We start from the raw sequence: 56,916 nt of genomic DNA, 5'->3' as shown, positions 1-56,916 counted from the left end.
GGCCCGCTGTCCACACGGACAGCGGGCCCCGTCCGTGTCTGCTCAACGACGTCGGGGAAGCTTCCAGCCGTTCTTGCGGAACCGTAGGAACAGGAACAGTCCGAACAGGACCCACACCGCCAGGAACGCCCACCTGAACCACGGAGGGCCCTCCCAGCGACCGGCGAGTTCGGCCGCGACCAACACCTCAGAAGTCATGGGCTCCGTATGCCCCCCGGCGGCAAGGACACCCGTGTGCGGGGTGAGTCGGTCACGGTGGGGTACCCGGTGGGCGACAGAGAGTGTGCCGTCGCTTTCGAGGAGGACGCCGTGCGTGCGTCGAAGCTCTGGCTCGACCGTAGTCTCGCCGCGCAAGCGGTGCTGATCTTCGTCCTCGGAGTGGGGGCGAACGCCCTGTTCCGCCGGGACGGGCACCTCGGCTGGTGGGTGATCCAGACAGCGGTCTTCACCGCCGTCGCCATCGGCATCGTGGCCGCCCAGCGTCGCAGGACCGGCCGTGCGGCCGGCATCGACCCCCGCGGGATCGCCGAGCTGAACCGCCGGATCCGGCACCGTGAGGTGCCGAGCGATCCCGAGGAGCGGGCGACCATGCAGAAACTGGTCGCCGAGCAGTTGGGGAAGATGGAGCGGGGCGGCCGGTGGCTGCCGTACTGGCTGGGCTGCATGGGCCTGATCGCGGCCGGCATGCTCGTGCTCGGAATCGTCGCCGGCTCACTGACCGCCCCGCTGATCTTCGTCGCCGGGGTGGCGGTGTTCTGCTCCTGGGGCTACTGGATGCGCCGCCGCGCCCTGGAACTCCACCGCCACATGCGGTCCGCCCTGCGGAACCACTGCTGACGCCGGCCGTGACCGCCCGGTCCTCCGGCGGACCTGAGTACCTCGGCGTGTCTGCGACACTGGAAGAACCATGCCTAAGCCCGGAGAACTCACTTTCGTCGCGCCCCGTGGAGCCAAGCGGCCGCCGCGGCACCTCGCCGACCTCACCCCCGACGAGCGCAAGGAAGCAGTCGCCGCGACCGGCGAGAAGCCCTTCCGTGCCAAGCAGCTGTCGCAGCACTACTTCACGCGGTACGCGCACGACCCGGCGGAGTGGACCAACATCCCGGCCGCCTCACGGGACAAGCTCGCCGAGGCGATGTTCCCCGACCTGATGTCGGTGATGCGTCACATCAGCTGCGACGACGACACCACCCGTAAGACGCTCTGGAAGCTGCACGACGGCACGCTCGTCGAGTCCGTCCTCATGCGCTACCCGGACCGGGTGACCATGTGCATCTCGTCACAGGCCGGCTGCGGGATGAACTGCCCGTTCTGCGCCACCGGGCAGGCGGGGCTCGACCGCAATCTGTCGACCGCCGAGATCGTGCACCAGATCGTGGACGGCATGCGGGCCCTGCGCGACGGCGAGGTCCCGGGTGGGCCTGCCCGGCTGTCCAACATCGTCTTCATGGGCATGGGCGAGCCGCTCGCCAACTACAAGCGAGTGGTCGGGGCGATCCGTCGGCTGACGGACCCGGAGCCGGACGGCCTCGGGCTGTCGCAGCGCGGGATCACCGTGTCCACGGTGGGCCTGGTGCCGGCGATGCTGCGCTTCGCCGACGAGGGCTTCAAGTGCCGCCTCGCGGTCTCGCTGCACGCCCCGGACGACGAGCTGCGCGACACCCTCGTCCCCGTGAACACCCGTTGGAAGGTCCGTGAGGTCCTGGACGCCGCGTGGGAGTACGCGGAGAAGTCGGGTCGCCGCATCTCCATCGAGTACGCGCTCATCCGTGACATCAACGACCAGGCGTGGCGGGGCGACCGGCTGGGCCGGCTGCTCAAGGGCAAGCGGGTCCACGTCAACCTCATCCCGCTGAACCCGACCCCGGGCTCGAAGTGGACCGCCTCGCGGCCCGAGGACGAGAAGGCGTTCGTCGAGGCGATCGCCGCCCATGGTGTGCCGGTGACCGTCCGGGACACCCGCGGCCAGGAGATCGACGGCGCCTGCGGGCAGCTGGCGGCGTCCGAGCGCTGAGGAGGCACCACGGACGACGGGCACTATCCGGCCGGTAGGGCGTGATCCGGCCGGTGTAGCCTGGCCGGGAAATCAACTTCATATTCCGACAGGGGAGCGCCACAGCGCTGAGAGTGCGGCACCGAGGACAGGTCGGCCGCAGACCCTCTGAACCTCGCCCGGGTCATTCCGGGTAGGAAGTTCGGACCTTACTCAAGCTGTTGCGCCCTGCCCGCTCGCCGAGCGGGCAGGGCCGCGTCTCTTCCTGGTCACCTCCAGGAGGAATTCACCATGAACACCACGACGAAGTACGCGGCGACCGCTCTCGCCGCCGCACTCGGCGTCACCGCGCTCGCGGGCTGCGGCGGCTCCGAGGACAAGGCGTCCGACGACACGGGGGCCGGCTCCAAGACCGTCACCCTCGTCAGCCATGACTCGTTCAACGCCTCGGACGCCGTCCTGAAGGCGTTCACCGCCGAGACCGGCTACAAGGTCAAGGTACTCAAGAGCGGTGACGCCGGGGCAGCGCTCAACCAGGAGATCCTGACCAAGGGCTCCCCGCGCGGCGACGTGTTCTTCGGCGCCGACAACACCCTGCTCTCCCGGGCCCTGGACAACGGCCTGTTCACACCGTACGAGGCGAAGGGCCTGGACCGCGTCTCGGCCGACACGCAGCTCGACGCGGACAAGCACCGGGTCACGCCCGTCGACACCGGCGACATCTGCGTCAACTACGACAAGAAGTACTTCGCCGACAAGAAGCTCGACCCGCCGAACTCCTTCGACGACCTGCTGAAGCCCGCGTACAAGAACCTCCTCGTCACCGAGAACGCCGCGACCTCGTCGCCCGGCCTCGGCTTCCTCCTCGGCACCGTCGCCGCCCACGGTGAGAGCGGCTACCAGGACTACTGGAAGAAGCTCAAGAGCAACGGCGTCAAGGTCGTCGACGGCTGGGAGCAGGCATACAACGAGGAGTTCTCCGGCTCCGCGGGCGGCAAGAAGGCCAAGGCCGACCGGCCGCTCGTCGTCTCGTACGCCTCCAGCCCGCCCGTCGAGGTGTTGTACGCCGATCCGAAGCCCGCCGAGGCCCCGACCGGTGTCGCCACCGGCACCTGCTTCCGCCAGATCGAGTTCGCCGGCCTGCTGGACGGCGCGAAGAACGAGGCCGGCGGCAAGGCCCTGCTGGACTTCCTGATCAGCAAGCGGTTCCAGGAGGACATGCCGCTGAACATGTTCGTGAACCCGGTGGTGAAGGACGCGAAGCTGCCGGAGCTCTTCACGAAGTTCGGTGCGGTCGTCGACAAGCCGGCGACCGTCGCTCCGGAGAAGATCGCCAAGAACCGTGAGCAGTGGGTCCAGTCGTGGTCCTCGCTCGTCGTGAAGTAGTCGCGCGGCCCCCGTGGAGGGGGAACGCGGTGCGGCTCGGCCTCATGGCCGTGCCCGTCGCGTTCTTCGCGCTGTTCTTCGCCTACCCGGTCGTCGCGATCGTCGGCCGGGGCCTGAAGACGGACGGAGCCTGGCAGTTCGGCCGGATCGGCACGGTGCTGAGCCGGCCGGACATCATCGACGTCCTCTGGTTCACCACCTGGCAGGCCCTCGCCTCGACCGCTCTCACCCTGCTGATCGCGCTGCCCGGCGCCTATGTCTTCGCCCGCTTCGACTTCCCCGGCAAACAACTGCTGCGTGCCCTCGTGACCGTGCCGTTCGTCCTGCCCACCGTCGTCGTGGGCACGGCGTTCCTGGCGCTGCTGGGACGCGGCGGGTTCCTCGACGAGCTCTGGGGAATCCGCCTCGACACGACCGTGTGGGCGATCCTGCTCGCCCATGTGTTCTTCAACTACGCGGTCGTCGTACGGACCGTCGGCGGCCTGTGGTCCCAGATGGACCCCCGCCAGGAGGAGGCCGCCCGGGTGCTCGGGGCCGGCCGCCTCGCCGTCTGGCGGCGCGTGACCCTGCCCGCGCTCGCCCCGGCCGTGGCCGCGGCGGCCCTGATGGTCTTCCTCTTCACCTTCACCTCCTTCGGGGTCGTCCAGATCCTCGGCGGCCCGGCCTACTCCACGCTGGAGGTGGAGATCTACCGGCAGACCGCGCAGCTGCTCGACCTGCCGACGGCCGCCGTACTGACGCTGGTGCAGTTCGCCGCGGTCGGCGGGATCCTCGCCGTCCACACGTGGACCGTACGGCGCCGTGAGACCGCGCTGAAGCTCGTCGATCCGGCGCAGACCTCCCGCCGCCCGCACGGAGCAGGGCAGTGGGCGCTGCTCGGCGGGGTGCTGCTGACCGTCCTGCTGCTGATCGTGGTGCCGCTCGGCGTACTGGTGGAACGCTCCCTGGACACCTCGGGCGGCTACGGCTTCGGCTTCTACCGCGCGCTGCAGTCGGCCGACGCGAGCGGCTCCACCTTCCTGGTCCCGCCGCTCGACGCCATCGGCAACTCCCTGCGTTACGCGCTGGTCGCGACGCTGATCGCCCTCGTGGTCGGGGGTCTCGCCGCGGCTGCACTGACCAGAAGGGCAGGCCCGCTGGTACGCGGTTTCGACGCCCTGCTGATGCTTCCGCTCGGAGTGTCGGCGGTCACCGTCGGCTTCGGCTTCCTGATCACGCTCGACAAGCCGCCGCTCGATCTGCGTACGTCCTGGATCCTCGTGCCGCTCGCCCAGGCACTGGTGGGCGTCCCCTTCGTCGTACGGACCATGCTGCCCGTCCTGCGCGCGGTGGACGACCGGCTGCGGGAGGCCGCGGCGGTGCTCGGCGCGTCGCCGCTGCGGGCCTGGCGGGAGGTCGACCTGCCGCTGGTGCGGCGGGCGGTGCTGGTGGCGGCGGGCTTCGCCTTCGCCGTGTCGCTCGGTGAGTTCGGCGCGACCGTGTTCATCGCACGCCCCGACAACCCCACCCTGCCGGTCGCCGTCGCCCGGCTGCTGGGGCGGTCGGGCGAGCTCAACTACGGGCAGGCGATGGCCCTCAGCACGATCCTGATGCTGGTCTGCGCGGTGTCGCTGCTCCTGCTCGAACGTATCCGTACCGACCGATCCGGGGAGTTCTAGAGATGCTGACAGTGGAGTCGGCCACGGTGCGGTTCGGGAAGCGGACGGCCCTGGACGCGGTGGACCTGCAGGTCGCCGACCACGAGATCGTCTGCGTGCTGGGCCCGAGCGGCAGCGGCAAGTCGACGCTGCTGCGGGCCGTGGCCGGGCTCCAGCCCCTGGACGGCGGGCGGGTGTTCCTGGACGGCGCGGACCAGGCACGGCTTCCGGTGCACCGGCGCGGGCTCGGACTGATGTTCCAGGACCACCAGCTCTTCCCGCACCGGGACGTCGGCGCCAACGTCGCCTTCGGACTGCGGATGCACGGCGTCCCCCGCCCGGAGCGCGACCGCAGAGCCGCTGAACTCCTGGACATGGTCGGCCTGCCCGGGGCCGGGCGGCGGGCCGTCGCCGCCCTGTCCGGCGGCGAACAGCAGCGGGTGGCCCTCGCCCGGGCCCTGGCACCACGCCCGAAGCTGCTGATGCTGGACGAACCGCTGGGCCAGCTGGACCGGAGCCTGCGCGAACGGCTCGTCGTCGAACTGCGCACCCTCTTCGGCCGGCTGGGCACCACGGTGCTCGCCGTCACCCACGACCAGGGCGAGGCATTCGCGCTCGCCGACCGGGTCGTGGTCATGCGGGACGGCCGGATCGCCCAGGCGGGCACCCCGCTGGAGGTCTGGCAGCACCCCGCGTCGGCGTTCGTCGCCCGCTTCCTCGGCTTCGACAACCTGGTGGACGCCACGGTCACGGGCACGGCCGCCGACACCGTCTGGGGCAAGGTCCCGGTGCCCGAGGACTCGCCGCAGGGCGCGTGCGAGCTGCTCGTGCGGCCGGGCGGCGTCCGGATCGGCGGCCCCGGGGAAGGCCTGCGCTGCACGGTGGGCGTACGCACCTTCCGCGGCCACCACGTCACCGTCACCCTGCACCCCGACGACGGGCCGGCCCTGGAGGCGGAGTGCTCCCTGCGGGACACCCCGGAGGAGGGGGCCACCGTGGGCGTGACCTTCGACCCGGCTGAGACGGTGGTTCTGCCCCCGGCCCGAACCCTCCGGGTGGCGGCCGGTCCCCGAGCCTGATCCTCTGGACAGGGACATCCGGAAAGGAACCAGGGACCATGGCTGACTCAGCGCGCGAGGGCATCGACATCACCCGCGTCGTCGCGGCGCGCCGCGACCGTGTGTTCGAGGCATGGACGGATCCCGAGGACTTCGCCGCCTGGTACGGAGGCGACGCCGACGTGCCCCTCGACCGGATGTCGATGGATGTCACGCCTGGCGGCGAATGGAGCCTGGTCATCGTGGTGCCCGGTGCGGAGATGCCCTTCCACGGTGTCTACCAGGAGGTGTCCGCCCCCGAGCGGCTCGTGTTCACGCTCGAGGACGGAAGCGCGCCCGCCGGCACCGAGGGCGAGACCGTCACGGTCACCCTCACGGAGCGGAGCCGGAACTCCACCGAGATGGTCTTCCGGCAGAGAGGCGGCCATCTCACCCCCGAGCAGTACGCGGCGGCCGAGGACGGCTGGGAGGCGTTCTTCGACGCCCTCGACACCCGGCTCGCCGCCGGCTGAGCCCGTCGGGGCCGGGTCAGCCCGCCAGCCGGGCGAGCGCCCCGGCCGCCTCCTCCACCGTGTCCACGAGCGCGATGCGGGACTCCATCGCCCGGCCCGCCGCGAGCGCGCTCAGCAGCGGCCAGGCGGGCAGCTTCTCGGTCCAGTGCGCGCGGTCGACCAGGACCATCGGCGTGGGCGCGGAACGCGACTCGTAGTAGTTCGGCGTCGCGTTGTCGAAAATCTCCTGCACCGTTCCCGCGGCCCCCGGCAGGAAGATCACACCCGCGGTCGAGCGGGCCAGCAGCCCGTCCTCGCGCACCGCGTTCGCGAAGTACTTGGCGACGTGGTCGGCGAAGGCGTTCGGCGGTTCGTGGCCGTAGAACCAGGTGGGGATCGCGACCGAGGACCCTCCGTCGGGCCAGCGCTCCCTCACGGCGAAGGCGGCCATGGCCCAGTCGGTGACCGACGGGCTGAACGACGGCGCCGAGGCGAGGAGTTCGCAGGCCTTCAGCAGCATGGCGTCGGAGTGCGGAGCCGCGTACGCGCCGAGGTTGGCCGCCTCCATGGCGCCCGGCCCGCCGCCCGTCGCGACGGTCAGCCCGCTGCGCGCCAGATCCCTGCCGAGCATGGCGGCGCCACGGTACTCCTCGGAGCCGCGGGCCATCGCGTGGCCACCCATCACGCCCACCACACGGGCGCCGGTGAGGTGTTCGTCCAGCGCGTCGGAGACCGCGTCGTCGTGCAGCGCCCGCAGCATCGAGGCGAAGACGTCGCCGTTGGTCCTGGTCAGCTGGAACCAGCCGTACGCCCGCGCGTCGGGGGTCGCGGCGTAACCGCCCTCCGCCAGGCCCTCGTACAGGGCGTCGGGGGTGTAGAGCAGCCCGCGGTACGGGTCGAAGGGGAGGCCGGGCACCGGCGGGAAGACGAAGGCCCCGTCGGCGCGTATCTTCGCCTCGGCGCGCGGCTCCACGCGACAGCCGAGGAAGACGGCGCCCCGGGTGCCGGTCGCGAGCAGCGCGTCGCTCCGGTCCGTCAGATCGACGGCCTGGATCCGGTGGCCGGCCAGGTTTCCTGCCGCGACTGCCTGGTCGAATGCGGTGAGCGTCTCGATCTCGACGCCGGGTGCGTAGGTGTACTCGTCCGGTTTCTCCACGCCGCCATGCTACGTACCGCCCCGGCGGCCGAGGTCACTCCGTCAGAGGCAGTGCCGCCAGCTCCGCGATCGCCCAGGTCAGCGGGGCGAAGACGGCCAGCAGCACCAGCGCCCGCAGGGCGGCGGCCATGCGGAGCGAGGAGGCCGGGGCGCCGAGCCGCAGCAGGGTCCTGGCCGTACGGGCACGGGCCTGCCGTGCCTCGAGCGCGGTGGTCAGCAAGGTCGCCACGGTGCAGCCGATGACGAGTACGGCGCCGAGCGCGGTGAGCGGACCGAAGGGACGGTCCCCGCCGGTGTAGAGCACGGAGGCCGCGATCACCCCGGACAGCACCGCGCAGACGATTCCCAGCGGGCGGCCGATCCTGCACGCCTCGTCCATCAGGACCCGGCCCGCCAGCAGCCGTACGGCCCCCGGGCGCACCGCCTGGAGCAGCCGTCCGCACAGATGGGTGAGACCCGGCCCCGCCATGGCCAGGCCGATCGCGGTGAGGATCCAGCCCGCGAGCACGGCCGCCGGGGTGGAGTCGAGCCGGCCCGGCAGGGGGAACGGGCTGCCCGCCGAGCCCCGGCTCGCGTACGCCTCGACCGCGAGCCCGGCCGCCGTGAGCGCGACCCCCCACGGCAGCCCCTTCGGCACCGGGGCGGGCGCGAGGTCCTCCTCGGCCTCCTGGGCGTCGGACGGGGCGACCGGCCTGGAGCGCAGCGCGAGCCCGCCGGCCGCGGACGAGGCCAGCGGCACCAGGGCCAGCAGGGTGAGGGCCGCGGCGAGGGGCAGCGGGGTGCCCGCGCCCAGGAACTCGGCCGCGCCGCCGTCGAAAGGCAGGCCGGTCAGGTCGCCACGCAGGTGGAGGAAGAAGAGCAGCGCCACCACCGAACCCAGCGTGGTGGAGACCGCGGTCGAGATCGCCGCCAGCAGGGCGAGCCGCGCCGGTCCGAGGCCGGCGGCGAAGAGCCCGGGGCGAGGGCGGGTGCTCGGGTCCGTACGCGCGACCGCCACCGCGAACTGCACGGTCGCCGCGAGGGGAACGGCGCACCACAGCAGCCGCAGCACGGAGCTCGACGTGTGCGCCGGGTGCCCGGAGGCGTACCCCAGGGTGCACAGGAGCAGGAAGCCCACCCCCGCCGATGCGGCGGCGAGGAGCAGCCGCCGCATCAGGACCAGGGGGTGCGAGCCGCGGGTCAGACGGAGAGCGAGCACGCCGAGCGGCCTTCCGTATCGGCCGCGGCGGGCAGGGAGACGGTGGTGACGCGGCGGCCGTCCAGGAGGCCGACCACACGGTCCGCGAGCCGGGCGATCTCCGCGTCGTGGGTGGCGAGCACGACGGTGATCCCGTGCGACCGTGCCGCCGTGGTGAGGGTGCGCAGGAGCTGGGTGCGCTCGGCGTGGTGCAGCGTCGCGGTCGGCTCGTCCGCGAAGATCACGGACGGCGACCCGGCCAGGGCGCGGGCCACGGAGATCCGCTGGCGCTGCGACTGGAGCAGGGTGTGCGGCCGCTTCTTGGCGAGCGGGCCGATGTCCAGGCGCTCCAGCCACTCCATGGCGGCCTTCTTCGCCGCCCGGTGCGAGACGCCCCGCAGCAGCAGCGGCAGGGCGGCGTTCTCCCAGGTGCTGAGCTCGGGCACGAGCTGGGGCTCGGCCGCGATCCAGCCGAATCTCTCCCGGCGGAGCCGTTCGCGCAGCCTGGGGCCCATGGTGTGCACGGGCACGCTGTTGAACCAGACCTCGCCCTGCTCGGGTACCAGCTGTCCGGAGAGGCAGTGCAGCAGCGTCGACTTCCCGCACCCGCGAGGCCCGGACACGGCGAGGACCTCGCCGTCGCGGACACCGAGGGAGACACCACCGAGCCCCGGTGATCCGTTGTGGGAGTGGTGCAGGGAACGTGCCCAGATCACGTCGTTGTCGGGCGGGGCCACCATGGCGTACACCTCGGTTCGGATCAGATTTCCTGTCCCCGGTAACGGGGGGACGAATACAACGAGAAAGAAGCCGATCGGTCACTCGGCACGCTAGGCAGCCGGAGCGAGGTGTCGGGACAGTACGCGGCCCGGACGCCCCCCTTCTCACTCGAACGGGTGCATCCGGGCCGCGTGTGGTCCGTATGAAATGACTGCCGGAAGCTCCGGGAGCGGCAGCCGGTGTCGGTCAGAGCTTCGCCCAGGCCTCCGTCAGGACGCCGCGCAGAATGCCCTCGATCTCGTCGAAGGTCGACTGGTCGGAGATCAGCGGAGGGGCGAGCTGGACGACCGGGTCGCCGCGGTCGTCGGCCCGGCAGTAGAGGCCGTTCTCGTACAGCGCCTTGGAGAGGAAGCCGTACAGGACGCGCTCGGTCTCCTCGTCGGTGAACGTCTCCTTGGTGGCCTTGTCCTTCACCAGCTCGATGCCGTAGAAGAAGCCGTTGCCGCGGACGTCGCCGACGATCGGCAGGTCGTGCAGCTTCTGCAGCGTCGTCAGGAACGCGTTCTCGTTGTCCAGGACGTGCTGGTTGAGACCCTCGCGCTCGAAGATGTCGAGGTTGGCGAGCCCGACCGCGGCGGAGACCGGGTGGCCGCCGAAGGTGTAGCCGTGCAGGAAGGTGTTGTCGCCCTCGTAGAACGGCTCGGCCAGCCGGTCGGAGATGATGCAGGCACCGATGGGGGAGTAGCCCGAGGTCATGCCCTTGGCGCAGGTGATCATGTCCGGCACGTAGCCGAACTTGTCGCAGGCGAACATCGTGCCGAGGCGGCCGAAGGCGCAGATGACCTCGTCGGAGACGAGCAGCACGTCGTACTTGTCGCAGATCTCGCGGACCCGCTGGAAGTAGCCGGGCGGGGGCGGGAAACAGCCGCCGGCGTTCTGCACGGGCTCCAGGAAGACCGCGGCGACGGTGTCCGGGCCCTCGAAGAGGATCTCCTGCTCGATCTGGTCGGCGGCCCAGCGGCCGAAGGCCTCCGGGTCGTCACCGAAGAGCGGCGCGCGGTAGATGTTGGTGTTCGGCACCTTGTGCGCGCCCGGCACCAGCGGCTCGAACGGGGCCTTGAGCGCGGGCAGCCCGGTGATCGACAGGGCGCCCTGCGGGGTGCCGTGGTAGGCGACCGCACGCGAGATGACCTTGTACTTGGTCGGCTTGCCCTTGAGCTTGAAGTACTGCTTGGCCAGCTTCCAGGCCGTCTCCACGGCCTCACCGCCGCCGGTGGTGAAGAAGACCTTGTTGAGATCGCCCGGGGCGTAGTCGGCGAGCCGCTCGGCGAGCTCGACGGCCTTGGGGTGGGCGTAGGACCACACCGGGAAGAAGGCCAGCTCCTGCGCCTGCTTGTACGCCGTCTCGGCGAGCTCGTGACGGCCGTGTCCGGCGTTGACGACGAACAGGCCGGAGAGGCCGTCGAGGTAGCGCTTCCCCTTGTCGTCGTAGATGTAGGTGCCCTCGCCACGCACGATGGTGGGAACGGGCGCGTTCTCGTAGTCCGACATGCGGGTGAAGTGCATCCACAGGTGGTCGTACGCGGTCCGGCTGAGGTCCTTGCTCACGGCTATCGGGTTCCCCACATATAGGTCTGCTTCTTGAGCTTGAGGTAGACGAAGCTCTCGGTGGAGCGCACTCCGGGAATGGCCCGGATGCGTTTGTTGATCGTCTCCAGCAGGTGGTCGTCGTCCTCGCAGACGATCTCCACCATGAGGTCGAAGGAGCCCGCGGTCATCACCACGTACTCGCACTCGGCCATGGCCGACAGGGCCTCGGCCACGGGGTCGAGGTCGCCCTCGACGTTGATCCCGACCATCGCCTGACGCCGCAGACCCACGGTGAGCGGGTCCGTGACGGCGACGATCTGCATCACGCCCTGGTCCAGCAGCTTCTGCACGCGCTGGCGTACGGCGGCTTCGGAGAGGCCCACGGCCTTGCCGATCGCGGCGTACGGCCGGCGTCCGTCCTCCTGGAGCTGCTCGATGATTGCGAGGGAGACGGCATCGACCGCTGGTGCCGATCCGTTCCCGGTCCTGGAGTCTGCGCTGCGACTGGCCACATCTCCACTGTGCACCGAGCCTCGTCTGTCTGGCAAGCCCGAACCGATGAAATTCGTTGTCTGAGGGTCGCAATCTCACTGAATCCGAAGTTCGTGGCGGGTGGGTATGTCGAAAGCGTCACCCAACCGTCTAGGGTGGGAGTCTCACCCATCGGACAGCCGACAGGAGGGGTGGTTGTGACCACCGAGGTGCGCCGTCTGCGCAACTACATCGACGGAGAGTTCCGGGACGCCGCGGACGGGCGGACCATCGACGTGGTCAACCCGGTGACGGAAGAGGTCTACGCGACCTCGCCGCTCTCCGGGCAGGCCGACGTCGACGCCGCCATGGCCGCGGCCGCCGCCGCGTTCCCCGCCTGGCGCGACGTGACGCCCGCCGAGCGCCAGAAGGCACTGCTGAAGATCGCGGACGCCTTCGAGGAGCGGGCCGAGGACCTGATCGCGGCCGAGTCCGAGAACACCGGCAAGCCGCTGGGGCTCACGCGTACGGAGGAGATCCCGCCGGCGGTCGACCAGATCCGCTTCTTCGCGGGCGCCGCCCGGCTGCTCGAAGGCCGTTCGGCCGGTGAGTACATGGAGGGCCTCACCTCCATCGTCCGCCGCGAGCCGGTGGGCGTCTGCGCCCAGGTCGCGCCGTGGAACTACCCGCTGATGATGGCCGTGTGGAAGTTCGCCCCGGCGCTCGCCGCGGGGAACACGGTCGTCATCAAGCCGTCCGACACCACTCCGGCGTCGACCGTGCTGATCGCCGAGATCATCGGGCAGATCCTGCCCAAGGGCGTCTTCAACGTCATCTGCGGTGACCGCGAGACCGGCCGCGCGATGGTCGAGCACCCGACCCCGGCGATGGCCTCCATCACCGGATCGGTCCGGGCCGGCATGCAGGTCGCCGAGTCCGCGGCCAAGGACGTCAAGCGGGTCCACCTGGAGCTCGGCGGCAAGGCGCCCGTCGTGGTCTTCGAGGACGCCGACATCGCCAGGACCGTCGCGGGCGTCTGTGAGGCGGGCTTCTTCAACGCGGGCCAGGACTGTACGGCCGCCACCCGCGTCCTGGTCCACGAGTCGATCCACGACGAGTTCACCGTCGCGCTCGCCAAGGCCGCCGCCGACACCAAGACCGGCATGCCGGACGACGAGGACGTGGCGTACGGTCCGCTCAACAACGCCAACCAGCTGAAGCAGGTGAGCGGCTTCATTGAGCGGCTCCCCGCCCACGCCAAGGTCGAGGCGGGCGGCCACCGGGTCGGCGACAAGGGCTACTTCTACGCGCCGACCGTCGTCTCCGGTCTGAAGCAGGACGACGAGATCATCCAGAACGAGGTCTTCGGACCCGTCATCACAGTCCAGTCCTTCACCGACGAGAAGCAGGCCGTCGCGTACGCCAACGGCGTCGACTACGCGCTCGCCTCCTCGGTGTGGACGACGAACCACTCCCGCGCCATGCGCATGTCCAAGAACCTCGACTTCGGCTGCGTGTGGATCAACACCCACATCCCGCTCGTCGCCGAGATGCCGCACGGCGGGTTCAAGAAGTCCGGCTACGGCAAGGACCTCTCCGCGTACGGCTTCGAGGACTACACCCGGATCAAGCACGTCATGACGTCGCTGGACGACTGATCCGCGTACGTCGATCACCACGGCCCCGGGCATCCACGCCCGGGGCCGTCGGCGTCCCCCGGACCCGGTTTTTGAACGTGTTCATGATGGGCGTACGCTGCGACCATGAGCGAGCGAGCCCTCTTGCGGCGCATACGCGTGTGGTTGGTCGTCTTCATCGTCTGTCTGGTGCTCAGCGGGCTGACCGCCTTCCCGCTGGTCACCGAACTCCGCTGGACGGAGAGCCTGTTGCAGTCCTCCGCCTCTCCCGTCCCCGAGCACTTCCCGGCCCTCATGGAGTGGATCACCCGGGTCAGGACCGGCCTCGACGAGGCCGACGCGAACTACCCCTTCGTCCTGTACGGCACCGACTGGCTGGCCTTCGCCCACCTCGTCATCGCGGTCGCCTTCTACGGTCCCTACCGTGACCCGGTCCGCAACATCTGGGTGATCGAGTTCGGGATGATCGCCTGTGCCGGAATCATCCCGCTCGCCCTGATCTGCGGGCCGATCCGGGACATCCCCTTCTGGTGGTCCGTCATCGACATGTCCTTCGGGGTCTTCGGGGTCATCCCGCTGCTCGTCGTCCGCCGCATGATCAAGCGCCTGGAGGCGGCGACCGTGGCGGCGTGACACCCGCCGGCCGGAGGGGCCCCGAAGGCCGCCACCGCGATGGCCGTCGCCGTGGCGTTCGTCAGGGCTTGCGGCCCACCGCGCCGAACTGGGCGACCTCCGGGTTCCGGCCCGCGGGGCCCGCCCGCCAGCGGGAGCAGGACACGATGCCCGGCTCCAGGATGTCCAGGCCGTCGAGGAACGAGGCGAACTCGAAACGGCTGCGGGCCGTGATCGGTGGCGTGGCGTTCTCGTTCCAGAAGCGCATCGCGGCCTCGTTGCCCTCGCCGCCCAGCTCCAGCGTGGGATGGGTGAGCACCAGATGGCTGCCGGACGGCAGGGCGTCCATCAGCCTGGTCACGATGCCCTTCGCCTCGTCCGTGTCCAGGACGAAGTTGAGGATGCCCAGCATCATCACCGCGACGGGGCGCCGCAGGTCCAGGGTCCGTCCGGCCGCGCGCAGGATGCGCTCCGGATCCCGGGCGTCCGCGTCGACGTACTCGGTGGCGCCCTCCGGCGAACTGCTGAGCAGGGAGCGCGCGTGCTCCAGGACGATCGGGTCGTTGTCGACATAGACGACGCGCGCGTCGGGCGCGGTGTGCTGGGCGACCTCATGGGTGTTGTCCGCGGTCGGCAGCCCGGTGCCTATGTCCAGGAACTGGCCGATGCCCGCGTCACCGGCCAGATGGCGCACCACCCGGCCCAGGAACGCCCGGTCGGCGCGCGCCACTTCGCCGATGCTCGGGTACATGCCGGTGACCCGGTCGCCCACCGCGCGGTCGACGGGGTAGTTGTCGCCGCCACCCAGCCAGTGGTTCCACACCCGGGCGTTGTGGGCGATGTCGGAACGTACACGGGAGGGTGCGGTGGGGCGGCCGGGCTCGGTCACGTCTGCTCCTGGGATCACGGACGGTACGGACCCGCCCATGATGCCGGACCGATCAAGAGGGCGCGGAGCGAGGGGAGTTCGCCAGCTGGGCCCGGAGTGTGCCGATGCGGTTGGTGGTGATGGAGTCGACCCCGCACGCGAGCAGCCGGCGCATGGTGCGCCGGGTGTCCGCCGTCCAGGCGGAGACCAGCAGCCCGTCGGCGTGGACACGGTCGGCCAGCTCGCGGCTCAGCAGCCCGAACCGGTAGTTCAGCCAGCGCGGCCGTACCGCCTCCAGCAGCACGGCACGCGGGGGTGCGAGCGTCGTCCAGGTCAGGGCGATCTCGGCCGACGGATCGGCCGCTCGCACCTTCAGCATCGCGTGCGTGTCCGCGCAGTAGTACACGCGGTCCTGCGCCCCGCACTCCCGCACCACACCGACGACCTCCTTCACGGAGGCGTCGGTCGCGCCGGGCAGGTCGACCATGATCCGCCGGTCGCCGGCGGCGGACAGCGCCTCACGCAGGGCGGGCACCCCACCGCCGGTCCTCTCCTTCAGCTCCCGCTGGTCCAGCCGGTCGAGGCGGACGTCATGGCCCCACAGCCGTTCCAGCGTGGAGTCGTGGAGCAGCACGGGCACCTTGTCCCGGGTGACGCGGACATCGATCTCGACCGCGTCCGCCCCCCGTTCCACGGCGGACCGGATCGAGGGGAGCGTGTTCTCGCGGGCACGGTAAGGATCGCCGCGGTGTGCCACGGCGGTGACAGTGGTGGTCATGGGGTCATTGTGTCCGGCGGGGGTCACCGGCCGGGGGCCTCCAGCCAGTTCGTCGTGTACGTGTCGATCTCGGCGGCCAGCGTCCGCTTGCCGGCCGGGTCGAGGAACGAGGCCTCCACGGCGTTCTTCGCCAGATCGGCCACTCCGCGCTCGTCCAGGCCGAGGAGCCTGGCCGCCACCCCGTACTCGTTGTTGAGGTCGGTGCCGAACATCGGCGGGTCGTCGCTGTTGACCGTGACGAGGACGCCCGCCTCGACCATCTCCCTTATCGGGTGCCGGTCGATGTCCGCGACCGCCCCGGTGGCGATGTTCGACGTCGGGCAGACCTCCAGGGCGATGCGGTGCTCGGCGAGGTGGGCCAGCAGCTCCGGATCCTGGGTCGAGCTGGTGCCGTGGCCGATGCGCTCCGCCCTGAGCGCGGTCAGCGCGTCCCAGACGGTCCCCGGGCCGGTGGTCTCCCCGGCGTGCGGGACGGAGTGCAGGCCCGCGGCGATCGCACGGTCGAAATACGGCTTGAACTGCGGACGGTCCACGCCGATCTCGGGCCCGCCGAGACCGAAGGAGACCAGGCCCTCGGGCCGCAGGTCGACGGCGAGCCGGGTGGTCTCCTCGGCGGATTCGAGACCGGCCTCGCCCGGAATGTCGAAACACCAGCGCAGCACGGTACCGAGCTCGGCCTCGGCCGCCTTGCGGGCGTCCTCGATGGCCTCCATGAAGCCCTGTTCCGGGATCCCCCGTCGGGTCGAGCTGAACGGGGTGACGGTCAGTTCCGCGTACCGGATGTTCTGCCGTGCCATGTCCCGGGCGATCTCGAAGGTCAGCAGCCGGACGTCCTCGGGGGTGCGGATCAGGTCCACCACCGAGAGATAGATGTCGATGAAGTGCCCGAAGTCGGTGAAGGTGAAGAAGTCCGCCAGCGCCTCCGGGTCCGTGGGGACCTTGGAGTCGGGGTGGTGGGCCGCCAGTTCGGCCACGATGCGCGGCGAGGCCGACCCCACGTGGTGGACGTGGAGCTCGGCCTTGGGCAGCCCCGCGATGAAGGGGTGCAGGTCGTTCATCGGATACTCCCGGATCTCTGATGTGGGCCGGGCGTACCGGCTGCACCGATCATCGTAGGCGGGGCCCTGCGGGCGGATGCCGGGCCGTAGCATGGCGGGACCACGATGGGGGAGGCACATGTCAGACAACACACAGCAGCCCGGGGGCGAGGGCGCGCCGCGCGATCCGTGGGCTCCGCCGGACAGCAGGGTCGAGCTCGGCAAGCAGCCCGCGGACGCCGTTCCGCCCGCCGTGCACAGCCAGCCCACGGTCACGTCCATGCCGGGCACCGACCCGGGCACCGGACCCATACCCGGACCGGCCGGCACCTTCGGCCCACAGCAGCCCCCAGTCCCGGCCCCGCCGGTCGGACCGAACGGGCCCGGGGAGCCCGGGCAGTACGGCTACCCGGCCGCCCCCGCCGCGCCGTCCGCGGCGTACGGCTACCCGGCCGCTCCCCCCGCGCACTCGTACGGCTACCCGGGATACCCCGGCTACGGCGGCCAGCAGCCCTGGGGTCCGTCGCCCGCGAACGGGCTGGGGACCGCGGCGATGGTGCTCGGCATCATCGCGGTGGCCGGCTTCTGCATGTGGGGGTTCGGCATCATCCTGGGCATCCTCGCCCTCATCTTCGGGATCATCGGCCGGGGCCGCGCCAAGCGCGGTGAGGCGACCAACGGGGGCATGGCCCTCGCCGGGATCATCCTGGGGTCGGTCTCGATCGTCATCAGCGCGGTCTTCCTCGGATTCCTGATCTGGGCCGTCGCCAACGACGAGTCGGGCAGCAGCTACGACTACGACGACCCCTACGCCACGTCCCTGGTCGTCGGCACCTCCCGCTGACCGGCGCCGCACGGCTGACCGTGGCCGGGCCCGGGGTCCGGACAGGCGTCCCGGGTCCCGGCCACGCGTCGTATCACCCCGCGCTCAGCCGCGTCCGGGCCTCCATGAGCGCGAAGCCCAGCAGATTCAGACCTCGCCAGGAGGCCGGGTCAGCTGTGCGCGGATCGTCCTTGGCGAGCCCGATGCCCCATATCCGGTCCATCGGGCTGGCCTCGACGAGCACGCGCTCACCGGTCCCCAGCAAATACGCCCGCAGCGCCGGGTCCTGGCCGAACTTGTGGACGCTGCCCTCGACGACCAGGGCGAACCTCTCCTGCGTCCATATGCCGTCGTCGAAGCCCTTGACCAGCCGGCCCACCTTCTTCGCCGCCGCCGGGCTGCTCGCGGACACGGCCAGGGCCTCGGCCTCGGCATCCCCGAAGAGCCTTGCCTTGCCGGCCATCATCCAGTGCTCGGCCGAGGCGTAGGTGACCGAATCGACCGTGAACGGCGCGGGCCACCACTGACTGAGGCAGCTCTCCCCGAGCCTGCCGTCCGAGCGGGGCCGATGCCCCCAGAACGGCAGGTACTTCACTCTCTCCCCGCGGGCCGTGCGCGCCAGGAGGTCGTCCATGTGTTCCCGTCCCATGGCAGCCGAGTCTGGCATCCGCCACTGACAGCCCGTACAGGGATTTCCGTACGCACGAGACACAACGTCGACAGATTCCGTCGCGTAACCAAAAGGAAACAACGGAATCACTTGTTGGTAGAGGTGCGCTCTGTCAGGATCGGCACTCAATTCGACAAGAAGCTACGCCGCCCCTGGTCACGGGGGCAGCGGAGGAGAACGTCATGGGCAACGCTTTCCAGGTGCGGGACCGCTTCGCCGAGGGTGCGCAGTACATCGGCGGACGGCTGCGTCCCGGGACCTCGGGACGCCATCAGGACGTGGTGGACCCCGCGACGGGCAGCACGGTCCTGCGCTACGAACTCGCGGGCACCGACGACGTCGACGCGGCCGTGGCCGCCGCCCGGGAGGCGTTCCCCGGCTGGTCCGGGCTGACCCCGGGCGAACGGTCGGAGGCGCTGCACCGCTTCGCCGCCGTACTCGACGGGCAGGCCGACGAGTTCGCGTACGCCGAATCCCTGCAGTGCGGAAAGCCGGTCAAGCTCTCCACCGAGTTCGACGTCCCGGGCACGGTCGACAACGCCTCCTTCTTCGCCGGGGCCGCCCGCCACCTCGAAGGGAAGTCGGCGGGGGAGTACAGCGGCGACCACACCTCCTACGTGCGCCGCGAGGCACTCGGCGTCATCGGCTCGATCGCGCCCTGGAACTATCCGCTCCAGATGGCCGCCTGGAAGATCCTCCCGGCCGTCGCGGCGGGCAACACCATCGTGCTGAAGCCCGCCGAGATCACGCCGCTGACCTCGCTGATGTTCGCCCGGGCCGCCACGGAGGCCGGCATCCCCGACGGCGTGATCAACATCGTCTCCGGTGCCGGCCGGGACGCGGGTGAGCACCTCGTGAGCCACCCCGACGTCGTGATGACCTCGTTCACCGGCTCCACCGCCGTGGGCAAGCGGGTCGCCGCGCTCGCCGCCTCCACCGTCAAGCGCCTCCACCTGGAACTCGGCGGCAAGGCGCCCTTCCTCGTCTTCGACGACGCCGATCTCGAAGCCGCGGTACACGGAGCGGTCGCCGGAGCCCTGATCAACACCGGCCAGGACTGCACGGCCGCGACCCGCGCCTACGTCCAGCGCCCCCTCTGCGACGCGTTCGTGAGCGGGGTCGCCACCCTGATGGAGAGTGTGCGGCTCGGTGACCCCTTCGACCCGGCCACCGACCTCGGCCCGCTGATCAGCCGTCAGCAGCGCGACCGGGTCGCCGGATTCGTCGACAGGGCCCGCGCCTACGCCACCGTCGTCACCGGGGGCGAGGCTCCCGGAGGCGGACTCGCCGACGGCGCCTACTACCGGCCGACCCTGATCACGGACGCGGCCCAGGACAGCGAGATCGTCACCTCGGAGATCTTCGGCCCCGTCCTGGTCGTGCTGCCCTTCGACACCGACGACGAGGGAATCCGCCTCGCCGACGACACCCCGTACGGCCTTGCCGCCTCCGCCTGGACCACCGGGCTGTACCGGGCCAACCGTGCCACCCGTGAGCTCAGGGCGGGCTGTGTGTGGATCAACGACCACATCCCGATCATCAGCGAGATGCCGCACGGCGGCTACGGCGCCAGCGGCTTCGGCAAGGACATGTCGTCGTACTCCTTCGATGAGTACACACAGGTCAAGCACGTCATGTACGACAACACCGCGGTGGCCGTGAAGGACTGGCACCGCACCGTCTTCGGGGACCGATAGCAGCGACCGCCGGCCGGCGGTCCCACCCACCCGGAAGGGCACACGCGTATGGAGCAGTACGAGCCCGAGCGCCTCTCCGCGCCCCAGCTGGCCGCAATGAGGCGCAGCCTCAGAGACGGCAGGGGCGCCCTCACCCGCCGTTCCCTCCTCCGGGCGTCGGGCACGGCAGCCCTCGCACTCGGCGGCCTCGGGGCGCTGAGCGCGTGCGGCATCCCGCCCGCCGAGCGGGAAGGGGACGCCGCGGCCTCCGACGACCACTCGGCAGCGGAGAAGCAGATCAACTTCTCCAACTGGACCGAGTACATGGACGTCGGCGAGGACGAGAAGAGCCGTCCGACGCTGGCCGCGTTCACGAAACGCACCGGGATCAAGGTCAAGTACACCGAGGACATCAACGACAACGTCGAGTTCTTCGGGAAGATCAAGCCGCAGCTCGCGGCGGGCCAGGACACCGGCCGTGACCTGATCATCGTGACGGACTGGCTGGCCGCACGCATCATCCGGCTCGGCTGGGCGCAGAAGCTCGACCACGCGAACCTCCCGCACGCCTTCGCCAACCTGTCGGCCCAGTTCCGCAGGCCCGACTGGGACCCGGGGCGCGCCTACTCCTATCCATGGACCGGCATCCCGACCGTCATCGCCTACAACGAGAAGGCGACCGGCGGCCGGAAGGTCGACTCCGTCACCCAGCTGCTCGACGACCCGAAGCTCAAGGGCAAGGTCTCCTTCCTCTCCGAGATGCGCGACTCGGTCGGAATGACGCTCCTCGACATGGGCAAGGACCCGGGCGCCTTCACCGACGCCGACTTCGACGCGGCGATCGGCCGCATGCAGAAGGGTGTCGACACGAAGCAGATACGCCGTTTCACCGGCAACGACTACACCGCTGACCTGAGCAAGGGCGACATCGCGGCCTGTGTCGCCTGGGCGGGCGACATCATCCAGCTCCAGGCGGACAACCCGGCGATCAAGTTCTCCATCCCGTCCGCCGGTTACATCACGTCGAGCGACAACATGCTGGTCCCGGCCCAGGCCCGGCACAAGACCAACGCCGAGAAGCTCATGGACTACTACTACGAGCTCCCCGTCGCGGCCCAGCTCGCCGCCTACATCAACTACGTCTGCCCGGTGGACGGTGTCGCCGGCGAACTGGCGAAGATCGACGAGTCGATGGCCTCCAACACGCTGATCCTCCCCGACAAGGCGATGGCCGCGAAGTCGCGGGCCTTCCGCTCCCTCAGCTCCGAGGAAGAGACGGCGTACGAGGAGAAGTTCGCCAAACTCATCGGCGCCTGACCGGCCCGTCCCCCCGTTCTCCCCCGACACCACTGGGACCGCGACCCATGACACAGCAGCAGACAGAGGGCGGCGACGTCCGTCTCACCGGGATCAGCAAGACCTACGGCTCATTCACCGCAGTGCACCCCCTCGACCTCACCGTCCCGCAGGGCTCCTTCTTCGCGCTGCTCGGCGCGTCCGGCTGCGGCAAGACCACCACCCTGCGCATGATCGCGGGCCTTGAGGAGGCGACCACCGGCACGGTCTCCCTCGGCGGCCGCGACATCACCGGCCTGCCCCCCTACAAGCGGCCCGTCAACACCGTCTTCCAGAGCTATGCGCTCTTCCCGCACCTCGACGTCAGCGAGAACGTCGCCTTCGGGCTGCGCCGCCGAGGCATCAGGTCCGTGAAGAAGCAGGTCGGCGAGATGCTGGAACTCGTCCAGCTCGGCGACTTCGCCCACCGCAAGCCGCACCAGCTCTCCGGCGGGCAGCAGCAGCGCGTCGCCGTGGCCCGCGCGCTCATCAACCACCCCCAGGTCCTCCTCCTCGACGAGCCCCTGGGCGCCCTCGACCTCAAGCTGCGGCGCCAGATGCAGCTCGAACTCAAGCGGATCCAGACCGAGGTCGGCATCACGTTCGTCCACGTCACCCACGACCAGGAGGAAGCCATGACCATGGCCGACACCGTCGCGGTGATGAACGGCGGCCGGGTCGAACAGCTCGGCGCCCCCGCCGACCTCTACGAAAACCCCCGGACCACCTTCGTGGCGAACTTCCTCGGCACCTCCAACCTCATCGAGGGGGAGGTCGTCTCCACGGGCACGGACGTCGTCGTCACGGCCGGCGGCGGGAAGCTCAGGCTTCCCGGCGGGCGGTGCGCGTCCCCCGCCCGGAGCGGGGACAAGCTGCTCGTGGGCGTCCGCCCCGAGAAGATCTCCCTCACCCACACCGCCGACGCGGCCGCGATACCCGACGGCCGCAACCAGGTCACCGGCCGCATCACCGACTCCAGCTTCATCGGCGTCTCCACGCAGTACGTCGTCGAGAGCCCGGCCGGCACGGCGCTCCAGGTCTACGAGCAGAACATCGAGCGCGACAGCCGGCTCGTACCCGGCGCCGACGTCGTCCTGCACTGGAACCCCGAGCACACCTTCGGACTCGACGCGGACCAGTCCATCGACGCCGGCACGGAAGGCCTGGAGGAGGTGGCGTGAGCGTCACGAAGGCGCCACCCGCGCCCTCCGCGGAGGCAGCGGTCCGCAAGCCGTCCACCCGCAGGCGGCTCGTCCCCTACTGGCTGCTGCTCCCCGGCATCCTGTGGCTGGTCGTGTTCTTCGCGCTGCCGATGGTCTACCAGGCGTCGACCTCCGTCCAGACGGGATCCCTGGAGAAGGGCTTCGAGGTCACCTGGCACTTCCGGACGTACTGGGAGGCCCTGGCCGACTACTACCCGCAGTTCGTCCGGTCCCTGCTCTACGCCGGCACCGCCACGCTCCTGTGCCTGCTGCTCGGCTACCCGCTCGCCTACCTGATCGCGTTCAAGGCGGGCCGCTGGCGCAACCTGGTGCTCGTGCTGGTCGTCGCGCCGTTCTTCACCAGCTTCCTGATCCGGACGCTGGCCTGGAAGACGATCCTCGCGGACGGCGGCGCGGTCGTCGGCGTACTCGACAGCCTGCACGTCCTGGACGTCACCGCCTGGCTCGGCTGGACCGAGAACAACCGGGTCCTGGCCACCCCCATGGCCGTCGTCTGCGGCCTGACGTACAACTTCCTCCCGTTCATGATCCTTCCGCTCTACACCTCGCTGGAACGGATCGACGGCCGGCTCCACGAGGCCGCCGGCGACCTGTACGCCACCCCCGCCACCACCTTCCGCAAGGTGACGCTGCCGCTGTCCATGCCCGGTGTCGTCTCCGGCACCCTGCTGACGTTCATCCCGGCCAGCGGCGACTACGTCAACGCGGAACTCCTCGGCTCCACCGACACCAAGATGGTCGGCAGCGTCATCCAGACCCAGTTCCTGCGGGTCCTGGACTACCCGACGGCGGCCGCGCTCTCCTTCATCCTCATGGCGGTCGTCCTGCTCGTGGTCACCGTCTACATCCGCCGCTCCGGGACGGAGGACCTGGTCTGATGCCCGTACTGCGCATGATCCGCCGGAACCTGGTCGTGATCGCGGGCCTGCTGACCCTGGCCTACATGATCCTGCCGAACGTCGTCGTGATGGTCTTCTCCTTCAACCGGCCGGTGGGGCGTTTCAACTACGCCTGGCAGGAGTTCTCCCTGGACGCGTGGAAGGATCCCTGCGGCGTCGCCGACCTCTGCGGTTCGCTCTCGCTCTCGCTGCGGATCGCGGTCTGGGCGACCGTCGGGGCCACCGTGCTCGGCACGATGATCGCCTTCGCGCTGGTCCGCTACCGCTTCCGGGCGCGCGGCGCGGTGAGTTCCCTGATCTTCCTGCCGATGGCGATGCCCGAGGTCGTCATGGCGGCGTCGCTGCTCACGCTCTTCCTCAACATGGGCGCCGAACTCGGCTTCTGGACCGTCCTCATCGCCCACATCATGTTCTGCCTCAGCTTCGTGGTGACCGCGGTCAAGGCGCGCGTGATGTCGATGGACCCGAGGCTGGAGGAAGCCGCCCGAGATCTGTACGCGGGCCCCGTGCAGACATTCGTCCGGGTGACGCTTCCGATCGCCGCACCGGGAATCGCCGCGGGAGCGCTGCTCGCCTTCGCGCTCTCCTTCGACGATTTCATCATCACCAACTTCAACGCGGGCTCCACGGTGACGTTCCCCATGTTCGTGTGGGGCTCGGCGCAGCGTGGAACGCCTGTGCAGATCAACGTCATCGGCACGGCCATGTTCGTCATCGCCGTGGCGGTCGTTCTCGTCGGACAGCTCGTCGCGAACCGGCGCAGGAGCAACGCGGGAAAGTAAGAGCATCCACATCGAAGGAGTTGGAAACCATGGCGCCGGATGCCATGCGTACTGCCGCACACTCACTCTCCGAAGCGCGCCCCCTGTCCTACTGGCTCGACGACCCGGGAAAGCCGGAAGCCCGCCCTGCCCTGACCGGGGACGAGCGGTGCGATCTCCTGGTCGTCGGCGGCGGCTACAGCGGACTGTGGACCGCGCTGATCGCCAAGGAACGGGACCCCGGGCGCGATGTCGTCCTCATCGAGGGCCATGAGGTGGGCTGGGCCGCTTCGGGCCGCAACGGCGGCTTCTGCGCCGCCTCGCTGACCCATGGCCTGGCCAACGGTCTGGAGCGCTGGCCGGACGAGATCGGGAAGCTGGAGGAGCTGGGCGCGCGCAACCTCGACGCCATCGAGGCGGCCGTCACCCGCTACTCCCTGGACTGCGATTTCGAGCGCACCGGCGAGATCGATGTGGCGACCCAGCCTCATCACCTCGACGAGCTGCGGGAATGGCACCGCCGGGCCGAGGGCCTGGGCCTCGGTGGCCTCGAGTTCCTGGACCGCGACCAGGTGCGCGCGGAAGTCGACTCGCCGACATTCCTGGGCGGGCTGCTGGACCGGCGCGGCGTCGCCATGCTGCACCCGGCGAAGCTCGCCTGGGGCCTGAAGGAGGCATGCCTGGGTCTCGGCGTACGGATCTACGAGCGCACCCCGGGCATCGGCATCGCCCGGTCGGGCGCGGCCACGGCGGTCCGCACCCCGTACGGCAGGGTGTTCGCGCGGGACGTCGCACTCGGTACGAACGTCTTCCCCTCGCTGGTGCGGAGGGTGCGCCCGTACACGGTCCCGGTGTACGACTACGCGCTCATGACGGAGCCGCTGAGCGAGGAGCAGCTCGCCTCGGTCGGCTGGCGCAACCGCCAGGGGCTGGGGGACAGCGCCAACCAGTTCCACTATTTCCGGCTCTCCGCCGACAACCGGATCCTGTGGGGCGGCTACGACGCCGTCTATCCGTACGGCGGCCGGCTGGACGCGTCGCTGGACCAGCGGCCGGAGACCTTCCTGAAGCTCGCCGGGCAGTTCTTCGAGTGCTTTCCCCAACTGTCCGGCGTGCGTTTCAGCCATGCCTGGGGCGGTGCGATCGACACCTGCTCCCGGTTCTCCGCCTTCTTCGGTACGGCGCACCGCGGCCGGGTCGCGTACGCCGCCGGGTACACCGGGCTGGGCGTCGGAGCCACGCGCTTCGGGGCCGAGGTCATGCTCGACCTCCTGTCGGGGCGGGAGACCGTGCGGACCGCGCTCGGCATGGTCCGCACCAAGCCGATGCCCTTCCCGCCCGAGCCGTTCGCCTGGACCGGGATCGAGCTCACCAAGAGGTCCCTCGCCCGGGCGGACAGCCACGGCGGGCACCGCAACCTGTGGCTGCGGACCATGGACCGGCTGGGGCTCGGCTTCGACAGCTGAGCCGGCCGGGGCCGGGTGGCGGGGCGGCCATTCCCCGAAGGGAATGGTCCGCGACCGCCCCCACAGCTACAACAGGTGCGTGGACTTTCCCCGCGCGCTTCGCGAACGCCGTACCCGCCTGCACGTCAGCCAACTCGACCTGGCGCTGCGGGCGGGCACGACCCAGCGCCACCTCAGCTTCATCGAATCGGGCAGGTCGGTCCCCGGCCGGAACATGGTGGTGCGGCTGACCGAGTCGCTGGAGCTGCCGCTGAGGGAACGCAACGAACTGCTGCTGGCCGCCGGTTACGCGCCGGCCTATCCCGAGAGCGCGTTGGACGACCCGGTGCTGGCCCCCGTCCGCAAGGCCATCGATCACATCCTCCGCGGACACCTGCCCTACCCGGCGCTGGTGGTGGACCGCCGGGGTGACCTCATCGCCGCGAACACCGCGTTCGACTTGATCACCGAAGGTGCCGCGCCGGAGCTGATCGGCCCGGGCACGAACGTCTACCGCCTCGCGCTGCACCCCGACGGCCTCGCGCCCCGCATCCGGAACCTGGCCGAATGGGCGCGCCATGTCCTGGCGCGCCTCGGCCACCTGCGGGAGCTGCGCGACGAGCTCTCCGGTTACGTCCCCGAGCTCGGGGAGTCCGCCGGGCAGCTCGGCTTCGCGGTTCCGCTCCGGCTGCGGTCCTCACGCGGTGAGCTGCGCCTGATGACCACGGTGACGAGCTTCGCCACCGCCGTCGACGTGACGCTTGCCGAGCTGAAGCTCGAAGCCTTCCTGCCCGCCGACCAGCCGACGGCCGACGCGCTCCGAGCGGCCGCCGGGCCGGGGGCGTCGGCTGCTGACGGTCAGGCCCCGGGGAACATGTAGTCGACCTCGATCCGGCCGTCGTCGTCCAGGACCAGGATCTCCGAGCCGCCACCCACGACATCGCCGGTCGCGTCGACCACCGTCTCCCAGCCGAACCGGACGACGCCGTGGAGACGCATCGCATCGGTGCGGCGCCTGAACGTGAACCCCTTCTTCTCGACGAACCGCTCGTAGCTACGGGTCACTCGGAACTCGATCGCGTCGTGTCCCCGAGCCTCCAGGGCCGTGTGTGCGAAGCCGAGTTCCTCGGCGATCTCCCGGATCTCCGCGGGCGGCCGGAGGACGTGGGTGCCGTTCTCCGCCCACAGCCGCTCGATGGCCGCGCGTCGTCCGGCCGCGTCCGGCTCCGTCCACTGAGCCAGGTAGCGGTCGGCCAGGGCCTCCGCGTCGATCTCGGTCATGTGCGTCTCCTTACCGGGTGAGTGGTCCGGGACCAGATCCTGCGGCGCTCGGCGGCGACCGGCAATTCCCCCCGAGGAATGGCGCGAAGACCCTCCGGGACGCGGAAGCCGCAGCGACGTGACCGGGCTCACTGTCATCAGGGGGCCCGACCCGCGTCATGATCCGGCTCGGCCCCCCTCTCCCTCCCGTACGCACCGGCATCGGCCGCCGGTGCCCACGGGAAGGGAAGGTGGCTCATGACCCGCACGGGGGTGGAGGCCGCGGTCGTCTGGCTGGCATCGGTGGCACCGGACCCGGGGGCCTGCCGGAGGGAGTGGGAGCGCAACCCCCAGGGGATGGCGCTGCTCCCTGCCGGAAGGCGCTGGGACGTGCTGCTCGTTCCGGGGGAGCTGGGCTATCCCACGCTCGATGTGCTGACCCGGCTCCTGGAACGGCCGGGGCCCGTCCTCGCGGACTTCGGCGAGGCCCGGATGGGCTTCTTCGTGCCCCCGGGGACAGCGGCCCGCTGGGTCGGGACGGGTATCCGCGGGGTCGGCGGGGGGACGTGGATCGTCGTCCCCCGGCCGGGCAGCACCGTCGGCGGGGTGCGATGGCTGATCCCGCCGGACGGCTCGGGCACGCTCACCGACGCGGCCCTCCTGGAACTGGCCCTGCACGAGGCCGCGGCGGCCAGGGGCGCGCGCGGTGGCGATGGGTGAGGAGCCGCCAGAGGTCTTGACAACCTGATTGGTCTGGACCATGTTGTGCACCACTCAATTCCCCCCTGCACGGAGGCTGTTGTGGAACGCACCCGATCCAGACCACCCGTCCGTCTCCCCGCGCTCACCGCGGTCCTCTCGGCCACCCTGCTCGCCGCCGGTGCCCTGGTCGCCACCGCGCCGGCCGCCGGGGCGGCCGACGTGGATCTGGCGAGCAACGGCGGCTTCGAGGCGGGACTGGACGGCTGGAGCTGCAGCGGCGGCAGCGGCGCGGCCGTCAGCACACCCGTGCACAGCGGTGCTTCGGCGCTCAAGGCGACACCGGCGGGCAGCGACAACGCCCGCTGCTCCCAGACGGTGACCGTGAAGCCCGACTCCACCTACACGCTGGGCGCGTGGGTGCAGGGCAGCTACGTCTACCTCGGGGCGTCCGGCACCGGGACCACCGACGTCTCCACCTGGACCCAGTCCGCCGGTGCGTACAAGCAGCTCACCACCAGCTTCCGAACCGGCCCCGCGACCACGTCGGTGACGGTCTACACCCACGGGTGGTACGGCACCCCCGCCTACTACGCCGACGACCTCACCCTGACCGGCCCGGGCGGCGACCCCGTCACCGTGCCCGCCACCCCCACCGGACTGCGGGCCGGCACGGCCACCGCGTCCTCCGCCCCGCTGACCTGGACCGCCTCCGCGGGAGCCACCGGCTACCGCGTCTACCGCGACGGTACGGAGATCCTCGACACCACCGGAACCTCGGCGACCGTCACCGGGCTGACCGCCTCGTCCGCGTACAGCTTCCAGGTCAGTGCCCTCAACGCCGCCGGTGAGTCGGCGAGGTCGGCGGCCGTGAGCGTCACCACGGCCGCGGGCGGCGGCGGAGGCGACGACGCCGGTCTCCCGGACCACGCCCTCGTCGGCTACCTCCACTCCAGCTTCGCCAACGGCTCCGGATACACGCGGATGGCCGACGTCCCCGACTCGTGGGACGTCATCAACCTCGCCTTCGGCGAGCCGACGTCCGTGACATCCGGCGACATCCGCTTCTCGCTCTGCCCCGTGGCCGAATGCCCCGGCGTGGAGAGCGAGGCGGAGTTCAAGGCCGCCATCAAGGCCAAGCAGGCCGCGGGCAAGAAGGTGCTGATCTCGATCGGCGGCCAGAACGGGCAGGTGCAGCTCGCCTCCACCGCCGCCCGCGACACCTTCGTCTCCTCCGTGTCCAAGATCATCGACACCTACGGACTCGACGGTCTGGACATCGACTTCGAGGGCCACTCGCTCTCGCTGAACACCGGGGACACCGACTTCCGGAGCCCCACGACCCCGGTGATCGTGAACCTGATCTCCGCGGTGAAGTCCCTCAAGGCCAAGTACGGCGAGGACTTCGTCCTCACCATGGCCCCCGAGACCTTCTTCGTGCAGCTCGGCTACCAGTACTACGGATCCGGCCCCTGGGGCGGCCAGGACCCGCGCGCCGGCGCCTACCTGCCCGTCATCCACGCCCTGCGCGACGACCTCACCCTGCTGCACGTCCAGGACTACAACTCGGGTTCGATCATGGGCCTGGACAACCAGTACCACTCCATGGGCGGCGCCGACTTCCACATCGCCATGACCGACATGCTGCTCACCGGTTTCCCGGTCGCGGGTGACCGGACCAAGGTCTTCCCGGCGCTCCGGCCCGAGCAGGTCGCCTTCGGCCTTCCGGCCTCCACGCAGGCCGGCAACGGGCACACCTCACCGGCCGAGGTCACCAAGGCGCTGAACTGCCTGACGAAGAAGACCGACTGCGGCAGCTACCGGACGCACGGAACCTGGTCCGGGCTGCGTGGCCTGATGACCTGGTCCATCAACTGGGACCGCTTCAACAACTGGGAGTTCTCGAAGAACTTCGACGCCTACTTCGGCGGCTGACCGCTCCTGCCGCCCGCCCACAGGGCGAGCAGCAGCAGCCCGCTCAGGCACCAGCCGGCCACCACGTCCAGCGGCCAGTGGTAGCCGCGCAGCACCAGACCGACGCTCGTCGCCGCCGTGAGCAACCCGGCGGTGACGAGCGTCACCCATGACCGTTTCAGATGCGGGGCCAGCAGCAGGGCCGCGGCCCCGTACGCCACCATCGCCGTCGTCGTGTGACCCGAGGGGTAGTAACCCGTCGCCTCGGTCAGCGGACCCTGACGGTCCGTCCACAGCTTGAGCGGGACGACGAGCGCCGGGACGGCCGCCATGGTCACCACGGCGTACGCCGCCGCACGCCTGGCGCGGCGGAACCAGGCGAAGAGGACCGCGCACGCCAGCACGGGAAGGGCGACCTGCGTGTTGCCGAGATCGGCGAAGAGTTCCGCGAGCGGTGCCGGGCCCCGCCCGGCCAGCTCCAGCCCGAGGCGCTCGTCGGGACCGAGGAGCGGGCCGTCGGCCAGCACCTGCCAGGTGATCACCAGGAAGAGCGCCAGCAGCGCACCGGCAGCGGCAACGAGAAGAACCGGCCACCGGGGAACAGGGGGGATTGTTCCGAGGTGGCCGGTCGGATCGGTTTGCCGCGCGCCCCGGGGGGTGTGGGGCGAGCGGCCATCCGATCGGTGAGGAGTCCCGGAGCCCGAAGCTCCAGCGGTGTGCGCGATGGCACGGCCGGTACGGCGCTGGGGGAGCCCCGGTCCGGCATCACCCGCAGTCCCCTGCGGGCGGGGTGTTTCTCTCATCTGGGGAAACCGTACGTCAGAGGAAGGAGGCACCGGAAGTGGCAACGGTATCCCGCCATCGCCCCCGCACACCTTCTTCACACGCCTGCACCCGGGCGCCGGTCGGCCTCTCACCGGTGCCCGGGTGCTTCGTACGGGTCAGAGGGTCGCGAACGCCTGCTCGATGATGTCCAGGCCCTCGTTCAGCAGGTCCTCGCCGATGACGAGCGGCGGCAGGAAGCGCAGGACGTTGCCGTAGGTGCCGCAGGTCAGGACCAGCAGGCCCTCCGCGTGGCAGGCCTTGGCCAGCGCCCCCGCGGCGGCCGCGTCGGGCTCCTTCGTGCCGGACTTCACCAGCTCGATCGCGATCATGGCGCCACGGCCGCGGATGTCCCCGATGATGTCGCCGTTCGGGAGCTTCGCCCGCATCTCGGCGAGGCGGCCCTTCATGACCTCCTCGATGCGCCTGGCCTTCCCGTTCAGGTCCAGCTCACGCATCGTCTCGATGGCCCCGAGCGCGCCCGCGCAGGCGACCGGGTTGCCGCCGTAGGTACCGCCGAGGCCACCGGCGTGGGCGGCGTCCATGATCTCGGCGCGGCCGGTCACCGCGGAGAGCGGGAGACCGCCCGCGATGCCCTTGGCCGTGGTGATCAGGTCGGGCACGATGCCCTCGTCCTCGCAGGCGAACCACTGGCCGGTGCGGCAGAAGCCCGACTGGATCTCGTCCGCGACGAAGACGATGCCGTTCTCCTTCGCGAACCGCGCGATCGCCGGGAGGAAGCCCTTGGCCGGCTCGATGAAGCCGCCCTCACCGAGGACCGGCTCGATGATGATCGCGGCGACGTTGTCCGCGCCGATCTGCTTGGTGATCTCGTCGATGGCCTGCGCGGACGCCTCGGCGCCGGCGTTCTCGGCGCCGGTCGGCCAGCGGTAGCCGTACGCCACCGGCACGCGGTACACCTCGGGGGCGAACGGGCCGAAGCCCTGCTTGTACGGCATGTTCTTCGCCGTCAGCGCCATCGTGAGGTTCGTCCGGCCGTGGTAACCGTGGTCGAAGACGACGACCGCGGTGCGCCTGGTGTACGCGCGGGCGATCTTCACGGCGTTCTCGACGGCCTCGGCGCCCGAGTTGAAGAGCGCCGACTTCTTGGCGTGGTCGCCCGGCGTCAGCTCGGCGAGCTGCTCGCAGACCTCGACGTACCCCTCGTACGGCGTGACCATGAAGCAGGTGTGGGTGAAGTCGGCGAGCTGCGCCGACGCGCGGCGCACGACCGCCTCGGCGGAGGCGCCCACCGAGGTCACGGCGATACCGGAACCGAAGTCGATCAGCCGGTTGCCGTCCACGTCCTCGATGATTCCGCCGCCCGCCCGGGCGGTGAAGACCGGCAGCGTGGAGCCCACACCTGCGGCGACCGCCGCGACACGGCGGGCCTGCAGCTCGGCCGACTTCGGGCCGGGGATGGCGGTGACGACGCGGCGCTCCTGCGGGATGTCGGACATGCGGGGCTCCTGGGGGTGTTTCGGACGCTTCTGTTTCTGCAGGCTAGGGGCGGGTGCGGGCAGCGGTCATGCTCCGATCGGGAGTGGTGGGAGCGTGTCCTTGTCCGCGACGGACAGATGTCCCGTCGGCGTCACCGGAGGCGCCTCCGCCGGGTCATCCGGCCGCATGGCTGAACTCCCCGTGCCCTGGCACTAGATTGGCCGTGCAGAAGGCGGGACCTGGCTGGTCAGGGGGCAGCGGTTCATGGACACCGAAGGCACGTACGACGCACGCGGCACGGGCGCGGACCGGGTGCCCCGGCCGGCTGGGCCACCACCCGCGGCGCCACCGCCCCCCGCCCATGCCCCGTACCCCCGGCGCCCGCCCGCCGCGGACGCCGGTGTCGAGGAATGGCTGCGCACCCCGCGCCCCGTCCGGGAACCCGGCGTATGGCGCTACGGGCACACCCCGCGCCCGCCCGAGAAGCCCGAAGGGGTGTCCGACCGCTCGCTGCTGGTCGGGGTGCTCATCTCCGTACTCAGCGGGCTGCTCCTCTGGTCGCTCTGGCGCAACGGGTACATCCCCTACCGACTCGTCCCGCTGAAGCTGTTCACTCCGGGCGACTGGTGGTACGCGGGGACGTTCGGCGGGCCCCGGACGATCGAGGGCGCCGACGCCCTCACGGTCTACGAGGCCGTCCTCTTCGGGCTGCTGGTCTACGGCTGCGCGCGGCTGGGCAACTGGTCCGAGATCTTCCGGCGCCACGTCGCCGGCCGGGGGCAGCCCTTCCTCGGGCTGGCCACCGCCGCGGGCGGCGCCCTCGCCGAGCTCCTCGTGTGGAAGGACGCCGTGCCGCTCGTCCGGCCGGTACTGATCCTCGTCGCCTCGGTCGCGGGCGGCGAGATCTACCAGAGCCAGGCCGTCGTCAATGTGATCTACACCGTGATCGCGCTCGGGGTGCTCTGGCCGTTCGCCCGCCTGGGCCACTGGCGACGGCTCCTCGCGGACCGGTTCGGGAAGCGCACCGCGACGGCCCCCGAGGCCCCCTCCGCACCCCCGGACGCCCCCACCCCCGAGCAGTGGCCCGAGCTCCGCGCCGCAGGCCGGACGGACGCCGCCGACGCCCTCACCGCCGAGGTGCGCACCGGCCGTATGAACGACGTCGACGTCGCCCGCCTGCGCCACGCCTATACCGTCGGCCGGGGGCACCCGGAGCGTCTCGCCGCGCTCACCGAGGCCGTGCTGCGCACCGGCGGAGCCGCCGCGCTCCACCCCTCGGGCGCCCGGGACCTGCCCCGCCGCACCGCCCGGCACGACCTGCTGACCGGCCAGGTCCGCCTCGGCGGCTGCGCCGACGACCCTCGCAACCCGTACGCCAGGCGAGGATCGGGACTCGCCCTGGAACCCGCGCTGCTCGGCACCTCGTTGCTCGCCGTCGGGCCGCCCGGAGCGGGCAAGTCCGCCCGGCTGGTGCGGCCGGTCGTCGAGTCCCTCGCCCTCCAGGCACTCGCCGGCCGGGCCGCGGTGCTCGCCGTCGGAGCCGCCGGGGCCGAGCTCGGTCCGGACGACGCCTTCGACGTCGTGGTGCGGATCGGTGACCCGGCCTCCGCGCACGACTTCGACCTCTACGGCGGCACGACCGACCCCGACGAGGCCGCGAGCGTGCTCGCGGAAGGGCTGGTCGGCGACGTGACCCACCTGGACAGCAGGCGCGCCGCCACAGTGCTCGCCCAGCTGCTCGGCCCCTACCGCGCGGTCCACGGGCACTTCCCCGGGGTGCCGGCGCTCCGCGAGCTTCTGGACGGCGACGCCGCCGCGATCGACGCGCTGCGGGAGACGCTCCGAGCAGGCGGCCACCAGGCCATGCTGCGCGAGCTGGAGGCCCGCACCCGGCAGAAGGGGGGAGCGGGGGACCCCGGGCCTGTGCTCGCCGACCGGATCGCACTCCTCGACCGGCCCGCGTTCGCGCCGTTCTTCGCCACCGGGGCGGGGGCCAGGCCCTTCTCGCTGCGGTCCCTCGAACACCTGCCCCTCCGCGTCAGGATCGACCTTCCGGAACGGGCGCACGCCGAGGCGTCGCGGCTGCTCACCCGGCTGGTCCTCGCGCAGTTCACCGCGATCGCCGCCGCCCGCACCGACCGGTCGCTCTTCGTCTGCCTGGTGCTGGACGACGCCACCCAGGCCGTCACCGCGGAGACCGTCCGGGGCATCCGGCGGCTGCGCCCGGTCAACGCCGGAGCGGTCCTGACCCTGCGTACCGTCGACGACGTACCCGAGGGGCTGCACACCGCGCTCCTCGGCGCGGTCGGCTGCTGCATGGCCTTCAGCGGGATCACCACCTGGGACGGCAAGCGCTTCTCCGAGGCCTGGGGCAAGGAGTGGGTGGAGACCCGCGAGGTCGCCCAGCACGCGGTCTTCGCGGACCAGCCGTTCACCCGCGCCCTGCACGGACTGCGCAAGCTCGTCACCGGCAAGGCCGTGACCAGGGACGCCGTGACCGTGCGGCGGGTCGAGCGGGAGCGCTGGTCCGCCTCCGAGCTGGCGTACGAGCTGCCCGCCGGCCACGCGGTCCTCTCGCTGACGACGGTGGACGGCGAGCACGCGCCGCCGCTCCTGGTCGACCTGGGCGGCTGAGCGGGGCCGCGAGGTTACGGGGACCCTGCCGCCCTGGCAGAATCGGCCCCGTCCGTCTGTACGGGACGGCGCATTCGAGCCGTTCGCGCAGAGCGGTGCCATCGAGCCGCCCGCCCGGGCGGTGCCATCGACTCCAGAGGTCCGGCGGTCCCATGCCACCCACTCTCGCCTCCCTCGTCCAGCACTCGGCCCTCAAGCTCACCGTCAGGGCCGGTGCCGACCGGCTCGCGACCCCCGTGCGCTGGGCGCACGCCAGTGAGCTCGCCGACCCGGTCCCGTACATGGACGGCGGCGAGCTGCTCCTCGTCACGGCGACCAACCTCGACGCCCGGGACCCGGGAACGATGCGGCGGTACGTACAGCGGCTGGCCGGCGCGGGGATCGCGGGCATCGGTTTCGCCGTGGGGGTCACCTACGACGAGATCCCGCCCGCGCTCGTGGACGCCGCCGAGGAGGCCGGCCTGCCGCTCCTGGAGGTCCCCCGGCGCACACCGTTCCTCGCCATCAGCAAGGCGGTGTCCGCCGCGATCGCCGCGGACCAGTACCGGTCGGTCACGGCCGGCTTCGACGCCCAGCGGGAGCTGACCCGGGCCGCGGTCGCCGGGGACGGCCCCGCGGAGCTGCTCACCCGCCTCGCCGCGCACGTCGACGGATGGGCCGCCCTCTACGACTCCTCGGGCGCCGTCGTCGCCGCGGCGCCCGACTGGGCGGCACGCCGCGCCGCCCGGCTCACCCCCGAGGTGGAGCGGCTGAGGGACCGCTCCGCCCCGGCCAGCGCGGTCGTCGGCGACAGCGAGAGCGACGACCGGGTCGAGCTCCAGTCCCTGGGCGCCGGCCGTCGCAACCGGGGTGCGCTGGCCGTCGGCACGGGGGCGGCACTCGGCACGGCCGAGCGCTACGCGGTGCACTCCGCGGTCGCCCTGCTGACCCTGACCACGGCCCGCTCCCGCGCGCTCCAGGGCGCGGAGCAGCGCCTCGGTGCCGCGATCCTGCGCATGCTGCTGGCGGGGGAGTCGGATCACGCCCGCGCGGTCGCAGGGGATCTGTACGGCGGGCTGCTGGACGCCCCCTTCCGGGTCCTCATCGCGGAGTCGTCCGCGCCCGCCGGGACGGAGCTGCTCGCCGAGACGCTGGAGGCCGCCGCCTCCCGGTCCGGCGAGGCCCTCCTGATGGTGCCCGAGGGCGAACGCCTCGTGGTGCTGGCCGCGGACGGCGGCGCGGCCGTCGAAGCCGGCGCGGCCCACGCCAGGGCCGCGGGCGACCCACCGGTCCGGGAACCGGGCGCCGACGACACCGACGTGGTCGTCGGCATGTCCGCCCCCTCCGGCCCGATCGCCGTGTCCGCCGCGTACAAGCAGGCCGAGCAGGCGCTCTCGGTCGCCCGCCGCCGCGGCAGGACCATGGTCGAGCACGAGGAACTCGCGGCCGGCTCCGTCCTGCCGCTCCTCGCCGACGACGCCGTACGGGCCTTCGCGGACGGGATGCTCCGGCCGCTGCAGGAACACGACGCGAAGGGCCGGGGTGATCTGGTCGCCTCCCTTCGCGCCTGGCTCTCCCGGCACGGCCAGTGGGACGCCGCCGCGGCCGATCTGGGCGTCCACCGCCACACCCTGCGCTACCGGATGCGCCGGGTGGAGGAGATCCTGGGCCGCTCGCTCGACGACCCGGACGTCCGGATGGAGCTGTGGCTGGCCCTCAAGGCGACGGCCGCCTCCTCGGGGACCCAGTAACTCCCTCCGGCCGTCCGGCTACGACAAACCGGCGTACGGGCCCTCCGCTCCACTCCACGACGGACAAGCCTCATCCGCGCCTGACCGCCCTACGGTGGGGCCGACGGGTGCCCTCGTGGCGCCCGGCGATCGTCGTTCACCACCCCCGAAGGGCCGGTACCGCCATGACTTCCACCCACGCCTTCTGGCTGGCCGGCCGCCAGGCCACCGGCGAGGACAGCTTCGACGTCACCAACCCCTGGGACGGCCGTCTCGTCGGTACGGTCGCCGTGCCGACCGACGCCCAGGTCGAGGAGGCCGTCGCCGCCGCGTACGCCGTGCGCGAGGAGTTCGCCGCGACCCCGGCGCACGTCCGGGCCGCCGCCCTCGACCACGTCGTACGCCGTCTCACCGAGCGCACCGAGGAGATCGCCCAGCTGATCTCCGCCGAGAACGGAAAGCCCGTCAAGTGGGCCCGCGGCGAGGTCGGCCGCGCCGTCTCCGTCTTCCGGTTCGCCGCCGAGGAGGCGCGCCGCTTCAACGGCGGAGACGCCCAGCGGCTGGACACGGACGCCGGCGGGACCGGCCGTCTCGGGCTGACCCGGCGCTTCCCGCGCGGACCCGTCCTCGGCATCGCGCCCTTCAACTTCCCGCTCAACCTCAGCGCCCACAAGGTGGCCCCGGCCATCGCCGTCGGCGCGCCGATCATCCTCAAGCCGGCCCCGGCCACCCCGATCTCGTCCCTGATCCTGGGCGAGCTGCTGGCCGAGACGGACCTTCCGGCGGGGTCCTGGTCCGTGCTGACCGTGCCCAACGACAAGATGCCCGCCCTGGTCCAGGACGAGCGGCTGCCGGTGATCTCCTTCACCGGGTCCGGCCCGGTCGGCTACGCGATCATGGAGTCGGTGCCGCGCAAGCACTGCACCCTGGAGCTGGGCGGCAACGGCGCGGCCGTCGTGCTCGGCGACTGGTCCTCCGAGGAGGACCTGGACCACGCCGCGAGCCGCATCGCGACCTTCTCCAACTACCAGGGCGGCCAGTCCTGCATCTCGGTGCAGCGCGTCGTCGCCGACGCCTCCGTGTACGACCGGCTCGTCCCGAAGATCGTCGCGGCCGTCGAGGCCCTGGTGACCGGCGATCCCTCCGACGCGGCCACCGACGTCGGCCCGCTGGTCAGCGAGGACGCCGCCCTCCGCGTCGAGTCCTGGGTCGACGAGGCCGTCACCGCCGGCGCCACGCTGCTGACCGGCGGCAAGCGCGACGGCGCCACGTACGCCCCGACGGTCCTCACCGACGTTCCGGACACCGCGACGCTCGCCCGCGAGGAGATCTTCGGGCCGGTGCTGTACGTCCGGAGGACCGAGGGCGAGGCCGAGGCCTTCGCCGCCGTCAACGACTCGAAGTACGGGCTTCAGGCCGGCGTCTTCACCCACGACCTGCAGACCGCCTTCCGCGCCCACCGCGCCCTGGAGGTGGGCGGCGTGGTCATCGGCGACGTGCCCTCCTACCGCGCCGACCAGATGCCGTACGGCGGTGCCAAGCAGTCCGGAGTGGGCCGCGAGGGTGTGCGCTACGCCATGGACGACTACACCTACGAGCGGGTCCTCGTCCTCACCGGCCTGGCCCTGTAGGCCGGGCGGGGAACGGACCGGCCGGAGCCCACTGTGCGGGGGCTCCGGCCGGTCGCGTCCAGGAATCGTTCCTGCGGTGAACGTCCACGTCCGTGCGGGTGACAGATGCCCATCGGCCTCCGCCGGGGGCGGGGAGCCGGTAGAACGCGGGAGTGATCAGGAACCTTCTGCGCAGCTTCGGCGCGCTCACCCTCGCCCTCGTCCCGGTCCTCGCCTCCACCCCGGCACAGGCCGCCCCGGCCCCGGGGGCCGCCGTCGTGACCACGCTCGCCGACGCCGTCGGCCTGGTGAAGGTCGTCGAAGAGAAGAGCACCGGCTACGCCCGCTCGCACTTCAAGCACTGGAACGCGGGCGCCCTCCCCTCCGACGGCTGCGACACCCGCGACGAGGTGCTGCTCGCCGAGGCGGTCAAGGCCCCGACCGTGGGGGCCGGGTGCAAGCTGACCGGCGGAACGTGGCAGTCGTACTACGACGGTCAGGAGGTGGCCGATTCAGGCGCCCTGGCCGTGACCCACACGGTGCCGCTCGCGGAGGCATGGGCTTCCGGTGCCTCCGGGTGGAGCGCTGCCCGCCGTGAGGCGTACGCGAACGACCAGGGTGCGTCGGCCTCGCTGGTCGTGGTGACGGCCCGCGTGAACCGGCAGAAGGCCGAACAGGACCCGGCCGAGTGGATCCCGCCGGTGCCGGAGTCGCACTGCCGCTACGTCGGCGAGTGGGTGACGGCCAAACTCCGCTGGCAGCTCACCGCCGACAACCCGGAGATGGAGGCGCTGAAGGTGTTCGCCGAAGGTCCCTGCGAGGACGCCATCGTGCAGTACACGCCGGCCTCGTGACCATGCGCCGTGACCTGGCGGAACCGTAGGGATGATCTTGCGTGACCTCGGGCCCGTCCACCGGTTAGGGCTATCAGCGGATGGACACATCCGATGAGAAGAAGACGAGGTAACAAGTGAAGTCATACCGGACGCGCTTCCTGCTGCGAGGCGCCCTCGGGTGCGGGGCCGCACTGATGGCCGTGGGGCTGTCCACGGGGGCGGCCCACGCCGACGAGACGCACACCGACGCGCACAACGCGCCCCACTTCGCTCTCATCCAGACAGGGCAGATCGACGACCCTCTGGAGGACGTCCTGGAGCACGCGGCGGTCCTGGGCACCACGTACGTCTTCGACTGAGCAGCCCCTCCGGAAGGCCGCCCATGCCCCGGGCGGCCTGCGGTTTCCGCACCCCTCACGGGCGTACCGGCCGCCGGGCGGGGGGACTTGACGGGAAAGGACGTTACGTTCGCCGCCGCTCATGGCAGGCTTGACCTCGCCGTTCGATTTGTTGCCGGGTGACCGGACGGGGCAGCCGGTGGGATCTTCGTGATGATCCTTCGTGACGGAAGAGCGGGAACGGGGGCGGGCAATGGGTTACACCATTCCTGAAGGTGTCGACACGATGCTCGACGTCGTGGGTGTGGGATGGCCGAATGTCGACGAGGACGCGTACCGCGACATGGCGGACGCGCTGCGGGAGTTCGCGGAAGACGCGGAAGACGACGCCGTCACCGCGCACGGTCACGTGCAGCGATTGCTGTCGACCGGGCAGAGCGAGTCGCTGGCGGCGCTGGACAAGCACTGGCAGAAGACCCAGAAGAAGAACAAGGACCTGGCGGGCGCTGCGCGGATCATAGCCGGGGCGCTGGACCGGGTGGCGGACATCATCGTGGCACGGAAGATAGCCGCCGTCGGTGAACTGGCCGACCTGTGCGCGACGGTGGGTATCGCCTTGGCGGCGGCCCCCTTCACCGCAGGTCTCACCGCGCTCCTGGCGGGCGGCAAGATCGTGGCGACGAGGATCGCGTTCAAGAAGATCCTGAAGGAGATGGCGGAGGCTGCGGTCGAGGAGATCGTCGCGGTCCTCTCCCAGCCCGCGGTGGCCGCCCTGGAGAGCATAGTCACCGATCTGGTCATCCAGACCACCACGAACGTCACCGGCCAGCAGGACGGCATCGATGTCGACCAGGCCGTCCAGGCAGGCAGGGAAGGCCTGCAGTTGAACTCGGTGGGTGGTGGCGGCGGAGGTGCCGGCTCCCCCGCCGGGGGCCCGGTGATCGACCACGACGCGCACACCAGCACAGGCGGACGGCTGGCGAGCGTCCAGGTGTCGATGGACACCCGCGCCGGCGGCAAGATCAGCAAGGCCAAGGGGCATCACGGGCGGGCCAAGGGCAAGGACTCGCTGACCACCGTTCTCGACTCCACCATCGAGGACGTGGTGGAGAAACTGGTCAAGGGACACAGCCATCTGGGCAAACACGTCGGCAAGGATCTGCCCGACGCCATCGGCCAGAGCTCCAAGGTCCACAAGCAGACCGACCAGGCCACGGGAGCAAGATCTACACCGTGGCGATCGGCGAGCAGTTCGACAACGACGGCAACAAGGTCGCGCACGGCTCGTACCTGCCACCCTGCCGGAGTTGCGGTCCCGTGCTGGACGCCCTAGGAGTCGGTCTGCACAGCTGACCTGCGGACCGTCGATGCCCCGAAGCGAGGAACAGGATGAGACCACCACCCCCCCGGGAAGAGCTCGACGCCTGGCTGCGGGCCAACGGCTGGTATCCGGGGCGAGAAGACGAGACCGAGAACCAGGCGGAGGCCGAGCGGCTGATCGCGGCACGTGTCAGCGGATCCGCCGGCCAGGGACATCCGCTGCGGCCATGGGGCGAGGTATACCGTTTCGTCTCGGCCTACGTCGGTCTTGAGTTCCCCATGCCCTTGGCGCCGGAGAGGAAGTTCCGAGCCGATCCCACGTTCGGTTACGAAGGGGACGCCGAGCTCGTCGTCGAACTGGCACAGAACCTGGGGCACCAGCTCTTCCCCGTGGGCTGGGAGACGTCCGAGAACGGCATCGTCCTGCTGGACGACGCGGGGCGCTTCTTCTACCTGCACCACACCGGGCCTTATTACCTCGGCGGCAACGCCCCCCAGGCCCTTTCCAGTCTGATGACAGGCGACCAGGAAGACGCGGAGGACCACTTTGTCTGACGTGGTACCAGGTGTGGCAGCTTCCCTGCTCGTCCAGGGGGCGATCGTCAGCCATACCAATCTGACCGGGGACGAGACGCCCCAGCTCCACCCCGCCGTGCAGGCCTTCTTCGATGCGCTGCCCGTCGACCGGCGCGAGCCCTTCATCGGCTACTGCGCCGAGTCCGCTCTTGTCTCGGACCAGTTGTGGGCGCTCGACCAGCGACGCGCCGACCGGGGGAGCACCAGCCTGGCCGAGGCCCGGGACCACTTCGCGGGCTCCGCGCTGATCGCGAAGAAGATCCGTGAGCACGGGGACCCGGAACACGGCACCCCCGCCCCCGTCTGCCGTTCCTGCTCCGCGCTGCTCGACGAACTCGGCGTCGACGTCATCGGGTCATGAGCACGGACGAAGACGCCCTGACCGCCGCGGGCTGGCATCCCGGCCGGGACGCCGGCGACCTCGCGCTGTCCGCCGCGCTCATGACCGCGGCCGTCGTTCCCTCCGTCACCGGCATCCGCGCCTGGGCGCTCTTCCCGGCCGCGCGGGGGGCGCTGCGGGAGTTCTTCGGGCTGACGCTGCGCCCCGTCGCGGCGGGCACCGAGGTCGCCGCGACGGGCTGCGTCATCGACCCCCGCACGGGGAGACACGCCCTCCGCGCCTTACGGGTGCTCGGTGACACGGTCGGGGAGGACGTGTTCCCGCTCGGCCGCACCGACGCGGGCGGACTGATCGCGGTGACCGAGTCGGGACGCCTGCTGTGCGTCGACCACGGCGGGCGGTGGTTCCTCGGGGACTCCGTGGAGGACGGGCTCCATGCCCTGACCCAGGGGCGGGCTCCGCGCCGGATCGCACCGCGGCGGTGGACGTGGGCGGCGCCCGCCACGCACGAGGATCCGCTGGAGAACGCGGTGCGCACCGCGCTGGTGGGGGTGTACGCACTGCACCACAGGCAGCTTTTCGGCGCTCGCGCCCTGCGGCTGACGGTGACGGCCCTGCGGGGCATCGGCGCCGAGGTCCTGGACCGTGCCGTACCTCTGCCGGGCGGTTCGCTGGACGAGATCGCCGCGCCGTTGGCGGCGCGCATGCGGGAGCTCGTCGACGCTGAGCGGGCCCATCTGCGAAGCTGCGCGCTCACAGTGACGGTGAGCGCTCCGGAGGGGACTCCCGCCCCGTACTCCTCGGTGAGCTGTGCCGTACGGATCGGGCAGTCGGCGTCGACCCCGAACGCGACGGAGCTGTCCTTGGCGGCAGGGGCCGGGACGGCGCTCGGCCGGCCGTGGGAGGCCGTCCAGGGGTGCGTCAGGGATCTGGACCGCTACACGGGCCGGACGGCCGGCCAGGGCCTGCGCGCGTAGCGAGAGCCCTCGGGCCGTGTCCGCAGAGGATCGGCTCGGCACCGGCCGCCCGGGGTCGCCCGACCGGCGGAGCCGCCGCAGCCCGGCCCGGAGCGCCGCATGTGAGCCGGACGCGCCCCACCCGCGCCGGGGAGCGGCACCGTGAACCGTCCCCCGCCGGCCGGCCGAAGCCGGTCACGTACGCCGCCGGGAGCCCCGCGCAGGGTGGTGGGGCCGACGCAGATCGGGTAGATACGGACAAGTGACACCGATCGGAACGCGTACGGCCCGACCCATATCCCGACTCGCGGCGAGGTGAGCTCCTCATGTCCGCCCCATCCGACATCCCCCAGGCCCCCAAAGTCACCGAGCGCGAAGCGCGGCAGGTGGCAGAGGCCGCCCGTGAACAGGACTGGCGCAAGCCGAGCTTCGCCAAGGAACTCTTCCTCGGACGCTTCCGGCTGGACCTGATCCATCCCCACCCCCTGCCGGCCCCGGACGACGTGCGGCGCGGCGAGGCCTTCCTCGCCCGGCTGCGCGAGTTCTGCGAGGCCCACGTCGACGGCGCCCTCATCGAGCGCGAGGCCAGGATCCCCGACGAGGTCATCAACGGCCTCAAGGAGCTCGGCGCCCTCGGCATGAAGATCGAGACCAAGTACGGCGGTCTCGGGCTGACCCAGGTCTACTACAACAAGGCGCTCGCGCTGGCCGGTTCGGCGAGCCCCTCGATCGGTGCGCTGCTCTCCGCCCACCAGTCGATCGGGGTACCGCAGCCGCTGAAGATGTTCGGCACGCAGGAGCAGAAGGACACCTTCCTGCCCCGCCTCGCGCGGACGGACATCTCCGCCTTCCTCCTCACCGAACCCGACGTCGGCTCCGACCCGGCACGGCTCGCGACCGCGGCCGTCCCGGACGGCGACGACTACGTCCTGGACGGTGTGAAGCTCTGGACGACCAACGGAGTCGTCGCCGACCTGCTCGTCGTCATGGCCCGGGTCCCCGGGTCCGAGGGCCACAAGGGCGGCATCACCGCCTTCGTCGTCGAGGCCGGCTCGCCGGGCATCACCGTGGAGCACCGCAACGCCTTCATGGGACTGCGCGGCATCGAGAACGGCGTCACCCGCTTCCACCAGGTCCGGGTCCCCGCAGCGAACCGGATCGGCCCCGAGGGCGCGGGGCTCAAGATCGCCCTCACCACCCTCAACACCGGCCGCCTCTCGCTGCCCGCCATGTGCGTCGGCGTCGGCAAGTGGTCCCTGAAGATCGCCCGTGAGTGGTCGGCGGCCCGCGAGCAGTGGGGCAGGCCCGTCGCCCGGCACGAGGCGGTCGGCGCGAAGATCTCCTTCATCGCCGCCACCACCTTCGCCCTCGAAGCGGTCGTGGACCTCTCCTCGCAGATGGCCGACGAGAGCCGCAACGACATCCGCATCGAGGCCGCGCTGGCCAAGCTGTACGGCTCCGAGATGGGCTGGCTGATCTCCGACGAGCTCGTCCAGATCCGCGGCGGACGCGGCTTCGAGACCGCGGCCTCGCTCGCGGCCCGCGGCGAACGCGCCGTGCCCGCCGAGCAGATGCTCCGCGACATGCGGATCAACCGGATCTTCGAGGGATCCACGGAGATCATGCACCTGCTGATCGCCCGGGAGGCCGTCGACGCCCACCTCAAGGTCGCCGGCGACATCATCGACCCCGACAAGCCGCTCTCCGACAAGGCGAAGGCAGGCGCCAACGCCGCCGGGTTCTACGCACGCTGGCTCCCCAAGCTGGTCAGCGGACCCGGCCAGCTGCCCAACGCCTACGGGGAGTTCCGCGTCCCGGGCCACCCCGACCTCTCCGCGCACCTGCGGTACGTCGAGCGCGCGTCCCGCAAGCTGGCCCGGTCCACCTTCTACGCGATGTCCCGCTGGCAGGGCCGCATGGAGACCAAGCAGGGTTTCCTCGGCAGGATCGTCGACATCGGGGCCGAGCTCTTCGCGATGAGCGCCGCCTGTGTCCGCGCGGAGCACCTGCGGGCCGACGACGACCACGGCCGCGAGGCGTACCAGCTCGCCGACGTGTTCTGCCGGCAGGCCCGCATCCGGGTGGAGGAGCTCTTCAACCGGCTGTGGTCCAACACCGACGACATCGACAGGCGTGTCGTCGACGGGGTCCTCTCCGGGACCTACACCTGGCTGGAGGAGGGGGTCATCGACCCCAGCGGCGACGGCCCCTGGATCGCCGACGCCACCCCCGGCCCGGCCACCGGGGAGGACGTCCACCGCACCGTCCGCTGAACCCGGCACACCCGCGGGGCGCGTCCACTGCCTGGACGCGCCCCGCGGGCACGCCCGCCGCACGGCAAAATGGCCGCCCGTGACCGTCATCGACATCCCCGGTTCCAAGTCCGTCACCGCCCGCGCCCTGTTCCTGGCCGCCGCCGCGGACGGCACCACCACCCTCCTGCGCCCCCTGCACTCGGACGACACCGAGGGGTTCACCGAGGGACTGACCCGCCTCGGATACGGGGTCGTCCGCGAGGCGGACCGATGGCACATCGAGGGCCGCCCCTCGGGACCCGCGGTGACGGACGCCGAGGTCCACTGCCGCGACGGGGCCACCACCGCGCGGTTCCTGCCGACGCTGGCCGCCGCCGCGGCCACCGGCACGTACCGCTTCGACGCCTCCGCGCAGATGCGCCGCCGCCCCCTCGCGCCCCTCACCCAGGCCCTCCGGGCCCTCGGCGTCGACCTGCGCCACGGAGGAGCGGAGGGCCACCACCCGCTCACCATCGAGGCATCCGGCGTCAAGGGCGGCGAACTGACCCTGGACGCGGGGGAGTCGTCCCAGTACCTCACCGCCCTGCTCATGCTCGGCCCGCTCACCGCCGAGGGGCTGCGGATCGAGGTCACGGAGCTCGTCTCGGCGCCGTACATCGAGATCACCCTCGCGATGATGCGCGACTTCGGTGCCGAGGTCGTCCGGGACGGGAACACCTTCACCGTGTCTCCCGGCGGCTACCGCGCCACCACCTACGCCGTCGAGCCCGACGCGTCCACCGCCTCGTACTTCTTCGCCGCGGCGGCCCTCACCGGCCGTGAGGTCACCGTCCCCGGCCTCGGAACCGGCGCGCTCCAGGGCGACCTGCGCTTCACCGACGTGCTGCGCCGCATGGGGGCCGAGGTCACCACGACCGCCGGGGCCACGACCGTACGGTCCTCCGGCCGGCTCTCCGGTCTGACGGTCAACATGCGCGACATCTCGGACACCATGCCGACCCTCGCCGCGATCGCGCCGTTCGCCGGCTCGCCCGTACGGATCGAGGACGTCGCCAACACCCGCGTGAAGGAGTGCGACCGCCTGGAGGCGTGTGCCGAGAACCTGCGCAACATGGGCATCACCGTCCACACCGGACCCGACTGGATCGAGATCCACCCCGGCATCCCCCGCCCCACCGAGATCGTCACCCACGGCGACCACCGCATCGTGATGTCGTTCGCCGTCGCCGGGCTGCGCACCCCCGGGATCAGCTACGACGACCCCGGCTGCGTACGGAAGACGTTCCCCCGCTTCCACGAGGAGTTCGCCGGCTTCGTGGCGAGGACCGCGCTGCCGTAGGGCGAGGACCGCGCAGCCGTAAAAGTCCGTGCGCCCGGCGGCAGGACGCACTACGGTCGCCGCATGATGTCCCGGAACGATGTCCTGTCCGTCCTCGCCCTGCTGCGCGAAGCCGGTGCCGACGTGGTGATCGCCGGAGGCTGGGGCATCGACGCCCTGCTCGGCGAGGAGACCCGCGAGCACCGGGATCTCGACCTCCTGCACCGCCGTGAGCAGGAGACCGCCGTCGTTGCCGCCCTGGAGTCCGCCGGATACACCGAGACGCTGGACTGGCGCCCCGCCCGTTTCGTGCTCAGCCATCCGTCAGGCCCCGAGATCGACCTGCACCCGCTGGAGTTCGCCGCCGACGGGTCCGCGGTCCAGTCCTCGCTCGACCCGGCGGAGCCCTTCCACTACCCGGCCGCCTGCTTCGTCACGGGCACCATCGGGACGACCACCGTCCGCTGCATCTCGGCCGAGCAGCAGGCGCTGTTCCACCAGGGCTACGAACCGGCCGAGCGCGATGTGGCGGACATGCGGCGGCTGGGGGAGAAGTTCGGCATCGACACGCACCTCTGACCTCCGGATGCCGCACAATCGAGCCTCGGCCGTGACCGGGGTGAGGATCCCCGGCGCGTCAACAGAAGGCAGGGGCGGGGATGTCAGGGGTGTACGGGGCGGGTGGCCGACGGGGCGGCGTGGCGGCGGCATGCGCGGTGGTGGCCCTCGTGGGGCTCACCGGATGCGGTGGCGGGGACGACGGCGACGGCAAGGGCGGCGCTGCGAGGAGCCCTGTCCCCTCGCGCACGGCGGCGACGGCCGAAGGGCTCACCGAGGAGCAGCTCACCGCCGCCGCGTTCACGGACGGGGAGCGGGCCGGCGGGCTCACCGCGTCCGAGTACACGCTGGACGGGCCGCTCGGCGACGCCTACACCGCCGACCCCGCCGTCTGCCAGCCGCTCGTCAGCCTCGCCGGTGACGTCAGCGACCACGACCCCGTCGCCCAGGTGCAGCGCAAGGCCGACAAGCCCGAGGAGATGCTCGGGGTCACCGTCGACGTGACCCTGCGCTCGTACGCCGACGGCGAGGCCGCGAAGGTCATGGAGTCGCTGGACAGGGCCGGCCGGGAGTGCGCCGGGGGCCTCACCGAGGAGCGGGCGGTCGCGCGCGCGACGTACGAGAAGGTCGAGCCCGCCGCGCTGCCCGCCTTCGCGGACGAGGCCGACGAGGCGAAGGCCTACCGCTTCACCGTCCTCGACGTGAAGGGGAAGCTGAAGTTGTACGAGTACCTCACCGTCCTGCGATCCGGCTCCACGACGCTCGCCTTCCGCGGCGAGATCCTCGGCACCCAGGACATCGGCGGGGTCCCGGAGGCCGTCATCGCCGCCCAGTGGAGGAAATTCCGTGCCGCGCGGGCCTGAGGCCCGCGCCGACGGGGGCGCGCTGTCACGGCGCACAGCGGATGCGGCAACAATGGGGGCCATGAGCGACAGCCCCGCACCCCTCGCCGATCCGCATCTCGTCTTCGACGCGGCGGAAGGCCGCCGGGATCTGGTGATCCTCGGCTCCACCGGGTCCATCGGTACCCAGGCCATCGACCTGGTCCTGCGCAACCCCGCCCGGTTCCGCGTCACCGCGCTCTCCGCGGCCGGCGGCAGGGTCCGACTCCTCGCCGAGCAGGCGCGGCAGCTTCGCGTACGTACGGTCGCGGTGGCCGACGGGGACAAGGTGCCCGCGCTCCGCGAGGCCCTGGGCGAGGTCTACGGGGCGGGGGAGCCGCTCCCGGAGATCCTGGCCGGCCCGGACGCCGCCACGGAACTCGCGGCGAGCGCCTGCCACACCGTGCTGAACGGGATCACCGGCTCGATCGGGCTCGCCCCCACGCTCGCCGCGCTGAAGGCGGGCCGCACGCTCGCCCTGGCGAACAAGGAGTCGCTGATCGTCGGCGGCCCGCTGGTGAAGGCCCTGGCGGCGCCCGGCCAGATCATCCCGGTCGACTCCGAGCACGCCGCGCTCTTCCAGGCCCTCGCGGCGGGGAAGCGGGCCGACGTCCGCAAGCTCGTGGTGACCGCGTCCGGCGGCCCGTTCCGCGGGCGTACGCGCGCCGAGCTGGCCGATGTCACGCGGGAGCAGGCCCTGGCGCACCCGACCTGGGCCATGGGCCCGGTCATCACGGTCAACTCCGCGACCCTGGTCAACAAGGGCCTGGAGGTCATCGAGGCGCACCTCCTCTACGACATCCCGTTCGACCGGATCGAGGTCGTGGTCCACCCCCAGTCGTACGTTCACTCGATGGTGGAGTTCACCGACGGCTCCACCCTCGCGCAGGCGACCCCGCCCGACATGCGGGGCCCCATCGCCATCGGTCTCGGCTGGCCCGAGCGGGTCCCGGACGCGGCCCCCGCCTTCGACTGGACGAAGGCCTCCAGCTGGGAGTTCTTCCCGCTCGACACGGAGGCGTTCCCGTCCGTCGGGCTCGCCCGGCACGTGGGCACCCTGGGCGGCACCGCGCCCGCGGTCTTCAACGCCGCCAACGAGGAGTGCGTGGAGGCGTTCCTGGCGGGACGGCTGCCCTTCAACGGCATCATGGATACGGTCACAGCGGTGGTGGCCGAACACGGCGCCCCCGCCACGGGAACTTCACTGACGGTCGCGGACGTCCTCGAAGCGGAGACCTGGGCCCGGTCCAGGGCCCGCGAACTCTCGGCGGAAGCGACAGCGGAGGCGCACGCATGAGCATGACGACGATCCTGATGACGATTCTCGGAATCGCCATCTTCGCCGTGGGTCTGCTGTTCTCCATCGCCTGGCACGAACTGGGCCACCTGTCGACGGCCAAGCTCTTCGGCATCAGGGTGCCGCAGTACATGGTCGGCTTCGGGCCGACCATCTGGTCGCGCAAGAAGGGCGACACGGAGTACGGCATCAAGGCCATCCCCGCGGGCGGCTACATCCGCATGATCGGCATGTTCCCCCCGGGGCCCGACGGCCGGATCGAGGCGCGCTCCACCTCACCGTGGCGCGGCATGATCGAGGACGCCAGGTCCGCCGCCTTCGAGGAGCTCGAACCGGGCGACGAGACGCGCCTCTTCTACACGCGCAAGCCGTGGAAGCGCGTGATCGTGATGTTCGCCGGCCCCTTCATGAACCTGGTCCTGGCCGTCGCGATCTTCATGGGCGTGGCCATGACCTTCGGCTTCCAGACCCAGACCACCGAGGTCGCCGGCGTCCAGAAGTGCACGATCGCGCAGAGCGAGAAGCGCGACACGTGCAAGGCGTCCGACCCGGTCTCACCGGCCAAGGCCGCCGGCCTGCTGGAGGGCGACAAGATCGTCGCCTTCAACGGGAAGAGGATCGACGACTGGGCCACCCTCTCGGACGAGATCCGCAGGACCATCGGCCCCGCCACCGTCACCGTGCAGCGGGACGGCCGGGAACAGACCCTGCACGCCGTGCTGAAGAAGAACGCCGTCGCCCAGAAGGACGGCGACGGCGAGGTCGTACCCGGCAAGTTCGTCGACGCCGGTTACCTCGGCTTCGCCGCCAGGACCGAGATCCTGCCGCTCTCCTTCGGCGACTCGGTCGTCCGCATGGGCGACATGATCGAGAACGGCGTCGATTCGATCATCGCCCTGCCCTCCAAGATCCCCGACCTGTGGAACGCGGCGTTCAGCGACGGCGAGCGCGCGGACGACTCTCCGGTCGGCGTGGTCGGCGCGGCCCGGATCGGCGGCGAGGTGATGAACCTCGACGTCCCGGCCCAGAACCAGATCGCGATGATGCTGTTCCTGCTGGCCGGCTTCAACCTCTCGCTCTTCCTCTTCAACATGCTGCCCCTGCTCCCGCTGGACGGCGGACACATCGCGGGCGCCCTCTGGGAGGCCCTGCGCCGGAATGTGGCCAAGGTCTTCAAGCGGCCCGACCCCGGGCCGTTCGACGTGGCGAAGCTCATGCCGGTCGCCTATGTGGTCGCGGGGATCTTCATCTGCTTCACGCTGCTCGTGCTGGTCGCGGACATCGTGAACCCGGTGAAGATCACCTGACGCCACACCCGCCTCATGGATGGCGGCCGGTCACACAGGTGGTGTCCGGCCGCCCACCATCGAGCGGTTCGACGGCACAGGTGCGCTCCGTTCTCCTCCGGTGACGTAACCTCGAAGCCTGGAGCCCGCCGTTCTCGGGACCTCGATCCACACCGATCCACACCTTGGGGATGCTCAGCGCATGACTGCGATTTCTCTCGGAATGCCGGACGTTCCGACCAAGCTCGCCGACCGGCGGGTCAGCCGCCAGATCCAGGTCGGGACGGTGGCGGTCGGCGGGGACGCACCCGTGTCGGTGCAGTCGATGACGACGACGCGTACGTCGGACATCGGTGCGACGCTGCAGCAGATCGCGGAGCTCACGGCTTCGGGCTGTCAGATCGTGCGGGTGGCGTGTCCCACACAGGACGACGCGGACGCGCTGGCGACGATCGCGAAGAAGTCGCAGATCCCGGTGATCGCGGACATCCACTTCCAGCCGAAGTACGTGTTCGCCGCGATCGACGCGGGCTGCGCGGCGGTCCGGGTGAACCCCGGCAACATCAAGCAGTTCGACGACAAGGTCAAGGAGATCGCGAAGGCGGCGGGGGACGCGGGCACCCCGATCCGTATCGGTGTGAACGCGGGCTCGCTGGACGCGCGGCTGCTGAAGAAGTACGGCAAGGCGACACCGGAGGCTCTGGTGGAGTCGGCGCTGTGGGAGGCCTCGCTCTTCGAGGAGCACGGCTTCCGTGACATCAAGATCTCGGTGAAGCACAACGACCCGGTCGTGATGGTGAACGCCTACCGCCAGCTCGCCGCGCAGTCCGACTACCCGCTGCACCTGGGTGTGACGGAGGCGGGTCCGGCGTTCCAGGGGACGATCAAGTCCGCGGTGGCGTTCGGGGCGCTGCTCTCCGAGGGCATCGGGGACACGATCCGGGTCTCGCTGTCGGCGCCGCCGGCCGAGGAGGTCAAGGTCGGACTGCAGATCCTCGAGGCGCTGAACCTGAAGCAGCGCCGGCTGGAGATCGTGTCGTGCCCGTCGTGCGGGCGCGCGCAGGTGGACGTGTACAAGCTCGCCGACCAGGTCAGCGCGGGCCTGGAGGGCATGGAGGTCCCGCTGCGGGTCGCGGTCATGGGCTGCGTCGTGAACGGCCCGGGTGAGGCCCGTGAGGCCGACCTGGGTGTGGCCTCCGGCAACGGCAAGGGCCAGATCTTCGTGAAGGGCGAGGTCATCAAGACCGTCCCCGAGTCGAAGATCGTGGAGACCCTCATCGAGGAGGCCATGAAGATCGCGGAGCAGATGGAGAAGGACGGCATCGCCTCGGGCGAACCCCAGGTCTCCATCGCCGGCTGACCCACCGCCACGCTGTGCCCCGCAGGCCCCGTCCTGCGGGGCACAGCCGCGTTTCCCCGCCCACCGGCCTTCCCTGCCCGGGGCGCACCCCACAGCCTTGTTGGGTACAGTGCGGACATCAGTAGACCGTTTGGTGAGGCCCCAGTGTTGACGCAGACCACTACCCGGGTCCTCGACCCCGGCGAGCTCCCCGCCGCACTCGCCATCCTTGAGAGCGCCCCCGTCGAGAACGCCTTCGTGACTTCCCGCGTCCAGGTCGCCGGGCTCGATCCATGGCGGCTCGGCGGCGAGATGTGGGGCTGGTACGCCGACGGCCGGCTCCGCTCGCTCTGCTACTCCGGGGCCAACCTCGTGCCCATCTGCGCCACCCCCGAGGCCGTCAGGGCCTTCGCCGACCGTGCCCGGCGGGCCGGCCGCCGCTGCTCCTCGATCGTCGGTCCGGCCGGCCCCACGGCCCAGCTGTGGCGTCTCCTCGAGCCGAGTTGGGGTCCCGCCCGTGAGGTCCGGTCCAACCAGCCGCTCATGGTGACCGACCGCCCCTCGGCCGAGGTGACGGCCGACCCGCTCGTGCGCAGGGTCCGCAAGGAGGAGATGGACGTCCTCATGCCCGCCTGCGTGGCCATGTTCACCGAGGAGGTCGGCGTCTCCCCGCTGGCCGGCGACGGAGGGCTCCTCTACCAGGCCCGGGTCGCCGAACTGATCACCACCCGCAGGTCCTTCGCACGCATAGAGGACGGCAAGGTCCTCTTCAAGGCCGAGATCGGCGCGGCCACTCCCCGCGCCTGCCAGATCCAGGGAGTCTGGGTCGCCCCCGAGGCCCGCGGCCGGGGACTCTCCGAGACGGGCATGGCGGCCGTCCTGCGCTACGCGCTCAGCGATGTGGCCCCCGTCGTCAGCCTGTACGTGAACGACTTCAACACCGCCGCGCGCAGGGCCTACAGCCGTGTCGGCTTCCGCGAGACGGGCGCCTTCATGAGCGTGCTGTTCTGACCGGACGGTACGGCCAGTAGGGTTCGCGCATGGCAGCAGCAACCCCCACGCCCCCACGGGGCTCCGGGACCCCCGGCATCGTGGTCGGACCGCTCGACCTCACCGACCGCGTCGACGAGGCCCTCGCCGTACAGGCCCTCGCCTTCGGCCTCACCCAGGACGAGATCGACGTACGCCGCCATATCGTGCTGCGGCACCTCGACCATCCGCAGGCACGTGCTCTCGGCGCCACCACCGCCGACGGACGGCTCGCCGGATTCGTCTACGGACTACCGAACGACCGGACGCACTGGTGGTCCACCGTCGTCGAACCGTATCTGCGCGCCACCGGCTCCGAGCGCTGGCTCGACGACTCCTTCGTGATCACCGAGCTCCACGTCCACCCGGAGTTCCAGCAGCGCGGCATCGGCCGGAGCCTGATCACCACCATCACGGACGCCGTCGGCCTGCCCCGTTCCATCCTCTCCGCGATCGACACCGAAAGCCCCGCCCGCGGTCTCTACCGCGCCCTGGGCTACCAGGACCTGGCCCGGCAGGTGCTCTTCCCCAGCGCGCCCAAGCCGTACGCCGTGATGGGCGCGCCCCTTCCGCTGCGCCGGCCGGTCTGAGGAATCGATTTCCGCCCGCGCGGGCCCCCCGGCTAACCTCGGGCTCACCACCCTTCCGAGCAGGAGTTCATCATGGCCCAGGTCCAGCGCATGTCCCGATTGATGATCAAGACACTGCGCGACGACCCGGCGGATGCCGAGACGCTCAACCACAAGCTCCTCGTCCGCGCCGGTTACGTACGCCGCACCGCGGCCGGCATCTGGTCCTGGCTGCCGCTCGGCAAGAAGGTCCTGGAGAACATCACCCGCGTCGTCCGCGAGGAGATGGACGCCATCGGCGGCCAGGAGGTCCTGCTCCCGGCGCTGCTCCCCAAGGAGGCGTACGAGGCGAGCGGCCGGTACGACGAGTACGGCGACCTGCTGTTCCGGCTCAAGGACCGCAAGGGCGCCGACTACCTCCTCGGCCCGACCCACGAGGAGATCTTCACCCAGGTCGTCAAGGACATGTGCTCGTCCTACAAGGACCTGCCCGTGATCCTGTACCAGATCCAGACCAAGTACCGCGACGAGGCCCGCCCCCGCGCCGGTGTGCTGCGCGGCCGCGAGTTCCAGATGAAGGACTCGTACTCCTTCGACACCACCGACGAGGGCCTGGCCGAGGCGTACCAGCTGCACCGCGCCGCCTACATCCGGATCTTCGAGCGCCTCGGCCTCGACCACCGCATCGTCTCCGCCGTCTCCGGTGCCATGGGCGGCTCCGCCTCCGAGGAGTTCCTCGCCCCCGCGCCCGCCGGCGAGGACACCTTCGTCGACTGCCCGAACTGCGACTACGCCGCCAACACCGAGGCCGTGACCTTCAGGGCCACCGCCGCCGACGCCTCGGCGACCGGCCCGGTCGAGGAGCTGGACACCCCCGACACCCCGACCATCGAGACCCTCGCCGCCCACCTCGGCGTCGAGGCCTCCGCCACCCTGAAGAACCTCCTGGTCAAGGTCGACGGCGAGATCGTGGCCGTGGGTGTGCCCGGCGACCGCGAGGTCGACCTCGGCAAGCTCGGTGAGCACCTCGCCCCCGCCGTCGTCGAGCTCGTCACCGCCGAGGACTTCGTGGGCCGCCCCGACCTGGTGCGCGGCTACGTCGGTCCGCAGGGCCTGGAGAAGGTCCGCTACATCGCCGACCCCCGCGTCGCCGCCGGCACCGCCTGGATCACGGGTGCCAACAAGGAGGGCAAGCACGCGAGGAACGTCGTCGCGGGCCGCGACTTCGAGATCGACGAACACCTCGACGTCGTCGTCGTCGAGGCGGGCGACCCCTGCCCCAACTGCGGCGCCGGCCTCCAGGTGGACCGTGCCATCGAGATCGGCCACATCTTCCAGCTCGGCCGCAAGTACGCCGACATCTTCTCCCTCGACGTCCTCGGCCAGCAGGGCAAGCCGGTCCGGGTCACGATGGGCTCGTACGGCATCGGCGTCTCCCGCGCGGTGGCCGCCCTGGCCGAGCAGACCGCCGACGAGAAGGGGCTGTGCTGGCCCCGCGAGATCGCCCCGGCCGACGTGCACGTCGTCGCCGCCGGCAAGGCGCTCCAGACCGAACTCGCCCTCGACGTCTCCGAGAAGCTCAGCGCCGCCGGTCTGCGCGTCCTGGTCGACGACCGTCCCGGTGTCTCGCCGGGCGTGAAGTTCACCGACTCCGAGCTCATCGGCGTCCCGAAGATCCTCGTCGCCGGCCGCCGTTCGGCCGAGGGCGTCCTGGAACTGAAGGACCGTCGCACGGGCGAGCGCGAGGAGCTCACCGTCGACGAGGCGATCGCCCGCCTGACCGACCAGGGCTGATCCGGCACACATCCGAGAGGGCCCCACGCACCCGCGTGGGGCCCTCTTCGACGTGCGGGCCGGCTACAGCCAGGCCGCGAACTCCAGTGACATCTCGCCGTCCTGCGTGCGTCCCGCCGCCAGCGCCCGCGTGCCGGACTCGACGGCGCGGAACAGCGTCCAGCCGCGCAGCCGCGCCTGGTCGACCTCCAGCGATTCGGCGAGCTTCTTGACCCTGCGGCGGGCCGTCACGGCACCGCCCGGCGAGGCGATCAGGTCCTCCACCCGGTCACGTACCAGCCGCGCCAGGTCGTACGCGCGCTCCCCGGTCAGCGGCTCGGGCCCGACCGCCAGCCAGGGGGCACGCTCCCCGGCCAGGACCTTGCTCTGCCGGAAGTTGCCGTGCAGCAGGAAGGCCTCTGGGGAGTCCTGGACCAGCTCCTCGCGGGCCGCGAGGGCCGCCGAGACCAGCGGTTCGAGCGCGGCGTCCTGTGCGGCGGCGGCCCGCACGGGCCCCACCTGCCGGGCGGTGCGCTCCTCGACGGTCTCGAAGGCGTGGCCGGCCGGCGGCTCGACCCACAGCCGGCGCACCGTGCCCGCGGCCTCCAGGAGCGCCTTCGCCTCGGGCAGGGAGCGCAGGGACACCTCGTGGTGCAGCCGCTCCAGGAGGAGGGTGTCCTCGGGGCCGTCCTTGTCGGCAGCGGCCAGGAGCTCGACGGCCCCCCAGCCCTTCCAGTGCGCCAGCGCGGCCCTCTCCAGCGCGGGAGCGGCCCCGGGAGGCGCGATCTTCAGCACGGCGGGCGTGCCGTCGCCCCGGTGCACCAGGAGGACGAGACCGCTCCGCCCGCCGGGGGCGCAGACCCGGTCCAGGGAGACCGAGTGCGCGGACAGCGCGTCCTCGGTGAGTGAGGGGAGCCGCCCGAGCCACTCGGCGGCGGCCGCGTCCCCGTACGTCTCGCCGAGCGCTCGCACCAGACGCTGCGGCGGTTCGAAACCCATACGTGCCTTGTTCCCTTTCGGAGCGTGGTCAGTTGCGCTCGGTCGATCGGTGCGTGACACCCGTCGCCCCTGCCTCCGCCGTGTTCTCCGGCGGGGCGGCCTTCTCGGTGAGCCCCGGAAAGGCTACGCCGGTGCCGCGCCAGCGCACCGCACGCACCGCGGCCTCCCGGAGCGCACCCGCCGCGTCCCGCCGCAGCGGCCCCCGGGCAGCCCGTACGAGATCGGAGTACACGGCCGCGACACGGTCCTCCAGCACGGCGGCGAGCCGCATCGCGGTCGCGGGGTCCCGCACCGTGAACGGAAGCGTGTACGCCGCGTGCGCGACCACGGGCGTACCGCCCAGGTCGCGCACGGTGCGGGTGAGCGCGTCCCGCCGGGCCCGGTGGGCGTCGTAGGCCGCTGTGGCGTCGTTGCGGCGGCCGCCCTCCAGCCGGCCGCCCAGCGCCCCGTATCCGTACACGGCGGCGTGCTCGGCGGCGAGTGCGGCCTGTGCGGCACGCAGCGTGTCCTCGGTGTCGTCAGCCCCGGCGTCTTCCTGCGCCATGCCGCTCATGCCGCTCATGCCGGGGTCTCCTTGGCCAGTTCGGTCAGCAGATACGCGTGGGCCGCTCCGGCGGCGGCGAGCGAGGCCAGCAGCCTGGCCAGTTCCGGTTCGGCGGTCAGCAGGGCCGCGGCGCGGCTGTCGGCCACCCTGCGCTCCTCGCCCGCCAGCTCCCTCAGGGCCGCACGCGCGTCGGTGGCGACCGCCGGCGGGGCGGGGGCGGGGGAGCCGCTCGCGGCCTTCGGCGGCCCGCCCAGGGCCGCGAGGTGCTGCCGTGCCGCGGCTGCCGTCGGCGCGAGCCCGGGCTCCGTCACCGGATGGGCGGCCGCGAGCTGTTCGTAGCGGGAGAGCAGCGAGGCGCTGTCACGGGCCGCCGACGCACGCAGCGCCGCGCTCGCCCGGAGCGAAGCGGCCCTCGCGTCCGTGCCCCCGGAGGCGCTCGGCGACTCCGCGCCGTCCCCGCAGCCTGTCAGCACCGCACCCAGGGCCAGGGCTCCCGTAGCGGTGAGCGCACTCCTGCGCGTCGTCCCCGTGCGGTGCACTTGTCTCCTTCAGCCTGGTTTTTGACAGTTTCTGACCTGAAGTGATCACCGGACGTGAGCGTACCCGCGGCCGGACGGGAGGGGGACGGCAACACCCCTGCGGACCGGATACCCTTTGACCTGACACGCGACGATCCCCACAACAGCACACGCGGCCGAGGAGTCACCCGGATGAGCACCACCCAGAGCGACAGGCTGCGCGAACTGCTGGAGCCGCTCGTCAGCGCCAAGGAGCTGGACCTCGAGGAGATCGAGGTGTCCCAGGCGGGCCGCCGCCGGGTGCTGCGGGTCATCGTGGACTCCGAGGAGGGCGTGGAGCTCGACACCTGCGCGGAGCTCAGCCGCTCCCTCTCGCAGACGCTGGACGAGACCGATGCCATGGGCGAGGGCGAGTACGTCCTCGAGGTGAGCTCTCCGGGCGCCGACCGCCCGTTGACCGAGCACCGCCACTACGTACGCGCAACGGGCCGGCTGGCCAGGCTCACCCTGAGTGAGGGCGGCGAGCTGGTGGCCCGCATCCTCGGGGTGGACGACGAGGGACTCGATCTGGAGGTACCGGGCGTCAAGGGCCGCAAGCCCACGTCGCGCCGTGTCACCTTCGACGAGATCGCCAAGGCGCGCGTGGAGATCGA

At 71.3% G+C, this 56,916-nt stretch carries 52 protein-coding genes, 1 pseudogene and 1 riboswitch (1 of these 54 cut by a window edge); of the genes and pseudogenes, 38 read left to right on the top strand and 15 right to left on the bottom strand.

Annotation, left to right across the window (positions count from 1 at the left end; translation table 11 throughout):
• The first annotated feature begins 309 nt into the window (after positions 1–309).
• The 6 genes from AB0P41_RS26150 (at position 310) to AB0P41_RS26125 (ending at position 6,586) form a co-directional block, all read left to right on the top strand.
• A complete protein-coding gene (locus AB0P41_RS26150; RefSeq protein WP_356713621.1) occupies positions 310–837 on the top strand; it encodes a hypothetical protein in 528 nt (175 codons plus the stop codon).
• 70 nt (positions 838–907) lie between these two features.
• Positions 908–2,014: a 23S rRNA (adenine(2503)-C(2))-methyltransferase RlmN gene (rlmN, locus tag AB0P41_RS26145; RefSeq protein WP_033304082.1), complete on the top strand. Its 1,107-nt coding sequence runs from the start codon at positions 908–910 to the stop codon at positions 2,012–2,014.
• An 80-nt stretch (positions 2,015–2,094) separates the two neighbouring features.
• A riboswitch (TPP riboswitch) is annotated at positions 2,095–2,211 on the top strand.
• 73 nt (positions 2,212–2,284) lie between these two features.
• A complete protein-coding gene (locus AB0P41_RS26140; RefSeq protein WP_356713623.1) occupies positions 2,285–3,379 on the top strand; it encodes a thiamine ABC transporter substrate-binding protein in 1,095 nt (364 codons plus the stop codon).
• Positions 3,380–3,423: 44 nt separating this feature from the next.
• Positions 3,424–5,037: an iron ABC transporter permease gene (locus tag AB0P41_RS26135; RefSeq protein ID WP_365934528.1), complete on the top strand. Its 1,614-nt coding sequence runs from the start codon at positions 3,424–3,426 to the stop codon at positions 5,035–5,037.
• 2 nt (positions 5,038–5,039) lie between these two features.
• A complete protein-coding gene (locus AB0P41_RS26130) occupies positions 5,040–6,095 on the top strand; it encodes an ABC transporter ATP-binding protein (RefSeq protein ID WP_356713625.1) in 1,056 nt (351 codons plus the stop codon).
• A 38-nt stretch (positions 6,096–6,133) separates the two neighbouring features.
• Complete coding sequence (locus tag AB0P41_RS26125) at positions 6,134–6,586, top strand: SRPBCC domain-containing protein (protein WP_365934482.1); 453 nt, start codon at positions 6,134–6,136, stop codon at positions 6,584–6,586.
• A gap of 16 nt (positions 6,587–6,602) precedes the next feature.
• On the opposite strand, the gene AB0P41_RS26120 is transcribed toward AB0P41_RS26125, so the two are convergent.
• From AB0P41_RS26120 to AB0P41_RS26100, 5 genes are all read right to left on the bottom strand, one after another.
• On the bottom strand, positions 6,603–7,721 hold the full coding sequence (locus AB0P41_RS26120; protein ID WP_365934480.1) for a Rossmann fold nucleotide-binding protein: 1,119 nt from the start codon (positions 7,719–7,721) through the stop codon (positions 6,603–6,605).
• A 34-nt stretch (positions 7,722–7,755) separates the two neighbouring features.
• A complete protein-coding gene (locus AB0P41_RS26115; protein ID WP_365934478.1) occupies positions 7,756–8,919 on the bottom strand; it encodes a hypothetical protein in 1,164 nt (387 codons plus the stop codon).
• Positions 8,901–9,638: an ATP-binding cassette domain-containing protein gene (locus AB0P41_RS26110; protein ID WP_356713634.1), complete on the bottom strand. Its 738-nt coding sequence runs from the start codon at positions 9,636–9,638 to the stop codon at positions 8,901–8,903. Before AB0P41_RS26110 ends, AB0P41_RS26115 begins: the two co-directional genes overlap by 19 nt.
• Positions 9,639–9,864: 226 nt before the next feature.
• Complete coding sequence (locus AB0P41_RS26105) at positions 9,865–11,244, bottom strand: aspartate aminotransferase family protein (RefSeq protein ID WP_356713636.1); 1,380 nt, start codon at positions 11,242–11,244, stop codon at positions 9,865–9,867.
• Positions 11,229–11,735, bottom strand: a complete 507-nt coding sequence (locus AB0P41_RS26100; protein ID WP_356713638.1) for an Lrp/AsnC family transcriptional regulator — start codon at positions 11,733–11,735, stop codon at positions 11,229–11,231. Before AB0P41_RS26100 ends, AB0P41_RS26105 begins: the two co-directional genes overlap by 16 nt.
• Before the next feature lie 162 nt (positions 11,736–11,897).
• On the opposite strand from AB0P41_RS26100, the gene AB0P41_RS26095 reads away from it, so the two are divergent.
• Positions 11,898–13,337, top strand: a complete 1,440-nt coding sequence (locus AB0P41_RS26095; RefSeq protein ID WP_356713640.1) for a gamma-aminobutyraldehyde dehydrogenase — start codon at positions 11,898–11,900, stop codon at positions 13,335–13,337.
• Between the two features lie 105 nt (positions 13,338–13,442).
• Positions 13,443–13,949 (top strand): hypothetical protein, encoded by a 507-nt coding sequence (locus AB0P41_RS26090; RefSeq protein WP_365934476.1) that lies wholly within the window; start codon positions 13,443–13,445, stop codon positions 13,947–13,949.
• Positions 13,950–14,010: 61 nt separating this feature from the next.
• On the opposite strand, the gene AB0P41_RS26085 is transcribed toward AB0P41_RS26090, so the two are convergent.
• Genes AB0P41_RS26085 through AB0P41_RS26075 form a run of 3 tightly spaced genes read right to left on the bottom strand, consistent with a single transcriptional unit; the run spans position 14,011 to position 16,632 of the window.
• Positions 14,011–14,817 (bottom strand): SAM-dependent methyltransferase, encoded by an 807-nt coding sequence (locus AB0P41_RS26085; RefSeq protein WP_356713644.1) that lies wholly within the window; start codon positions 14,815–14,817, stop codon positions 14,011–14,013.
• 52 nt (positions 14,818–14,869) lie between these two features.
• Entirely contained in the window at positions 14,870–15,574 is a 705-nt protein-coding gene (locus AB0P41_RS26080; RefSeq protein ID WP_356713646.1) for a glycerophosphodiester phosphodiesterase, read from the bottom strand.
• Between the two features lie 23 nt (positions 15,575–15,597).
• Positions 15,598–16,632 (bottom strand): adenosine deaminase, encoded by a 1,035-nt coding sequence (locus AB0P41_RS26075; protein WP_356713648.1) that lies wholly within the window; start codon positions 16,630–16,632, stop codon positions 15,598–15,600.
• Positions 16,633–16,750: 118 nt separating this feature from the next.
• Here AB0P41_RS26075 and AB0P41_RS26070 point away from each other — a divergent pair, with 118 nt between their 5' ends.
• On the top strand, positions 16,751–17,455 hold the full coding sequence (locus tag AB0P41_RS26070) for a DUF4190 domain-containing protein (protein WP_356713650.1): 705 nt from the start codon (positions 16,751–16,753) through the stop codon (positions 17,453–17,455).
• Between the two features lie 73 nt (positions 17,456–17,528).
• Here AB0P41_RS26070 and AB0P41_RS26065 read toward each other — a convergent pair whose 3' ends face one another.
• Positions 17,529–18,083: an NADAR family protein gene (locus AB0P41_RS26065; RefSeq protein WP_365934473.1), complete on the bottom strand. Its 555-nt coding sequence runs from the start codon at positions 18,081–18,083 to the stop codon at positions 17,529–17,531.
• A 203-nt stretch (positions 18,084–18,286) separates the two neighbouring features.
• On the opposite strand from AB0P41_RS26065, the gene AB0P41_RS26060 reads away from it, so the two are divergent.
• The 7 genes from AB0P41_RS26060 to AB0P41_RS26030 all read left to right on the top strand — a co-directional run bounded on the left by AB0P41_RS26060 (position 18,287) and on the right by AB0P41_RS26030 (position 26,323).
• Complete coding sequence (locus AB0P41_RS26060; RefSeq protein WP_365934471.1) at positions 18,287–19,801, top strand: gamma-aminobutyraldehyde dehydrogenase; 1,515 nt, start codon at positions 18,287–18,289, stop codon at positions 19,799–19,801.
• 48 nt (positions 19,802–19,849) lie between these two features.
• Entirely contained in the window at positions 19,850–21,097 is a 1,248-nt protein-coding gene (locus tag AB0P41_RS26055; protein ID WP_365934469.1) for a spermidine/putrescine ABC transporter substrate-binding protein, read from the top strand.
• Positions 21,098–21,144: 47 nt separating this feature from the next.
• Positions 21,145–22,296, top strand: coding sequence for an ABC transporter ATP-binding protein (locus AB0P41_RS26050; RefSeq protein ID WP_365934467.1), 1,152 nt, complete (start codon positions 21,145–21,147; stop codon positions 22,294–22,296).
• The gene (locus AB0P41_RS26045; protein ID WP_365934465.1) at positions 22,293–23,216 is read left to right on the top strand and encodes an ABC transporter permease; all 924 of its coding nucleotides are present in this window, start codon (positions 22,293–22,295) and stop codon (positions 23,214–23,216) included. Before AB0P41_RS26050 ends, AB0P41_RS26045 begins: the two co-directional genes overlap by 4 nt.
• Complete coding sequence (locus tag AB0P41_RS26040) at positions 23,216–24,019, top strand: ABC transporter permease (RefSeq protein ID WP_356713663.1); 804 nt, start codon at positions 23,216–23,218, stop codon at positions 24,017–24,019. Before AB0P41_RS26045 ends, AB0P41_RS26040 begins: the two co-directional genes overlap by 1 nt.
• Positions 24,020–24,048: 29 nt before the next feature.
• Positions 24,049–25,464, top strand: coding sequence for an FAD-binding oxidoreductase (locus tag AB0P41_RS26035; RefSeq protein ID WP_365934463.1), 1,416 nt, complete (start codon positions 24,049–24,051; stop codon positions 25,462–25,464).
• Between the two features lie 79 nt (positions 25,465–25,543).
• A complete protein-coding gene (locus tag AB0P41_RS26030; protein ID WP_365934461.1) occupies positions 25,544–26,323 on the top strand; it encodes a helix-turn-helix transcriptional regulator in 780 nt (259 codons plus the stop codon).
• On the opposite strand, the gene AB0P41_RS26025 is transcribed toward AB0P41_RS26030, so the two are convergent.
• Complete coding sequence (locus AB0P41_RS26025) at positions 26,302–26,724, bottom strand: hypothetical protein (protein WP_356713669.1); 423 nt, start codon at positions 26,722–26,724, stop codon at positions 26,302–26,304. The genes AB0P41_RS26030 and AB0P41_RS26025 overlap by 22 nt on opposite strands.
• 237 nt (positions 26,725–26,961) lie before the next feature.
• On the opposite strand from AB0P41_RS26025, the gene AB0P41_RS26020 reads away from it, so the two are divergent.
• The gene (locus AB0P41_RS26020; protein ID WP_365934460.1) at positions 26,962–27,423 is read left to right on the top strand and encodes a hypothetical protein; all 462 of its coding nucleotides are present in this window, start codon (positions 26,962–26,964) and stop codon (positions 27,421–27,423) included.
• An 81-nt stretch (positions 27,424–27,504) separates the two neighbouring features.
• Positions 27,505–29,337, top strand: coding sequence for a glycoside hydrolase family 18 protein (locus AB0P41_RS26015; RefSeq protein WP_365934458.1), 1,833 nt, complete (start codon positions 27,505–27,507; stop codon positions 29,335–29,337).
• On the opposite strand, the gene AB0P41_RS26010 is transcribed toward AB0P41_RS26015, so the two are convergent.
• Complete coding sequence (locus tag AB0P41_RS26010) at positions 29,322–29,858, bottom strand: phosphatase PAP2 family protein (RefSeq protein ID WP_356713676.1); 537 nt, start codon at positions 29,856–29,858, stop codon at positions 29,322–29,324. The two genes, AB0P41_RS26015 and AB0P41_RS26010, sit on opposite strands and share 16 nt — an antisense overlap.
• Positions 29,859–30,257: 399 nt before the next feature.
• Complete coding sequence (gabT, locus tag AB0P41_RS26005) at positions 30,258–31,598, bottom strand: 4-aminobutyrate--2-oxoglutarate transaminase (protein WP_365934456.1); 1,341 nt, start codon at positions 31,596–31,598, stop codon at positions 30,258–30,260.
• 244 nt (positions 31,599–31,842) lie between these two features.
• On the opposite strand from gabT, the gene AB0P41_RS26000 reads away from it, so the two are divergent.
• The 19 genes and pseudogenes from AB0P41_RS26000 (at position 31,843) to AB0P41_RS25910 (ending at position 54,223) form a co-directional block, all read left to right on the top strand.
• The gene (locus AB0P41_RS26000; RefSeq protein ID WP_365934454.1) at positions 31,843–34,212 is read left to right on the top strand and encodes an ATP/GTP-binding protein; all 2,370 of its coding nucleotides are present in this window, start codon (positions 31,843–31,845) and stop codon (positions 34,210–34,212) included.
• Positions 34,213–34,364: 152 nt separating this feature from the next.
• A complete protein-coding gene (locus AB0P41_RS25995) occupies positions 34,365–35,942 on the top strand; it encodes a PucR family transcriptional regulator (RefSeq protein WP_365934452.1) in 1,578 nt (525 codons plus the stop codon).
• 164 nt (positions 35,943–36,106) lie between these two features.
• On the top strand, positions 36,107–37,552 hold the full coding sequence (locus AB0P41_RS25990) for an aldehyde dehydrogenase family protein (RefSeq protein ID WP_365934450.1): 1,446 nt from the start codon (positions 36,107–36,109) through the stop codon (positions 37,550–37,552).
• A gap of 152 nt (positions 37,553–37,704) precedes the next feature.
• Complete coding sequence (locus tag AB0P41_RS25985; RefSeq protein WP_365934448.1) at positions 37,705–38,385, top strand: HNH endonuclease; 681 nt, start codon at positions 37,705–37,707, stop codon at positions 38,383–38,385.
• 116 nt (positions 38,386–38,501) lie between these two features.
• The gene (locus tag AB0P41_RS25980; protein WP_356713759.1) at positions 38,502–38,726 is read left to right on the top strand and encodes a hypothetical protein; all 225 of its coding nucleotides are present in this window, start codon (positions 38,502–38,504) and stop codon (positions 38,724–38,726) included.
• A 232-nt stretch (positions 38,727–38,958) separates the two neighbouring features.
• A pseudogene (locus AB0P41_RS25975) lies at positions 38,959–39,915 on the top strand (type IV secretion protein Rhs); the annotation flags it as partial.
• Positions 39,916–40,094: 179 nt separating this feature from the next.
• Entirely contained in the window at positions 40,095–40,580 is a 486-nt protein-coding gene (locus AB0P41_RS25970; protein WP_356713688.1) for an SUKH-3 domain-containing protein, read from the top strand.
• A 13-nt stretch (positions 40,581–40,593) separates the two neighbouring features.
• The gene (locus AB0P41_RS25965) at positions 40,594–40,962 is read left to right on the top strand and encodes a YwqJ-related putative deaminase (RefSeq protein WP_356713690.1); all 369 of its coding nucleotides are present in this window, start codon (positions 40,594–40,596) and stop codon (positions 40,960–40,962) included.
• Complete coding sequence (locus tag AB0P41_RS25960; RefSeq protein WP_365934446.1) at positions 40,959–41,918, top strand: SUKH-3 domain-containing protein; 960 nt, start codon at positions 40,959–40,961, stop codon at positions 41,916–41,918. Before AB0P41_RS25965 ends, AB0P41_RS25960 begins: the two co-directional genes overlap by 4 nt.
• 305 nt (positions 41,919–42,223) lie before the next feature.
• Positions 42,224–44,170, top strand: a complete 1,947-nt coding sequence (locus AB0P41_RS25955) for an acyl-CoA dehydrogenase family protein (protein WP_356713693.1) — start codon at positions 42,224–42,226, stop codon at positions 44,168–44,170.
• Between the two features lie 79 nt (positions 44,171–44,249).
• Positions 44,250–45,491 (top strand): 3-phosphoshikimate 1-carboxyvinyltransferase, encoded by a 1,242-nt coding sequence (aroA, locus tag AB0P41_RS25950; protein WP_365934444.1) that lies wholly within the window; start codon positions 44,250–44,252, stop codon positions 45,489–45,491.
• Positions 45,492–45,554: 63 nt separating this feature from the next.
• Positions 45,555–46,049 carry a nucleotidyltransferase family protein gene (locus AB0P41_RS25945; protein WP_365934442.1) on the top strand — a complete coding sequence of 165 codons (495 nt, stop codon included), beginning with the start codon at positions 45,555–45,557 and terminating at the stop codon, positions 46,047–46,049.
• 80 nt (positions 46,050–46,129) lie between these two features.
• On the top strand, positions 46,130–46,891 hold the full coding sequence (locus tag AB0P41_RS25940) for a hypothetical protein (protein ID WP_365934441.1): 762 nt from the start codon (positions 46,130–46,132) through the stop codon (positions 46,889–46,891).
• Between the two features lie 61 nt (positions 46,892–46,952).
• The gene (dxr, locus tag AB0P41_RS25935; protein ID WP_356713698.1) at positions 46,953–48,206 is read left to right on the top strand and encodes a 1-deoxy-D-xylulose-5-phosphate reductoisomerase; all 1,254 of its coding nucleotides are present in this window, start codon (positions 46,953–46,955) and stop codon (positions 48,204–48,206) included.
• On the top strand, positions 48,203–49,513 hold the full coding sequence (locus tag AB0P41_RS25930) for a site-2 protease family protein (protein ID WP_356713699.1): 1,311 nt from the start codon (positions 48,203–48,205) through the stop codon (positions 49,511–49,513). The genes dxr and AB0P41_RS25930 overlap by 4 nt, the downstream gene beginning before the upstream one ends.
• 181 nt (positions 49,514–49,694) lie before the next feature.
• Positions 49,695–50,852: a flavodoxin-dependent (E)-4-hydroxy-3-methylbut-2-enyl-diphosphate synthase gene (gene ispG, locus AB0P41_RS25925; RefSeq protein ID WP_356713700.1), complete on the top strand. Its 1,158-nt coding sequence runs from the start codon at positions 49,695–49,697 to the stop codon at positions 50,850–50,852.
• A 144-nt stretch (positions 50,853–50,996) separates the two neighbouring features.
• Positions 50,997–51,842 carry a GNAT family N-acetyltransferase gene (locus AB0P41_RS25920; RefSeq protein ID WP_356713701.1) on the top strand — a complete coding sequence of 282 codons (846 nt, stop codon included), beginning with the start codon at positions 50,997–50,999 and terminating at the stop codon, positions 51,840–51,842.
• Positions 51,843–51,871: 29 nt separating this feature from the next.
• The gene (locus AB0P41_RS25915; RefSeq protein ID WP_356713702.1) at positions 51,872–52,450 is read left to right on the top strand and encodes a GNAT family N-acetyltransferase; all 579 of its coding nucleotides are present in this window, start codon (positions 51,872–51,874) and stop codon (positions 52,448–52,450) included.
• Positions 52,451–52,522: 72 nt separating this feature from the next.
• A complete protein-coding gene (locus AB0P41_RS25910; protein ID WP_365934438.1) occupies positions 52,523–54,223 on the top strand; it encodes a proline--tRNA ligase in 1,701 nt (566 codons plus the stop codon).
• A 63-nt stretch (positions 54,224–54,286) separates the two neighbouring features.
• On the opposite strand, the gene AB0P41_RS25905 is transcribed toward AB0P41_RS25910, so the two are convergent.
• From AB0P41_RS25905 to AB0P41_RS25895, 3 genes are read right to left on the bottom strand one after another with little or no spacing between them, the layout of a single operon-like run.
• Positions 54,287–55,201, bottom strand: a complete 915-nt coding sequence (locus AB0P41_RS25905; RefSeq protein ID WP_365934436.1) for an aminoglycoside phosphotransferase family protein — start codon at positions 55,199–55,201, stop codon at positions 54,287–54,289.
• Between the two features lie 28 nt (positions 55,202–55,229).
• Complete coding sequence (locus tag AB0P41_RS25900; RefSeq protein WP_365934526.1) at positions 55,230–55,745, bottom strand: ferritin-like domain-containing protein; 516 nt, start codon at positions 55,743–55,745, stop codon at positions 55,230–55,232.
• Positions 55,746–55,759: 14 nt separating this feature from the next.
• A complete protein-coding gene (locus AB0P41_RS25895) occupies positions 55,760–56,284 on the bottom strand; it encodes a hypothetical protein (RefSeq protein ID WP_356713705.1) in 525 nt (174 codons plus the stop codon).
• Positions 56,285–56,455: 171 nt separating this feature from the next.
• Here AB0P41_RS25895 and rimP point away from each other — a divergent pair, with 171 nt between their 5' ends.
• On the top strand, positions 56,456–56,916 hold the 5' portion of the coding sequence (gene rimP / locus AB0P41_RS25890) for a ribosome maturation factor RimP (RefSeq protein WP_356713706.1). The gene runs 37 nt beyond the window's last position; 461 of the gene's 498 nt are visible here — the first part of the coding sequence; it begins with the start codon at positions 56,456–56,458; its stop codon lies off the right edge, out of view.

Source organism: Streptomyces sp. NPDC079167, assembly GCF_040686735.1.
In the GTDB taxonomy this organism is placed as follows: Bacteria; Actinomycetota; Actinomycetes; order Streptomycetales; family Streptomycetaceae; genus Streptomyces.
This window is presented reverse-complemented; position numbering and strand designations above follow the sequence as displayed.

Coding starts and splice junctions, on each gene's coding strand:
- rlmN (WP_033304082.1), top strand. CDS start 908: ATGCCTAAGCCCGGAGAACTCACTTTCGTCGCGCCCCGTGGAGCCAAG.
- AB0P41_RS26140 (WP_356713623.1), top strand. CDS start 2,285: ATGAACACCACGACGAAGTACGCGGCGACCGCTCTCGCCGCCGCACTC.
- AB0P41_RS26135 (WP_365934528.1), top strand. CDS start 3,424: ATGGCCGTGCCCGTCGCGTTCTTCGCGCTGTTCTTCGCCTACCCGGTC.
- AB0P41_RS26130 (WP_356713625.1), top strand. CDS start 5,040: ATGCTGACAGTGGAGTCGGCCACGGTGCGGTTCGGGAAGCGGACGGCC.
- AB0P41_RS26125 (WP_365934482.1), top strand. CDS start 6,134: ATGGCTGACTCAGCGCGCGAGGGCATCGACATCACCCGCGTCGTCGCG.
- AB0P41_RS26110 (WP_356713634.1), bottom strand. CDS start 9,638: ATGGTGGCCCCGCCCGACAACGACGTGATCTGGGCACGTTCCCTGCAC.
- AB0P41_RS26090 (WP_365934476.1), top strand. CDS start 13,443: ATGAGCGAGCGAGCCCTCTTGCGGCGCATACGCGTGTGGTTGGTCGTC.
- AB0P41_RS26080 (WP_356713646.1), bottom strand. CDS start 15,574: ATGACCACCACTGTCACCGCCGTGGCACACCGCGGCGATCCTTACCGT.
- AB0P41_RS26075 (WP_356713648.1), bottom strand. CDS start 16,632: ATGAACGACCTGCACCCCTTCATCGCGGGGCTGCCCAAGGCCGAGCTC.
- AB0P41_RS26070 (WP_356713650.1), top strand. CDS start 16,751: ATGTCAGACAACACACAGCAGCCCGGGGGCGAGGGCGCGCCGCGCGAT.
- AB0P41_RS26065 (WP_365934473.1), bottom strand. CDS start 18,083: ATGGGACGGGAACACATGGACGACCTCCTGGCGCGCACGGCCCGCGGG.
- AB0P41_RS26060 (WP_365934471.1), top strand. CDS start 18,287: ATGGGCAACGCTTTCCAGGTGCGGGACCGCTTCGCCGAGGGTGCGCAG.
- AB0P41_RS26055 (WP_365934469.1), top strand. CDS start 19,850: ATGGAGCAGTACGAGCCCGAGCGCCTCTCCGCGCCCCAGCTGGCCGCA.
- AB0P41_RS26050 (WP_365934467.1), top strand. CDS start 21,145: ATGACACAGCAGCAGACAGAGGGCGGCGACGTCCGTCTCACCGGGATC.
- AB0P41_RS26040 (WP_356713663.1), top strand. CDS start 23,216: ATGCCCGTACTGCGCATGATCCGCCGGAACCTGGTCGTGATCGCGGGC.
- AB0P41_RS26035 (WP_365934463.1), top strand. CDS start 24,049: ATGGCGCCGGATGCCATGCGTACTGCCGCACACTCACTCTCCGAAGCG.
- AB0P41_RS26025 (WP_356713669.1), bottom strand. CDS start 26,724: ATGACCGAGATCGACGCGGAGGCCCTGGCCGACCGCTACCTGGCTCAG.
- AB0P41_RS26020 (WP_365934460.1), top strand. CDS start 26,962: ATGACCCGCACGGGGGTGGAGGCCGCGGTCGTCTGGCTGGCATCGGTG.
- gabT (WP_365934456.1), bottom strand. CDS start 31,598: ATGTCCGACATCCCGCAGGAGCGCCGCGTCGTCACCGCCATCCCCGGC.
- AB0P41_RS26000 (WP_365934454.1), top strand. CDS start 31,843: ATGGACACCGAAGGCACGTACGACGCACGCGGCACGGGCGCGGACCGG.
- AB0P41_RS25995 (WP_365934452.1), top strand. CDS start 34,365: ATGCCACCCACTCTCGCCTCCCTCGTCCAGCACTCGGCCCTCAAGCTC.
- AB0P41_RS25990 (WP_365934450.1), top strand. CDS start 36,107: ATGACTTCCACCCACGCCTTCTGGCTGGCCGGCCGCCAGGCCACCGGC.
- AB0P41_RS25970 (WP_356713688.1), top strand. CDS start 40,095: ATGAGACCACCACCCCCCCGGGAAGAGCTCGACGCCTGGCTGCGGGCC.
- AB0P41_RS25960 (WP_365934446.1), top strand. CDS start 40,959: ATGAGCACGGACGAAGACGCCCTGACCGCCGCGGGCTGGCATCCCGGC.
- AB0P41_RS25955 (WP_356713693.1), top strand. CDS start 42,224: ATGTCCGCCCCATCCGACATCCCCCAGGCCCCCAAAGTCACCGAGCGC.
- AB0P41_RS25945 (WP_365934442.1), top strand. CDS start 45,555: ATGATGTCCCGGAACGATGTCCTGTCCGTCCTCGCCCTGCTGCGCGAA.
- AB0P41_RS25940 (WP_365934441.1), top strand. CDS start 46,130: ATGTCAGGGGTGTACGGGGCGGGTGGCCGACGGGGCGGCGTGGCGGCG.
- dxr (WP_356713698.1), top strand. CDS start 46,953: ATGAGCGACAGCCCCGCACCCCTCGCCGATCCGCATCTCGTCTTCGAC.
- AB0P41_RS25930 (WP_356713699.1), top strand. CDS start 48,203: ATGAGCATGACGACGATCCTGATGACGATTCTCGGAATCGCCATCTTC.
- ispG (WP_356713700.1), top strand. CDS start 49,695: ATGACTGCGATTTCTCTCGGAATGCCGGACGTTCCGACCAAGCTCGCC.
- AB0P41_RS25915 (WP_356713702.1), top strand. CDS start 51,872: ATGGCAGCAGCAACCCCCACGCCCCCACGGGGCTCCGGGACCCCCGGC.
- AB0P41_RS25910 (WP_365934438.1), top strand. CDS start 52,523: ATGGCCCAGGTCCAGCGCATGTCCCGATTGATGATCAAGACACTGCGC.
- AB0P41_RS25905 (WP_365934436.1), bottom strand. CDS start 55,201: ATGGGTTTCGAACCGCCGCAGCGTCTGGTGCGAGCGCTCGGCGAGACG.
- AB0P41_RS25900 (WP_365934526.1), bottom strand. CDS start 55,745: ATGGCGCAGGAAGACGCCGGGGCTGACGACACCGAGGACACGCTGCGT.